This is a genomic window from Campylobacter sp. BCW_4338 (assembly GCF_001763255.1).
In the GTDB taxonomy this organism is placed as follows: domain Bacteria; phylum Campylobacterota; class Campylobacteria; order Campylobacterales; family Campylobacteraceae; genus Campylobacter_D; species Campylobacter_D jejuni.
The window spans coordinates 1-57,032 of record NZ_MJYJ01000009.1 but is presented as its reverse complement, the minus strand read 5'-3'; the positions used below and the strand labels follow the sequence as shown (position 1 = coordinate 57,032).

Below are 57,032 nucleotides of genomic sequence, written 5' to 3'. Positions count from 1 at the left end.
TGCTGGTGTAACTACTCTTAAAGGTGCTATGGCTGTAATGGATATAGCTGAAACTGCTACAACAAATCTTGATCAAATCAGAGCTGACATTGGTTCGGTACAAAATCAACTTCAAGTTACTATAAACAACATCACCGTAACCCAGGTTAATGTTAAAGCAGCAGAATCAACCATAAGAGATGTAGACTTTGCAAGTGAGAGTGCGAATTTTTCTAAGTATAACATACTTGCACAATCAGGCTCATATGCTATGAGTCAGGCAAATGCTGTGCAACAAAATGTTTTAAAACTTTTACAATAATCTTTCTAAAGAGCAAAATTTTGCTCTTTAGATCAAATTTCTTTTTTCTAATTCATCTTGTAAAGGAATGATAGCTTTTTTTAAGATGGTATTTTGAGTGTTAGTAAGTTCATAAATACTTTCGATTAAGGATTCATGAGCATAAAGCCAAGCAAAAAGTTTGTTTTGTTTTTCACTTTCATTTTGAATACTTTGCACATACAAAGGTGATAAAATACCTTCTTCATGATGAAGTGTTGGGCCTAGAATTTCAAACAAAAAATTATAGCGATTAGAATCTAAACGAGTTTTAAATTTATCTAGATTTTGATTGATTTGATCTAGGGTAAGTTTAGATTTTTCTCTTTTTAAAGAGACTAATTGGTTTTTGATTTTTTTGCATTCTTTTAAAAAAGTTTGTGTTAAGTTCATTTGTTTTTTGATTTTTGTATAGGCTTTTAGCATCAAGGTGTTTTTTTGAATTTTAGAAAGTTTAGGAATTTTAACAAAAGGTTTTTTTAGTTCTTTTTTAAGTAAAGCTTCACACATTTCTTTAAATGGTTTTTCTATAGCTCCTTCTATCCTAGCCCCACCTTCGGTGCAATTATAAGTTTTTATTTTGTCTTTGTTTGATGCTATAAAGCTTTCAAAAATTTCTCTAAATATGGTCCAAACTTCAGAGCTTTGAACTGTTTCTTTTCCTCCATAAGCTACAGTCATATATTTGTTAAAATCTCTTTGATGGTGTCCATCATGGAGTTTTTCGTGGATAAAGCCTTTTGAATGAGAACTTCCATCTTTTGCGTAAGCTAGATCTTGTCCTATTAAAATAATGTTTTTATAATTTAGATTGATAGCTAGTTCATAGTTCATATGAGCAACGCTTAAACCACAGCTCATATAGCCAAATTCATTAAGTTCTACTGAGCTAGCAAAAGACAAGGGTCTAGTGACTAAGATATAGGATCTTTTGTTTTTTTCAAGATAAGAAATTGTATTTTTGTGCACTAAAGAAGTTACAAGAAAAGTAATTCCTTTATCAAAATCTTTAAAATCATTATTAAAACATTCTGCTGTGATGTCATCTCTTTCCATCATGCAAACATAATCAGGCTTTATGTTATGTTTTGCTAGTATAGCATAAGCACTATCAGCACAAAAAATAGTTGCTTTATTTGTATATTGTTTAAGTAAGGGAAGCTGTTTTTCAAGACTAGGCCCTGTAGAAACTATAATGGCCACATTTTCATTTTTGGTATTTCTTCTTTTTTTAAGCAAGGTTTGATAACTTGGATGTGAGATCATTTTTGGGATATTTCTTACAAATTGTTCTATCCCTTGCATAGCATCTTTAGGATCATTACCTTTTTTTAAGCTAATGTTTTTAATAGCCTTTAAATTTAAAGTATTAATTTTTAAAGTATCTTCTTTGTAGTTTTTATAAAAATCAGAATGTAAATGTAAATTATAAGTTTTAAAAAAGCGATCAATAGGACTTAAAGAAAAAATAATATCTGCTTTTGCATAAGTCATTTCTGGAGTATGGATTAAAATAAATCTACCTTTTCTTATATTTTCGCTGAAGTCTAATAAATTTAAAACTATAAAAATAATTTCAATTTCTTTTTCAAATATAACTATTCTTTTATGATTTTCATTTTGAAGTAAAGCTTTGTATAAAATTCCATTTCCAAGACCGTAAAAAAATAAAGCCGGATATCTTTTATAATCTTTGAAAAATTCAATTTTTTTCTCCAGTTCACTTAAAGGGTTTTTATAAAGTGTTTTTAAATTTCTTTTTTGAATGATATTGATATCTAAATTATCTTTTCCAAAAGTATAGGAAAATTCTCTAAGTTCTTTTATTTTGACTAATTTTTCTTTAAGTTCATCATATTCCTTGCCATTCATGGCTTTTAAATTTTTGTTAAAAATTGTATTTTGCATTTATTTTCCTTTTGTATTTTTCTAAATTTCTTTGAGTTAATTCATTTTCTAAAGGAGCGATATTTTTTATCAAAGCTTTTTCTTGTGCTTCTATGTGAGTATAAATCATTTTAAAAAATTCTATATGTTCTTTAACCCACAGTAAAGATTTTTTATAAGAATCTTCTGAAGTTTTTGGGTTTAAGATATAAATTTTAGCTATATTAAGTTCAAATTGAGTTAGAATTGGACCCAAAATTTCATATAAATCTAGCATATTTTTTTCATCTTCGAGTTTGAATTTTATTTTGTCTATTTCTTGGATAAGATAGTTTAATATTTCTTTACCTTCATCTAAATTTGAAATCAAATTTAGATTTGAAAAACTTTCTTGTATGTGGTTATAAGATTTTAAAAGTTCTTTTTTAAAAGTTTTGCAGTGATTTATACTTTTTATAATCTTGCAATAACATTTTAATAAAAGTTCATTTTGCTTATGACTGCTTAATGGATCTATTTTAGGAAAATTTTTATTTAAATTGTTTTTAAGCAAAGTTTCACATGTTTCTTTAAATGGTTTTTCTATAGCTCCTTCTATCCTAGCTCCACCTTCGGTGCAATTATAGGTGTTACAAAGTTCTAATTGATTAGCCTCATGAATTCTTTTTTCTAAAAAAAATCTAAATAAACTCCAATAAAAAGAGCTTTCCACAAAACCTACTCCTCCATAAGCTATGGTTCTAAAATGTCCAAAGTCTCTTTCATAATGACCTTTATGTTTGTTAAGATTTCTATAATCTTTTGTATGAGAAAGCCCATCATTAGAATAAGCTAAATCTTGTCCTATGAAAATAATATTTTTGTGTCTTAAAAATACAGCTAGTCCATAAGCTACATTTGCTACACTATGTCCTTCAGATAGTTCTCCAAAATTTTTAATTTTTAAGTATTTTATAAATTCAGAACCTCTATAAGCTAACATAAAATTTCTATTATTTTTTTCTAAATTTTTTATAGTTTGAGGATGGGTTAAATGAGTTGTGATAAATAAAATATCCTTATCAAAATCACCAAAATTATTATTAAAAAATTCTGAGGTTAATAAAATTCTTTCTAAAGATACAACGTAATCAGGTTTGATATCATGTTTTGATAAAATAGGATAAGAAGAATCTGCTGATATGATTGTTGCTTTATTTGCGTATTTTTTCAAAATAGGAAGTTGTTTGGTAAGAGAAGGTCCTGTTGAAACGATAATAGCAGTATCACTAAGATTTTCTCTTTTTTTGAGTAAATCTTGGTAAGCAGTATGAGTGATCATTTTAGGAAGATTATAGATAAGTTGCTCTATACCTTGTAGAATATCTTTGGAATCATTACCTTTTAAAAGTACAGCATTTTTAAATTTATCCATAAGATTATTATTTAAATTTAATATTTTTTCTTTATCTTTTTCATAATAATCGCTACTAAGTTCTAGAAAATAAGTTCTTGAAAATTGAAAGAAAGGATTGCTTGAACATAAGTCATAATAATCTTGAAATTCTAAGGAATTAACATCAAGTATTATAAGTTTATTTTTTTTTAATTCTTGTGAAAAATCCATAAGATGAAGCATGATCTTGATAATTTCTAATTCTTTTTCAAAAACAACTATATGTTGGTGATTTTTATTTTGAAGTAAGGCTTTAAATAAAATCCCATTTCCAAAACCATAAAAGTATAATACAGGATAAAGTAGATATTTATCATTATAAATATTAAGCATGGAGTTTAATTCATCTATAGCATTTTTATAAAGAAAGGTGTTATCGCTTGTATTTTTTAAATTTATATCAAGATTATCTTTGCCTAAAATAAGTTCAAATTTACTTGATTTAATTTGTTTTAAACTTTCCTTTAAAACAGCATTGTTTAAAGCGTTGATATTTCTATTAAAAAGTTTAATTTGATTTTGATTAAATTTCATAATTTTTCCTTTTATTTATGAAATATCGTCATTTTTGTATTTTTTTAAAGCTTCTTTTATGATTTGGTTTTGAGTATTTAAATACTCAAAGCTTTGTAACCACCATGTTTTTTGACTGGTTAAAAAGTCTTTAATTTTTTTGTTTTGTTCTAGATCATTTAAAACTTCGTAATGCATAATTTCGCATTCGTTATGATAATATATAGCTTGAGTGAGCTCATTGAAAAGTTTTAATCTTTTAAAATCCTTAAAAAAAATTAAAAGGTTTTGCTTAATTTTTATTAGAGCTTGTAAATTAAGTTGAGATTTGCCAAGTTCAAAGTCAAGTTTTTTTAGTTCATTTTGACATTTCTTTATAAATTTTTCACTTTGTTCGACATTTTTAATTAGCAATTTTTGAGTTTGTAAAAATTTATTTTTTGTCTCATTGTTTTCTAAAATTTTAGGTTTGTCAAATGGTTTTTTAAGATTTTCTTTAAGTAAAGTTTCACATGTTCCTTTAAAGGGTTTTTCTATGGTTCCTTCTATCCTAGCACCCCCTTCGGTACAATTATAGGTGTTGATTTTTAATTTTTCTTTTGCCCAGAAAATATCTTTTTCAAATGCTTGTCGGAACAAGTTCCAAGTGAGTTGAGTTCTTACTTGTTTTTCTCCTCCATAAGCAAGCGTATAAACTTCACCGCGTATTTTCTCTCCTTCATTTCCATAGATATGCTCGCTTGGATGAGAGCTTCCATCTTCTGCGTAAGCTAAGTCTTGCCCTATGAAAATGATATTTTCATGCCTTAGACTTGCAGCTAGTTCATAAGCCATATTAGCAACACTTGCTCCAACTCCAATATAACCAAATTCTTTAAGATTTAAAGATACAGCAAAGTGCAAAGGACGATGTACTAGCATATATTCTCTATTATTTCTTTCAAGAAATTCAATAACTTCTTTATGAACTACCGAAGCTAGGATAAACAAAATTCCTTTATCAAATTCTTTAAAATCATTATCAAAACACTTAGAAACTATATCATCTCTTTCTAACATGCAAACATAATCAGGTTTTATACCATGCTTTGCTAAAATAGGATAAGCGCTATCAGCACAAAATATAGTGGCTTTATTTGCATACTTTTTTAGTAAAGGCAATTGTTTGGTTAAGCTAGGTCCTGTTGAAACAATGATGGCGTTTTTAACTTTTTGTTTTCTTTCTTTTAAAAAATTTTGAAAAATTCCATGGTTTAAAAGTTTAGGAAGATTATTAAGCATGTGTTTGATACCGATAATAGAATCATAAGGATCATTTCCTTTAGCTAAAACGATAAAGCGAATATTTTCAATAAGCTTTTTGTTAAGTTCTTGTATTTGATGAGTATAGAATTTAAGATAAAAATCGCTATATATAAAAAGATTAAAAATTTTCACACTTTTTTGTATGTATTCATACATAAAAAGTGTTGTAAGTTGTGCAGTAGTGATATTTGGGGTATGAAAAAGTATTAATTTTTCATTTTTTAATTCTTTACTAAAATCAAAAAGATGTAAAGCAAGAGCTAAAATTTCTAGCTCATCTTCAAAAACGATGATGTGTTTATGGTTTTTATTTTCACATAAGGCTTTGTAAAACATACCATTTCCAAAACCATAGAAAAATAATACAGGATATTTTTCATACTCGCTTTTAAAAAGAGTTAAATTTTCTAAAAGCTCTTGATTAGGATTTTTATAAAGCGTAATATCATCTTTTATAAAATTGATTCCATTTTCATTTTGCTGTATTTTAAAATCGTTTTTTTTTAAAGCACGTAATTTATACGCTAAAATTTGATCAACTTCAAATAAGGCTTGAGTGTTTTTTAAAAAAAGATTTTTATTCATCTAAAATCACTTTCTTTTAAAGCATCGCCAAATTTTATATCTTTAGTAGCTTTTTTTCCTAGAATTTCTTGATAAAATTTAGGATGTAGTCCAAAAGAAGGACGCACGGATTTTACATTTTCTTCGCTGAACATTTCACCTTTTTTGATATCCTTGCTTGCATATAAACTTCTTGCAAAAACACGGTTTTTAAGAGCTTTTTCATCTAAGTCCAACTTGCCATTGCCTAAAGCACTTTCGGTCTGTCTAACCGCATCTACCATAGCTTTAAATTCATCAAAATCAAGACTAAATTTACTGTCTTCACTTTCTATATTTTTATCCAACATAAAATGTTTTTCTATCACTCTAGCTCCAAGTGCTACTGCTATAATGGGAGCTAAAGAGCCAAAACTATGATCACTTAGTCCTACTTCAACATTAAATTTTTCTTTTAAACTTACCATAGCTTTTAAATTCATATCTTCTATGGCAGCAGGATAAGCTGAAGTACATTTTAAAAAGATTAAATCAGAATTTTTTTCTTCTTTGAAAATTTCACAGATTTTAAAAAGTTCTTCTTCTGTAGCAATGCCCGTTGAAACGATGGTAGGTTTTTTTTCTTTGGCGATTAAACGCACGAAATTTTCATCATTAGCTTCAAAAGAAGCGATTTTATAAGCTATAGGATCAAAGCGTTTTAGAAATTCTAAATCTTCTTTAGCAAAAGGACTTGAAAAACAAAGTATACCTTCATTTTGTGCGGTTTCAAAGATTTGAGAATGCCATTCATAAGGAGTTTTTGCACTTTCGTAAAGCTCATAAAGTTTTCTTTTATCCCAAAGCCCTCCTTTGATGATGAAATCTTTTTTGTCGCTATTGAGCGTAAGACTATCTGCAGTGTAAGTTTGGATTTTTATCGCATCAGCACCTGCTTTTTTGGCTGCTTTTATGCTTTTAAGTGCCATTTCAAGACTTCCTGCGTGATTTGCACTCAGTTCTGCGATGATAAAAACCTTTTTATCGGTGTTAAAATTTCCTATTTGCATACTTTTCTTTCTTTGGTAAATTTCCTACTAAAAATGATATATAATTATATTATATAAATATTACGACTTTGTTATGATTTTGCTTGGTTTTATTCAAAAAATGCCATAGGGATTTAAATCATAAAATTCACTCATTTTTTAATTTTTATATAATATAAATATATAAAATCATAAAATAAAATTTAATTATAACGATATATACATTTAAGACTAATTAAAGGAAATTTATGAAATTCTGTAAAAAATGTGTGATGCCAGATACTAAGCCTGACTTACATTTTGATGAAGATGGAGTTTGTGATGCTTGTCGTTCTCAAGAAGCTAAAAATCAAAATATTAATTGGCAAGAAAGAGAAAAAGAATTTTTTGAGCTTATAAAAAAATACAAAAAACATCCTGTTTATGACTGTGTTATCGGAGTAAGTGGTGGAAAAGATTCTACTTTTCAAGTGGTTAAAATGCTTGAACTTGGACTTAATCCTTTGTGTGTGTGTTTTGAGCCTAGTGTGCCTACGAAAATAGGGCGTAACAATTTAGAAAATTTAAATCATCTTGGCGTGGATTTGATCCATATCAAGCGTGATCCAAAAGTTTATCAAAAACTTGCTCGTGAAGCTTTTATAAGAACAGGGGATAATGAGTGGCAAAACCATTTGGGAATTTTTACTTCTGTTCCACGCATAGCGGTAAATTTTGGAGTGCCTTTGATCATCTGGGGAGAAAGTCCGCAGATAGAGTATGGTGGTCCTGCGAGTAGTAAAAATAAAAATATTTTAGGCAGAGAGTGGCTTGAAGAATTTGGCGGGCTTTTAGGAAATCGTGCTTCTGATATGCTTGGGGTAAATGGCATCACTGAAAAAGATTTGTTTTTATATACTTATCCAAGCGATGAAGAACTTCAAAAAGTAGGGGTTACGGGACTATTTTTAGGGTATTATTTTAAATGGGATTATAAAAAAATTCTTGAAATTTCTAAAAAATATGGTTTTTCAACTCTAGATCATCCTGTTGAGACTACTTATGAAAATTTTGAAAATTTAGATTGTTATTCTAATCATGTGCATGATTATTTAAAATACTGCAAATACGGCTTTGGTAGAGCAACGGATAATGCTTGTTTGGATATTCGTTTAGGTTATATCAGTCGTGAAGAAGGGGTGCGTTTGGTGCAAAAATACGATGGCAAACCCCCTAAAAAGGCTATTAAAAAATACCTTGAATTTAGCGGTTTTAGTGAAGAAGAATTTCAAAAAATCGTAGATTCTTTTACCAATAAAAAAATCTTTAAACGCGATGAAAATGGTAAATTTATAAGAGATTATGATGGTTCTTTGGTAAGAAAAGACGAGTGTGTTTTAAAATGATAGCGCTCATTGATTACAAGGCAGGAAATTTAAACTCAGTTGCTAAGGCTTTTGAAAAAATAGGAGCTACAAATTTCATAGCTAAGAATCCAAAAGATTTGCAAAAAGCCGATAAATTGCTTTTACCTGGAGTGGGATCTTTTAAAGAAGCGATGAAAAATTTAAAAGAACTTGGTTTTATAGAAGCTTTAAAAGAGCAAGTTTTGGTGCAAAAAAAACCTATTTTAGGCATTTGTTTGGGAATGCAGCTTTTTTTAGAAAGGGGCTATGAAGGTGGAGTTTGCGAAGGACTTGGTTTTATAGAAGGTGAAGTAGTCAAATTTGAAGAGGATTTAAATTTAAAAATCCCACATATGGGTTGGAATGAGCTTGAAATTTTAAAACAAGAGCCTTTATATCAAGGTATAGAAGATAAGAGTGATTTTTATTTTGTGCATTCTTTTTATGTGAAATGCAAGGATGAGTTTATAAGTGCTAAAGCGCAATACGGCCATAAATTTGTCGCATCTTTACAAAAAGATCATATTTTTGCGACGCAGTTTCATCCTGAAAAAAGTCAAAATTTAGGCTTAAAACTTTTGGAAAATTTTATAAGGCTTTAAATGTTAAAAACTAGAATTATTCCTTGTGTGTTATTAAAAAATTCTCAACTTGTTAAAAGTATAGAATTTAAAGATTTTCGTACTATAGGGCACTTAACTTCAACGATGCGAATTTATAATGCACGTAATGTTGATGAACTTATTATCTTAGATATAGATGCTTCAAAAAGTGGTGAGATAGACTTTGAAAGTATAGAAGATCTTGCTAAAGAATGTTTTATGCCCTTAACTATAGGTGGTGGGATAAAAACTCTTGAAGATATACAAAAGATTTTAAATTTAGGTGCGGATAAAATTTCTATCAATTCTAAAGCCTTAGAAGATAAAGATTTTATAAGTAAAGCGGCAAATCGTTTTGGTTCTCAATGTATAGTTTGTTCTATAGATGTTAAAAGAAAAGGAGATCAACTTTGTGTTTATGATAGGGGAAATTTACTTGAAAAAAATCCTTTAGAACTTGCTTTAGAATATGAAAAAAAAGGTGCTGGAGAGCTTCTTTTAACTTCTGTGGATTTTGAGGGAAAAGCAAAGGGTTATGATTTAGAGCTTTTAAAGATCTTTCAAAATAAACTTAAAATTCCTCTTGTTATCAATGGAGGACTTAGCAATCCAAGTGATGGAGTTAAAGCTTTAAATTTGGGTGCTGATGCTTTAGCTGGGGCTTATATTTTTCATTTTTCTAAGTACACCCCTAAAGATGTAAAAGAAGAATTAGCTAAGCAAGGTTTTGCAGTGAGATTGCTTTAGGCAAACATAGTAAAAATCTTTATCTTCATCATAAAAAGTAAAATGATTTTGTTGATATAATTTTAAAGCTTTGTGATTATTTTTAAAAACATAAGCTTTAAGAGTATTTACTTTTAAAATTTCAAAAGCGTATTTTTTGATTTCATTCATTAAAATTTGTCCTACGCCTTTTAAATCAGGTTTTGCATAAAGTCCAAATTCACAAGATTTAGTTGTGATATTGACAAAATCAATCACACCGATAATCTGTTCATCTTGAAAAACTAAAAAATATTTTTTATTAGAATCTTGATGTAAATTTTTTAAAAATCTTAAATGTTCTTCAAAATCGATATGTTTTGTTTTCATAAATTGACTGATATCGGGGTGATTACGCCATTTAAAAATCAGCTTTATTTCTTGAGAATTAAGTTCTGTGAAATTTTTAAGTTTTATCAATGCCTATACTCCACTTCATAGCCTTTTTGAGCTAGCCAATTGGCTAGTTTTTCTTGGTTTTTAGCTAAGCAAATGGCTTTAAATTTAGCCTTTAGTATTAAAGCTTCATTGACTAAAGAGCTTGCGCTGATGATGAGTTTATTGCTTTCATTCATAAGCTTTGCTAGATTTTCATCTATAAAAAGTTTGATATTTTCATGATCTTTTATAAATTTTTCAAGTTTTGCAAGATTGGGATTTGACGAGCTTGTGGCGATAGCAATTTTTTTATTCCTAGGTAAATCAGAAGCAAGACTGATAGAAAGGTTTTTTATATCAGTTCCACCCATGCAAATGAAAAAATCATATTTTTTTTCTCTATTTTCTTTGGCCTCTTGATAAAATTCTTCCCTGATTAAAGCATAAGAAAAACCACATCTTACTTCGCATTTAAAAGGTACTAAACCTTCATAATCACTTGCTTTTGAGTAAGCATTGACATTGAGTAAAATGTCACAATAATGAGGCTTTATCTCATCATCAAAGCTTAAGATTTTCACCCCTGTTTCAAGCTTGATCAGCTTTTCATCATCTACGCTGATGCCATAGTGATCAATGATAAGAAGTTCAAATTTTTTTTCTTTGATGAGATTGATAAGCTCGTAGATACTTTCGCTACTAAGCTCATAAACAGGATAAGGAATTTCATCGATCAAAGAGCCTTCTAAAGGCAAACAAGCAAAACTTACATCATCGTATTGTTTAGCTAAGACTAGATCTCTTTTAATATGACCAAAACCTATATGAATGGAGCTATCACTTCTAATAAGAACTTTCATGATTTGCCTTATAAAGTATTTTTGCAAATTCTAAATCTTGCATGGTGTCTATATCGCAAACTAAATTTCTTGGCAATACAAATACACTAGAATGAGGTTTAAATATAAAATCTTCTTCAAGCCAAGCTTTACTTGTACCAAAATAAAAAGCCCCTGCATCATGATAAGCTTTTGTTAAGTCTTGTGAGCGACTTTTATAATGTTTTTCATCAAACATATAAACTTGATTGTTCTCATTTAGATGAAAAGCCCTTTGTATAGGATACTCAAATTCAGTGGCGGCAAATAAAAACTTGCTTTCATTTTCTAAAAATTTCTCAAAAGCTTTTTTTAAAATTTCACTGCTAATTAATGGAGCAGTAGCATAAAGACAACAGACATGATCATAAATTTGATTTTGACTTTGTAAAATTTCTATGGCATTTTGCACTACAGCAGTGCTTGAAGCATAATCATCGCTTAAATTTTTATCACGCACAAATGGAGCTTTTGCACCGTATTTTAAGGCTGCTTCTATGATCTCTTCATCATCGCTTGAAAGCACTATTTCATCAAAAATACCCGAATTTAAAGCATTTTCTATGCTATAAGCGATTAAAGGTTTTCCTAGAAAATCAATGATATTTTTTCTAGGAATTCTTTTTGATCCACCACGAGCAGGGATGATACAAAGATTTTTCATAGCTAAGCCTTGTTTTTTATGTTTTATTTTACTAAAATTTAAGTATAATTGTCTTTAAAATACAATAAAATAATGCAAAGAGGATGGATAATGCTTATAAACCAAACCTTTGAAATTGATTCTTGTGATGATGTAGAATTAAATATAAAAAGAACCAGTAAACTTGAATACCGTATAAGCTATGATGATGAAAAAGATATCAAAGCTATAGTTTTTATAGTGGGTGGTTTTGGAGCTAATGCAAATATTTCTTTTTTAGATTTTGATAGAGAGTATATTGCTAAAAATTTTGATGTTGTAGCGGTGCATGTTTTTTATCATTGTTTTTGTGCAAGACAAAGTATCGATCAAAAGTACAATCCAAAGCTTATTCCCAATCAAGATGATTTAGAGCGTATCAACGGTATTTTAAAAAATATTAATTTAGGGCATTTGTTGGCTAATGAAGATAATTTTGAACAAATTATTCCTTTTATAGAACAAAGAGCTGGAGAGATTAAACAAGCAGGTTTGGTTGATGAAAGCCAAAAAATAGAACTTTTTTGCGATTTTGTCCCACCTAATGGAGACTATCAAAACTATGGCATTATGGCAGCTATTGATCATATCAATGCTTTAAAAGATTTAGTTAAACGCTTTCCAAAATTTGCAGATTTACCAAAAATTTATGGGGGGGGGTCATACGGAGGATACCTATCTTTACTCATAGCAAAAATAGCTCCTTGGTATGTGGATGGCGTGATTGATAATTCGGGTGTTTGCTTGCCATTTTTGGAGTGCATTTTAGGAAGAGAAATGAATCAATGTGAATTTTATTTCGAAGAAAGTGGTCATAGGCTTTATTGCTTTGTGTATAAATATTGGACTAGGAATATAAATTCTTTTTATTATTTTGGGGATGAGAATTATTTAATCAGAGCAATTTTAAATTCAAATCATCTTAAAATTCAAGCAAATATTGATAGTGATATCGTTTTTTCGAGTTATCATAGTTTGCAAGATATAGGTGCGCCAGTGCAAAACAAAATAGAGCTTTATAAGTGTTATCAAGAGTTAGGATATGACGCCACTTTACATTTGATAAAAGATGAAAGTGATGTAGATGGTAGATTTATAAAAAGTTTAGAACATGGGCTTAGAATGACTGATAGAGCTTTATTTAGAAAAGAACTTCCTTTAATGCTTGAAAAATTGCAAGGAAGAAAATCTTTTATGCAAGAAAATTCCATCTCTTATCCTTGTGGAAACAAAGTGTTTACTTTTAAAGATGTGGGAGATAAAATTGAATTAGAGATAATAAACTAAAATAAAGACAAAGGATATATAAAATGACAGCATATTTACATATAGGAACTACCAATACAGGAAATCAAGAAAAACAAGGTTTTTTGATGCAAAATGAAGAAAAGCTTTTGCAAAAAGGTTATATTTACCCAAAAAGTCTTAGAGTGGCAAATAGACACTGGGCTTTGGTGGATATGGTTTTAGAGTTGGTTCAAAAGGAAAATATTTTAAAAGAGAAAAGTGTTTTAAGTCATATCACAAATGAAAGACTTCTTAGAACTATAGAAAATTTTAAAAGTGAAAGTGCTTTACATAAAGATAAAAAATTTATTTTTTCAGCTGAGGGTATAGTTTGGGATTTTTCTACCAAAAAACATGTAGAAATTTTAGAAAAGATTATGAGAGAGTTAGGTTTTACTCAAATTTATATTATTGTATATTTTAGGGATACTTTGGGTTATTTAAACTCACATTGTTCTCAAGATCATAAAAACAATATGGGGTATTATTCTGCTGATTTTGCCCCACAAGATCATCCTAGAAAATATATTTTTGACTATGAGTGGATTTGTAAAACTCATGCTAAAGTATTTGGAGAAGAAAATTTGATAGTAAGACTTCTAAGGGAGGATTATGTAGGAGGGACTTTGCTCAAGGATTTTGTTTATCATTTAGGACTTGAATGGGATGAGAGTTTTGTTTTAAAACAAACCAAAAATGAAAGTTTTAATCTTTTAGGAATGGAGCTTATGTCAAGATTAAATCAAAAAGATTTAAAGCAGGATAATCTTAATTCTTTGCTTTTTATGGCAAGAAGAAAATTTGAAGGCAGTAAAGAAAAAAGATTAAAATTTGCAGTGCAAAAAGATATTGCTAAGGCTTATGTGGATTATTTTGCTTCTTCGCTTGAATGGGTAAAAAACAAATATTTCCCGCATAAAAATTCTCTTTTTGCTCCTATAAATTGGGAAGAATACGAACAAAATTATACTTTAACTCACACACTAAGTAAAGATTGGGATGATGTGGCGGATTTTATAGCACAAATTATTGTTTCTAAAAATGAAATCATCAGTTCTTTAAAAGAACAGCTTAAACTTGCAAGGAAAGATTAGTCTTTCATTGCAGTTTCAAGCATTTTTTTGATATTTTCAAAGCTTTCAAAATTTTCAGGTGTGATAAATTCTGCTTTTAAGGGTTTTTTGTAAAATTTTTCTATTTCAGCAACCAAAGCCATGATATCGATACTATCGATAAAATCTTCACTTACTAGATTTTCCATACTCTCATTGATATCTGTTCTTTCTATATTGATAAAAAATTGTTTGATTTCTTGCATTTTTGCTCCTTTGGTTTTTTTGAAATTATAAAATATTTATTTAAACAAGTTCTTTTAAAACTTTCCTATCAATTTTACCATTTTGATTGAGTTTAAATTTGTCAATTTTAATAAAATTTTTTGGGATCATATAAGAAGGTAATTTATCTTTTAAAAAAGATTTAAAATCAAGCTCTTCTTTGCTTTCATAAAAACAAATAATATCTTCTTTAAAAATACAAGCGCTGTTTTTTACACTTGCATGAGAATTTATCACGCTTTCTATTTCTCCAAGCTCTATCCTATGTCCCATATATTTGATCTGATTATCTGCTCTTCCATAGCACAAAAGCTCTCCAAATTCATTATAAGAAACAATATCTCCTGTTTTATAGAGTAAATCTAAATAATTGTCATGCAAAGGATTTTGAATAAAAGCTTGTTTGGTTTTTTCTTTGTCATTATAATACCCTAAAGACAAAGAAGTTCCATGCACGTAAAGCTCTCCTTTAACACCTATTTCTTTAGGACTTATAAAATTCATATTTTCATCAAAAACTAAAAGTTCTGTGTTTTTACATGCTTTGCCTATAGGTAAAAGTTCTTCATCTTTAAAAGTGCGATTGATGATATAAAAAGAACATACATCGGTGATTTCTGTTGGGCCATAAAGGTTGGCAAATAAAGCATTGGGTAAGTGTTTACGCCAAATATTTAGCTGTTTATTAGGCATGATTTCGCCACAAAAAAGTATCTTTTTTAAGGCGTTTAAACTAAAATTATTCAAAGCTTCAGTATTTGCAAAATAAATCAGCACCGAAGGTACCCAAAATATAGTGCTTACTTTTTCTTTTTCAAGACATTCTAAAATTTTATTTGGAAAGGCAAAAAGATGATTAGGTAAAAGGTGTAAAGTCGCTCCTGATTTTACACTTGAAAAAATATCTAAAACACTATTGTCAAAATAAAATGGCGCTTGATTGGCTAAAATTTCATTCTCATCAAATTTAAAAGTCTCACATACCCAAAAAGTATAATCAATCACACTCTTATGTGCTATGCTGACTCCTTTAGGAATACCTGTGCTCCCACTTGTAAAAAGAACATAGAGTAAATTAGTATCTATATGTTTTTCTTTTGCAGTTTTTATTAAACTCTCATCTATATTAAAACTTTCAAAGTCTTGTGTATAAAGTGTAGGCAAATCTAAGTTAAATTCTAAATCTTTTGAAGTGATAAAAAGTTTAGGTTTTAAAACCTCTATAACTTTTTCTACTCTTTCTTTAGGACTTTTTTCATCTAAAAGGGTATAAAAATTTCCACTGAGTGCTACTCCAAAAAATGAAATTAAACAATCAATCCCTTTAGGCAAGATGATTAAAACAGGAGCTTGTATAGGATTATCATTTCCTAGCTTTCTTAAAATTTCACTGGCTAGTCTTTTAGAAAAAAGATCAAAGTTTTTATAAGTGATTTCTTTTCTTTCTTTAGCAAAAGGTTCTACAAAAGCGGTTTTTTCGCTAAATTTGATTAAACTTTTTTCTAAAAAATCGTAGATATGAGTGATTAAAGATTTAGTTTTCATGGATTATAAGTCCTTTAAAATTTAAATTTTGAAATGAAACAAGGGCTGAGTTTTTTTCAATTTCTTTAGAAATTTGTTCTAAAAAGCTCAAAAATGGCATATTTCTTTCGCCTTTTTGATAATAAAGCCTTGCATTATTGTTTTTAAGATCAAAGAATTTTAAAGCTAGTTCAAAAGCTTTAAAAAACATTCTAGTTTCAAGTTTTCTACCTAAAGCTCTGCAAGAAATGCAAAGATCATCAATAAATAAATTTCCTTCTTTGCAAGAAAAAACAAAAATAGCGATAATCCCACTATCGCTTAATTTATCACTCATGCTCACACTTACAATGAGTTCTTTTTGCATGTGTTGTGCGACTTTTTCTTGATTTAAGCGTGTGTAATTAGCGATAAATTGATTGGTTTTGCCTAAAAGTTCGCTAATGCGAGGGATATTTTGCAGATCATTTTTGCTAAAATCTAAGCTGATTTCAAGATTTTGAAAATATTCTTCATCGCTTAAACTTTTAAGCTCGTCTCTTAAAGCATTGGCTGCTATATCTTTGGCACGAATTTGATCTTCTTTGGTATTTGAAAGTTTTAAAAGATTAGGAAAAAGCTTGATTTTATAAAGTATATTTTCATCGCATAAAAGTGTTTTAACACCTGTAAATTTGGTATTTTCAAGCTCGGCGATATTATCATCTATAAAAAGCATAGCATTAGTATTTATATTAAATTTTTTAGCAATTTTTAAGATATTTTCACCCTTTGGCTCCCAATTGATCATTCTAACATCAAAATCATCCCATTGCAAGATGAAATCTTTCCTTATTTCAAAAAGTTTTTTTGCGTCTTTTTCTTCATTTTTTGAAGCTAGGGCGAGCAAAAAGCCTTGTTTTTTAAAAGTTTTAATTTTTTCTTGTAAGGTTTTGTGTAAAGGACTTAAATTAAGATTATCTATACCCTCTTCACCTAAAATTCCTTGATACAAGGTATTATCAAGATCAAGTACAAGAGCTTTAAGAGCAGGTTTTATGAGTGTAGGGATGAGGCTAAGTCCTAAAATTTGTGCTAAAAAAATCAAGGCTTTATTATTAAGTTTAGAGCCTGTAAGTTCTTCTTTAGCTAAGTCTAAAATATCTTCTTCATCAAAATACTCTTTTATGAGTTTTTCTATGTTAAAAATTTCGCAATTTAAAATTTTTTTATCTGTTTTAAATTCTCCTAAACTAAGGACTAAAATAGGGCTTTGTGAAATTTTTCTTAATGTTAAAAGCCTTTCTTCTAGAAAATTTTGCATATTATTTTTATAGCGGGTTAAATCCAGCCATAAAAGTTCTAAACTAGCTTCTTTAAAATTATCAAAACTTAAGCTATCATCATAAGAGCTGAAATTAAACTCAGCTCTTAAATTGGCAAAATGTAAAAAAGGAGTAATGATACTTTGCACTCCTTCAAAAGCATGATTTCTATGGATATTGATAAGAAGATCTTGACTTTTACTAAAGTCTAATTCTTTGGCAAATTTTATAAGCTCATTGCGTTTTAAATGAGGTGAGAAAAGATTCATTTTAGCTCCTTGTTTAATAACATAGAGACGATAAGTTCGTCTGTTTCTTTTAAATCTTGTGGAATAAAACTTAGGGTTTGATTAGTTTTTGCTCTTGGAAATCTTGGTATTTTAATTTCTATATTTTTTGTTTTTTTAAGATATTTCATATAGATTTCCATGGCTGCTTTAGCTATACTATATTCTTTCATATCTAAGGGTAAATCTTCTACAAAAGCAGAAGAAGAAGAAGAAGAAGAAGAAATTGGATTTGTAAAGCTTAAAATTTTTTCTAAACCAAAAATATAATAATCTAAAAAATCAAATAACATTTTGCGGTCAAGTTTGTTGTTTTGTGTTGAAATTTTTGGCGTTGCAAAATAATAAATATGAGTTGGATTAAATTTTTTGATTTTTTCTATGGAAATTTTACTAGGTTTTAGGACATTGTATTGTAAAAAATCGCAATTTGGAATATCTTCTTGTATATTTTTAGTGTGATAAGTGGCTAAAATTTTTGCCCCTCCTAATGCTAAAATTTTAGCACAAGTATTTCCAAGACCACTACTAGCTCCTACGACTAATGCCTTTTGTTCTTTAAAGTTTTTATTTTTTGATATATTTGGATATTTTAAAACAAGACTTCTGTAGTTTAAATTTTCTACAAGTTGCGGACGAATAAAAGCTTTAATAGAGCCTTTGCAAGGGTTTATAAAGTCTATTAAATAGCACTCTATGGAATGATGCTTTTCGTAGTTATAGATCAATTGCTTGTTTTCAATATTATCATTTGAAAAATTTAAATTTAAACTAGAATAAATACTATGAAGACCCGGAATTTTCATGCCCACTATACGCGTACTAGCGAGTAGTACAGCTATATTTTGTGGATTTAAATAATTTGCACATAATGGAAAAAGCTGTTTAAACAAAATGGTGTTATATTTTAATTCTTCTTTTGCATTTTTTTCTTTTGATAAAGGATTTGAAATAGCATCGTATTTATTAAAAAAATTACTTTCATAAGGATTGTGTAATTTTAATTCTTCTTGAAATTCAAAATCAATTTTGCTCAAAATTTTATTTTTATTTGTAATTTCATATTTTTTTAAAAAATTATTTTTGGATTTTATAGATTTTAGCTTAAAGTTTTCATTTTTGAAAAGTGGATTAATAAAACTAGCTTTAATTTTTTGAATTTTAATATTTTTTTGATTTTTTTTTAAAAAGTTTTCTAGTGTTAGAAAAACTTGATAAATTCCATAGATAACTTGATCGCCATAATAAGAATTTTTGGCAAATTTTTGATCTAAATGCAAAGGGTTGAAATCACCGCTTAATTTTGAAAAAAGTTCTAAATTTTTTTGAGAAATATTATTCATTTTTTAACTTTTTAATTTCTTTTAAAAGCATATTTTGTGAGTTTAATTCTGTAAGTTTCTCTTTGTCAAATTTGATTTCAAATTCTTCTTCTAGGCTCATAATGATATCAATATGAGCTAAAGAATTCCATTCGGGACAATTATTCATGCTTAAATTTGTATGTTCGTTAACTTCAATTTCTAGTATATTTTTTAAAATTTCATAAAATTGCTTTTCCATGTAGTTTTCCTTAAGAATTTTTATGTATATTTTGATAAAATTATACCAATATATTGTGATATTTTTTAAGTTAAAATGGATTTTATAAATATTTTTTTTAAATTGACGATATTTTTAGAGTATAAATTAGGAGTTTAAATATGGATAAAAATGATTTTTTAAAAGCAGTTGCTGAAATTTTAATGATTGATGCAAATAGTTTAACAGAAGAAATGGAATTGAATTCTTTTAATGACTTTGATAGTATAGCTTTCTTAGAGATAACCATGCTATTTCAAAAAAAATTAAATATAGAAATTTCACCTGTTGAAATTAGAGCTCTTAAAACTGTTAAAGATTTATTAAAACTTGGAAAATTTGTATGATAAATTTAAAAAATAAAAAAATTTCTTATGTGTGTGGAATTTTACCATCTAAAAAAATTCAAAATATAGATAATCCTAATTTTGATGAAAAAACAAAAAATAAAATTATTCGTTTGTCTGGTATAAAAGAACGTTATATTCTAGATAGGAATAAAAATGAAAATATGCTCAGTCTTTATAAACAAGCCGGAGAACATGTAATTAAAAAGCAAAATTGGAATAAAGATGAAATTAAGGGGATTATAGTAGTATCCCAAAACCACGAATACAGATTTCCATCTACTGCTGTATTATTACAAGAAGAGTTGGGATTATCTAAAGATTGCTTTGCTTATGATATTGTGATGGGTTGTTCTGGCTATGTGTATGGAATTTTTGCAGCAATGAGTCATTTAAACGAAGAGAGTGATAAAATTTTACTTTTTGTGGGCGATCCTATTAATGATTTTATTTATCCTAAAAATCAGTCTGTAGCTTTTTTATTTAGCGATGCAGCAAGTTGTACTGCTTTAGAATATTGCCATGGATTTAATGTTCAATTCTTATTTGAAACGGATGGTTCTGGACGAAATGCTATTATTGTGCCGCATGGAGGCAGTGCTAGCTTAATCAATTGTGAATCATTTCAAGAATATCAAGATAGCGATGGAAATACAAATATTAAAACTTGCATGGAAATGAAAGGTTTGGAAGTTTTTAATTTTACATTTAAGAATGTTCCAAATATGATTTTAAAGATTTTAGAAAAAAATCAATTAGATATTAAAGATATAAATAAATTCTTTTTACATCAAGCAAATCATTATGCTTTATTGCAAATAAAAGATAAATTAAAAATATCCGACGAGTGTTTTCCAATAAATATAACAAAATATGCTAATACGAGTTGTACCTCCATAGCAATTTTGCTTGCAGAGGAAAAAAAATATCATCAAAATAACATTATAATGGCGGGTTTTGGTGTTGGCTTATCTATAGGTGTAGCTTTGTTTAATAAGCTTGAGTTTGAAAGTGAATTATTGATTTTTAATTCCTAGGATTGTTAAACTTTTATTAGTAAGAAAAATATTATCATTGTGTTTAAATATCTCAATAAAGCTTTTAAAGCTTTCTAGACAGTTGAATACTCCAATAGTTCCACTTGCAAAATTTAGATAGTTATATTGTTTATTTTGTATCAAATAATTAAAGATTTTATTATCATCTGGAAGTAAATTTTCTTTACGAACAAAGTAGTTTATATTTTTTTCATACTTTTTACCATTTTCATCAATGATAAATCCTTGAAAATTTTTATTGTATCTATAAGATATTTGACAAACTTCTTCAGGATAATGGACAAAAGTAAAGCAATCTTTATTTCCAAAATTTAAAATTTTTCCATTGTTTCGTGTAAGTATTGCATAAACACAGTTTTCATCAAAGCACGATTTTTGTTCTTTGTTTAAAAACAATTCTTCATGAGCACCTTTTACAGCAAAAGAAAAGATAGGATCATTGGTTCTTTTTACCCCTTGTTGTTTTCTAAAAAATTCATTTAAAGCTCCTACGGTACATTTAGAATTAAGCTTATCATAAACTTCGTTTTTGCAAAAACTGTAAGTAAAAGTTGGCATAATAAGCGTCCCTTCTTTGCCAATGACTTCAAATAAACACTCAAGTAAAGCATTTAAAAAATCTTTTATAGGTAAAAGAGGAATGCCAAAGCTGTAAATCTCGCTATGAGAGCAAATGATATCGCCTTTTTGTATACCTAGTTTTATCAAAACTTCTATTAAATCATCTTGAGAATATATTTTTCCATTATATTTTAAAAGCTCTTTCATATTTTCCTCACTAGTTTGTATTCTAAAATTTTTTCCAAAAGTTCTTTAAATTCATAAGCTTGCATGTTTAAGATATTGGCTATATCGATGATATCATTTTCCTTATCACAATAAGCTAGAAAATTACAAGCCAAAGGAATGTCATTGGCAGTGCTAAGGGTATGATATAGTCCTCTTTTGCCAAGATTAGGTTCGCATGCTATAGTGTTTTCATATACAGCGTTGATTTCTAGATTTAAAATCATTTCTTGCATGCTTTGAAGTCCACCCATTAAACCTTTTTCAGAGATAAAATTGAGATCATCTTTTGAAGTGTGGTATTGTTTATACTCTCCATACTTGGTGCGAGATACTCCTACTATGCCAAGATTTACAAGCGGAGCATTATATTGTCTTTCATCGCTTCCACGATCTAAAAAACCAAAAGCTTTGAAATTTTCTTTATTTTTAAGCGTATGCAGGGCAACTTTATCGCTTAGAGTGTTTTCTTTAGGTGTATGTATGAGTGAGTAAGCATGATCATCGCCTAAGCAAGAAAGCACAAAGCCTGCTTTAACATGTTTTTTTAAATGCTCTAAATGTTTGCTAAGATAGACTATAGAGCCTATGGTTTCAGGGATGATGACAAAGCGGTAATTATATCTTCTTTCTTTTAAACTCAAAAGCCATTTTGCTAAGAAAATAGCTACCACAGGGCTACTAAGCTCATTATTTGCCATGGAAGGGTGGCAAAGATAGGTTGAAATTAAAATTTCATCTTTTGAATTTTGTGTGCTAGGTAGGATAAAATCAGCATAGTCCAAAACCCCATTTTTATCATGTTTTGCATCGATATAAACTTTGTATTTGCCTTTTTTAAGTTTTTTTCTTTCATTATGCGTGAGACAAAATCCCCAACGTCTTTTGTAATAACTCGTTACATAAGGAATAGCATCGGGCATTTCTTCTATGGAGTAAAGATGATTTTGAAGTTCTTCAAGTTCGATTTCTTGATCGATGGCTTCACTATAGTTTAGAAGGTGTAAATTGTGCTTTTTAAAATCACAAATTTTTTCTCCTTCTGGAGTAATGATATAGGCTTCTTTGGCGTTCCATTCATCAGGGACTATCCAGTCAAAAACCTTTGTGCCACTTTTAATAGAGTGAAATTTGAGTATACCCCCCCCCAGAGTTTTATTTAAAATTTTTAAGCTAGCTCTAAAACCTTGCCCTGTGATGCTTCTAGGGATAGGAAAAAGTTCACAAGCTAGTTCATACATAGCCTTTCCAGTTTGGCCAAAATCTTGACTTCTAAAGTCTAGCTTATCCACAATATCCCTTTTTAACTTTTTCAAGAGTGCTAAATAAAGTATCTTTTACAAATTTTGCATCTTTTAGATTCATTTCTTGATGACAAGGTATGCTAAGCTCGGCTTTGTAAAAATTATCCGCATTTTGAAGTTTTATTTCTCCTAAGAGTTTTTTATAAAAACTAAACTCATAAGTCGGTTTATAATGCACCTGTACACCAACTCCTGCATGAAGTAAGTTTTCAAAAAGTTCTTCTTTTTGACAATAAAATTCAGGAAAAAGCAAAATAGGATACAAATGTCTCGAGCTTTTTTTATAATCTTTGATTTTTATCGTGGAGAAATACGGATTTCTTTCAAATTCCTTATCGTAAAAGCTTGCGATTTCTTCTCTTTTTTCAAGATTGCGATCGAGTTTTTTAAGCTGGTTTATCCCTAAAGCACAAGCAACATCACTTAAGCGGTAATTATAACCAAGTTCTACCATATCACTATCCCAAAGTCTTTTTTTAACGATACCATGACTTCTTAAAAGCTTGATTTTAGCGATAAGCTCTTCATTATCACTCACCACAGCCCCACCTTCAAAAGTAGTGATAGGCTTAACAGGGTGAAAAGAAAAGATAGAAAGATCGGCTTTTTTTCCCACTTTTTCACTTTTATATAAGGCACCTAAAGCATGGCTTGCATCATCGATTAAAGGGATATTGTATTTTTTAGCAAGGCTTGAAATTTCATCTATTTCAACGCTATTTCCCCCAAAATCCACCACGCTAATAGCTCCTATATTTTTACTATCTTTTAAAAGTCTTGCTTCTAGTTTTTTTTCGTCAATATTGCCATCGTTTTTAATGTCGATAAACTCTACCTTAGCTCCAGCTATTAAGGCTGCATTAGCCGTAGCAGCGAAGGTTAAAGGAGTGGTTAAAACGATTTTTTCTTGGACACCTAATGCTGTGTAGGCAAGATGAAGAGCTGAAGTAGCTGAGTTTAATACACAAGCGTGTTTTACGCCCACATATTCGCAAAGGGCTTCTTCAAATTCATCTACCTTTTTACCTCCAGTTAAAATTTCATCTTTTAAAGCTTTTGTAAGCGTATCTATATCGCTTTGATCGATGTTTTGATGAGAATAAGTAAGCATTTTAAAAACCTTCAGTATGATTGATGATTTCTAAAAGTTCTTTTTCGCTTGCCCATAAAGGATTATTATCCGAGCTATAAGAAAAACCATCTTTTACTTTTTGTCCTTTTTCGCCTATGGCATTGATACTAAAGTCATTATCTTTATCTACAAATTTAATACTCGGGCTTATAGCATAGTAGTTTTCAAATTCATAGGTTAAATGACTATCATCGCTTGAAATCATGATTTCATGTAGTTTTTCTCCTGCTCTTATGCCTATGATTTTATGGCTTAAATTAGGAGCTAGAGCATGGGCTAGATCGGTGATTTTCATCGAAGGAATTTTAGGGATAAAGATTTCTCCTCCATGCATTCTTTCAAAGTTACTCAGTACAAATTTTACTCCATCTTCAAGGCTGATCCAAAAACGAGTCATTCTCGTATCGGTGATAGGAAGTTCTTTAGCTCCTTCGCTGATGAGTTTTTTAAAGAAAGGCACCACTGAACCTCTTGAACCTACAACATTGCCATATCTTGTAACACCAAAGCGTGTTTGCTTGTTACCTGCTATGTTGTTTGCAGCGACAAAAAGCTTATCGCTTGCAAGTTTGGTTGCACCGTATAAATTTACAGGATTACAAGCCTTATCCGTACTAAGAGCGATACATTTTTTAACCCCATTTTCAAAACAAGCATCTATGACATTTTGCGCGCCGTGGATGTTTGTTTTTATACATTCCATAGGGTTATATTCAGCAATAGGCACATGCTTCATCGCAGCAGCATGTATAACAAAATCCACATCACGCATAGCAGTACTTAAGCGCTCTTTATCTCTTACATCTCCTATGAAATAACGCATACAAGGAGCATTAAAGACGCTTGCCATTTCAAATTGTTTGAGCTCATCACGAGAATAAATGATGATTTTATTAGGTTTATAGTTTTCTAGTAAAACCTTAGTGTAGGTTTTTCCAAAAGAGCCTGTTCCGCCTGTGATTAAGATATTTTTTTTGTTAAACATTTTGCCTTCCTTTGCTTAAGTTTTTTTAAAATTAAAGCAACAAGTGTTCCTATTTTAAAATTCTTGGCAAGGTTATGCCAGTTTGGGCTTGATACTTGCCTTTTTTGTCTTTATAAGTGGTGTCGCATTTTTCATCGCCTTGCAAAAACAACACTTGTGCTATGCCTTCATTGGCATAAATTTTTGCAGGTAAAGGCGTAGTGTTTGAAATCTCTATAGTGATATGTCCTTCAAAACCTGGTTCAAAAGGAGTAACATTGACGATGATACCACATCTTGCATAAGTGCTTTTGCCAAGACAAATAGCTAAAACATCATCAGGCATTTTAAAATACTCTATAGTTCTAGCTAGGGCAAAAGAATTTGCAGGAACTATACATACATCACCTTCAAAATCTACTACATTTTCTTCTACGAAATTTTTTGGATCTACTACAGTTGAATTAACATTGGTAAAAATTTTAAACTCACGCCCTACGCGTATATCATAGCCATAACTTGAAAGTCCATAGCTTATCACTCCTTTTCCTATATTTGCTTCGCAAAATGGCTCGATCATCTTGTATTCTAATGCCATTTTTCTTATCCAGTTATCTGCTTTTAAGCCCATTTTTAACCTTTTAATATTTGTAATTTTTTATAAGGATTATAACCTAAAAAATCTATATTTTTTATGATTTTTTTCTTTTTTAAAGTTAAATTTTAAGTTTTTTTATATAATACAAGATTAAGTTCTTAAATTTTAGGAGAATTTTATGACAAAAGAAGAAATTAAAGAGTTAGTAAACCTTTTTGCTGAAGCAAATATTAGTAAAATTAAGATCAAAGAACAAGATGGTTTTGAAATAGAACTTGAAAGAGATATGTGTTGCGACGTTCCAGCTCCTGTTTGTCCTCCAGTTCCAGCTCCACAACCTATCAATGTAAGTGTTGTAAATGAAGCTCAACCTAGCCAAAATGCAAAATCAAACAAGCCAAGTATAAACAGCCCTATGGTAGGAACTTTCTATCAAGCTCCAAGCCCAGGTGCAGCACCTTTTGTAAAAGCGGGTAGCACAGTTAAAAAAGGCGATACTATAGCTATTATCGAAGCGATGAAAATCATGAATGAAATTGAAGCGGAATTTGATTGCAGGATCGCTGAAATTTTAGTTGCTGATGGTCAGCCTGTAGAATTTGGAATGCCTTTATTTGCGGTGGAGAAATTATAAAATGGAAATTAAAAGCATATTAATTGCTAATCGTGGAGAAATAGCACTACGCGCTTTAAGAACGATTAAAGAAATGGGTAAAAAAGCAATTTGTGTGTATTCTGAAGCAGATAAAGATGCTTTATATTTAAAATACGCTGATGCAAGCATTTGTATAGGAAAAGCAAGAAGTTCTGAAAGTTATTTAAATATCCCAGCTATTATCACAGCAGCTGAAATTGCTGAAGCAGATGCGATTTTTCCAGGATATGGATTTTTAAGTGAAAATCAAAATTTTGTTGAAATTTGTGCTAAACATAACATCAAATTTATAGGTCCTTCTGTAGAAGCTATGAATTTAATGAGTGATAAATCAAAAGCTAAACAAGTAATGCAAAGAGCAGGCGTGCCTGTAATCCCAGGAAGTGATGGGGCTTTAGCAGGAGCTGAAACAGCTAAAAAACTTGCTAAAGAAATAGGCTATCCTGTGATTTTAAAAGCAGCTGCTGGCGGTGGCGGCCGTGGCATGCGTGTGGTTGAAAATGAAAAAGATCTTGAAAAAGCATATTGGTCGGCTGAAAGCGAGGCTATGACAGCATTTGGTGATGGAACTATGTATATGGAAAAATACATTCAAAATCCACGCCATATAGAAGTGCAGGTTATAGGAGATAGTTTTGGTAATGTGATTCATGTGGGTGAAAGAGATTGTTCTATGCAAAGACGCCATCAAAAACTTATCGAAGAATCTCCCGCGATTTTGCTTGATGAAAAAACACGCACTAGGCTTCATGAAACTGCTATTAAGGCAGCCAAAGCTATAGGATATGAAGGTGCGGGAACTTTTGAGTTTTTAGTTGATAAAAATTTAGACTTTTATTTTATAGAAATGAATACACGTTTGCAAGTTGAACACTGTGTAAGTGAAATGGTAAGTGGGATTGATATCATAGAACAAATGATTAAGGTAGCAGAAGGTTATGCCTTACCATCTCAAGAAAGTATTAAATTAAATGGGCATTCTATAGAGTGTAGAATCACGGCAGAAGATTCTAAAACTTTCTTGCCAAGTCCAGGCAAGATTACTAAATACATTCCACCCGCAGGACGCAATGTTAGAATGGAAAGTCATTGTTATCAAGACTATAGCGTGCCTCCTTATTATGATTCTATGATAGGTAAGCTTGTAGTTTGGGCAGAAGATCGCAATAAAGCTATTGCAAAAATGAAAGTAGCTTTAGATGAGTTACTTATAAGTGGGATAAAAACAACCAAAGATTTCCATCTTTCTATGATGGAAAATCCTGATTTTATTAACAATAACTACGATACAAATTATCTTGCAAGACATTAAAATTTCCCTATTAAAGGGAAATTTTAATTGTAATTTTTATCTTAAATATTCTATATTGATTTTAGAGCGGAGTTTATCAAAATAATCCTGTATGAAATTTTGTCTTTGTTCGCTTACATAAGCGTTTAAAACTTCATTTTTAACTTGCTCATATTCAGGAGTTTGTGCTCCATCTTTGCTTTTAACTTCATAAAGTTCATAGCCATTTTTTCCATTTAAAACAGGGGAAAAGCCTCCAACAGGAATTTGCGATAAAAGCCCTAAAAGTCTTGGATCGGCATTGCTTGTGTTTAAAGATGCATTTTGTGGTTTAAGGATTGTTTTTTTTGTATTTTTGATATTTTCTAAAGTTTGTGGATTGTTTGATAAATAAATATTTGCATTAATTTGTGTATAAAAAGTGAATTTATCTTTATTTTGTTCGAAAAATTTTTTTGCTCCATCATCACTAAAATCAGTTTTTGCCATACTTGCGATTTTTTCATAAAGCTTTCTTTTTTCTAAATCTTTTTTTAAATTTGCACGAAATTGTTCATAGCTTTGATTTTTGGATTTTAAATTTGCTTTAAAAGCATTTAAAGTGGTTTTGTTTTGAGCAAGCATTTTATTTATAGCATCATCAAGCTCTAGATCATTGACCACAATGCCCAGCTGTTTCATTTGTGAAATTTCCATTTTTTCATTGATGAGTACGCCTAAAGCTTGATTTCTATCAATTTTAAGCACCTTCATAGTTTGATCTATATCATAAGTTGTAATAGGTTCTTTATCTACAACTACAGCTATAGCATTAATGGTGTTTGCACTGGCCAAACTTGCAAAAAATGCAAAACTTAATAAAATTTTTTTCATTTCAAACCTTTATTTAAGTATAAATATCGCATTATATCAATAAAAATTTAAGAAAAGGCAAAAAATGCACGAAAAACTTACAACGCGTTTTGCTCCAAGCCCAACAGGGTATTTGCATATAGGTGGACTTAGGACAGCTCTTTATAATTATTTATACGCTAGAAAAAATGATGGAAATTTTTTACTTCGTATTGAAGATACGGATTTAAAAAGAAATTCTAAAGAGGCTACTAAAGCTATTATTAAAGCTTTTAAATGGTGTGGTTTAGAACATGATGGAGAAGTAACTTACCAATCAGAGCGTTTTGATCTTTATAAAGAATATGTTAAAAAGCTTTTAGATGAAGGCAAGGCGTATTATTGTTATATGAGTAAAGAAGAATTAGAAGAATTGCGTACCAAGCAGGAAACCGCCAAAGAGCGCCCAAGATATGATGGAAGATATAGAGAATTTAAAGGTACGCCACCTCAGGGTATAGAACCTGTTGTGCGTATTAAAGCACCTCAAAGCGGTGAGATTGTTTTTGAAGATGGGGTTAAAGGCGAGGTGAGATTTAAAGCAGAAGATATTTTAGATGATTTTATCATTGCAAGAAGTGATGGAACCCCAACTTATAATTTTACTGTTGTTATTGACGATGCTTTAATGGGGGTAAGCGATGTGATTCGCGGAGATGATCATCTTTCAAACACTCCTAAACAAATTGTGCTTTATGAGGCATTGGGTTTTAAAATTCCTAAATTTTTTCATGTGGCTATGATACATGGAGAAGATGGTAAAAAGCTTTCAAAAAGACATGGGGCAACTGATGTTATGGAATACAAAGAAATGGGAATTTTACCTCAAGCTTTGCTTAATTTTCTTGTGCGTTTAGGTTGGAGCCATGGTGATGATGAGGTTTTTTCATTAGAAGATTTGAAAAAGCTTTTTGATCCTTATCATATTAATAAAAGCGCATCTTGTTATAATGCTAAAAAGCTTGAATGGCTTAATACTCATTATATTAAAACTTTACCTTTTGAAGAGATTAATCGTCAGCTTAAGGATCTTGGCTTTGATTTATCTGTTTATGAAAAGGCAGGATTTTTACTTGATTTATTAAGAGAGCGTGCAAAAACCTTGCATGATATTATCAATGGCGCAAAAAGCATAGTTAATACGCCGCAAAATTATGATGAAAATGCAGTGCAAAAATTTGTTAACGAAAATAATTTAGAATTGCTCCAAGCATTTGCTAATACGCTTAAAGATCAAAAAACAGGTAAAGATTTTGAAGATTTTACAAATGATTTTTTAGAAAAAAAAGAAGCAAAGTTAAAAGATTTGGCTCAGCCTATACGCATAGCTTTAATAGGGAGTGCGGTAAGTCCTAGTATTTTTGAAGTATTAGAATTTTTAGGGGTTGATGAGTGTAAAAAAAGAATAGAAAATTTTTTAAAAGTTAGAGGAAAATAAAATGAATTTAAAAGAAGAAGCTTTAAAATACCATTTAGGTGGGAAAATTGATATTGTGCCAAGTAAGCCAATGGCTACAAGTTATGATCTATCTTTGGCGTATAGCCCAGGAGTTGCAGAACCTTGCCTTGAAATCACTAAAGATAATGAGCTTGCTTATACTTATACAAATAAGGCTAATTTGGTAGCTATAGTTAGCGATGGTTCTGCTGTTTTAGGACTTGGAAACATAGGAGCACAGGCTTCAAAGCCTGTTATGGAAGGTAAGGCTTGTTTGTTTAAAAAATTTGCAAATGTTAATGCTTATGATATAGAAATTGATGTTCATAGTGTGGAAGAGATTGTAAATTTTTGCAAAGCTTTGGCTCCGACTGTGGGTGGGATAAATTTAGAAGATATAGCTGCTCCAAAATGTTTTGAAATTGAAGCGGCTTTACAAGATTTAGGAATTCCTGTAATGCATGATGATCAGCATGGAACGGCTATTATTTCAACTGCGGGACTTATAAATGCTATGGAGATAAGCGGTAAAAAATTTAAAGACATTAAGGTGGTTGTAAGTGGCGCAGGTGCCGCAGGTATAGCAAGCGCTAAGATGTATAGAAATTTAGGGGTCGAAAATATTATTTTAGTAGATAGCAAAGGTGTTGTTTCTAAGGATAGAAATGATTTAACTCCTCAAAAGCTTGAATTTGCTGTTGATTCTAAGGAAAAGACTTTAAAAGAAGTTTTAAAAGGAGCTGATGTTTTTCTAGGACTTAGTGCGCCAAAAATTCTTGATGATGAAATGGTTTTAAGTATGGCAAAAGATCCTGTAATTTTTGCTTTGGCAAATCCTATCCCTGAAGTGATGCCTGAAGATGTGGCTAGACTTAGAAAAGATGCGATTGTAGGAACAGGAAGAAGTGATTATCCAAATCAAATCAATAATGTTTTAGGTTTTCCTTTTATTTTCCGTGGGGCTTTAGATGTGCGTGCAAGTAAAATCACTGAAAATATGAAAGTAGCAGCTGCTAAAGCATTAGCAGATCTTGCAAAACTTCCTGTAAGTGATGCGGTTAAAAAGGCTTATAATTTAAGCGCTTTAGAATTTGGAAGAGATTATGTCATACCAAAACCTTTTGATGAAAGAGTAAAAGCTGCAGTAAGTACAGCTGTAGCAGCAGCTGCGGTAAAAGATGGTGTGGCTAAGGTAAAAAATTTTAACGAGAAAGCTTATTTTGAAAGCTTAAAATGAAAAATATTCATTGTATCAATCATCCATTGATCGAACATAAATTAGGAATTTTAAGGGCTAAAGAGACAAAGCCCTTTCAATTTCGTATGTTAATCGATGAAATTTCATCTTTTTTACTTTTTGAAGCGAGTAAAGATTTTTCTTTAAAAGAAATTGAAATTTCAACACCTATACAAAAAACTACAGTAAAAAAACTTGATGAAAAAATTATGATTTGCCCTATTTTAAGAGCTGCATTAGGAATGCTTGAAAGTGTTTTTAAGATGATTCCTGATGCAAGTGTTGGATTTTTGGGATTTGTAAGAAATGAAGAAACTTTAAAGGCGGATTTTTATTTTCAAAAACTTCCCAAAGATGCAAAAAAACGCACCGCTATTGTCATAGATCCTATGTTTGCTACAGGTGGAACTGCTATAGAGGCTTGTAATTTTTTAAAAAGCCAAGGAGTTAAAAAAATAAAATTTATATCCATACTTACTGCTTTGCAAGGTTTGCAAAAATTTAGCCAAGTGCATGGTGATGTGGAAGTTTTTGTGGCTTGTATTGATGAAGGTTTAAATGAAAAAGGTTATATTATCCCAGGGCTTGGAGATGCAGGAGATAGAGTGTTTAACACTCTTTAAAAGAGATGATTTTTGGAAAAATTGATTATATTAATCTTTTACCTTTACATATATATCTTAAGAAATATCCCCTACCTAATGGTTATAAAGCAAGTATGGAGTATAAAAAAGGAGTTCCAAGTAAGCTAAATAAAGATTTATTTTATAGAAGAATTGATGCAGCTATCATTTCAAGCATAGAAAGTGCTAGAAAAAAATATAAAAATTTAGATTTGGGTATTTGTGCTAATAAAAGAGTTTTAAGTGTATTAGTAGAAAAAAATACATCAAATGCCAAAGATCCAAGTTCAGCAACTTCAAATGCTTTAGTTAAAGTATTAAAACAAGATGGAAAAGTAATTATAGGTGATAAGGCTTTAAAGCTTTATCTAAAAGATCCTTCTAAATATATCGATTTATGTGCAAAATGGCACGAAAAAACAGGATTGCCTTTTGTTTTTGCTAGATTTTCTTGTGTGCAAAAAAAAGCTTTATATAAACAAATTTTGAAAAAATTTCCAAAAACAAAGATTAAAATTCCTTATTATATACTGCAAAATTATGCCAAAACAAGGGATTTAGATATAAAAGATGTTAGATATTATTTAGATGAAGTTATATATCATAAAATTTCTACCAAAGAAAAAACAGCCTTAAAGCGTTTTGTAAAGGCTTGCAAGGCTTTAAATCTTGTTTAGTGTTCAAATTCTCTAAGTTCTTTAACTGTTCCAAGGAGTATTACAACATCTCCACTATAAACTGTCGTGGTTTCTAAATCAGGCAATATTTCCCAGTCGCTATTTAATTTTTTATAAGAAATCACTTTCATATTTTGTGCTATATGTTTTAAAGAATTTCCTGCTAATTTTTCATCTATATTGATCTTAATAGCTCGTATAGTATTTGCTGAAAGATCAAAAACTTCATAATCAGCATCTTTAGTTAAAAATTCTTTTACTAGTCTTTTAGCACTTTCTTTTTCAGGATAAATAACCTTTGTTGCACCTAACTTAGAAAGAATTTGACCATGGATATTAGAGGTTGCTTTAGCAATGATATTTTTAACACCTATATCTTTAAGCGCCATAAGAGTAAGGATTGATTTTTCAACATTTTCTCCTATGCTAACAATAACAACTTCAACATCATGAAAGCCTGCTTCTTTTAGGGCTGAAATATTTGTAGAATCTAAAATATAAGCATAGCTTGGAGGATTTTGTATACTTTTTAAAGCTTCCTCATCTTTATCCGCAACGATAACAGTATGACCTCCAGCAATGAGTTCATCTGCTACAACTGATCCAAATTTTCCAAGTCCTATGATTCCATAATTAAGATTTTTCACGATTTTACCTTTATAAATTAACCTTTCCTTCAGGGAATTTTAAATGAATAGCTTTGTCTTGTTTGAATACCGAGAGTAAAAAAGCAAAAACACCTATCCTGCCACTTAGCATCATAATGATGATAATCACCTTGCTAGGATCGCTAAACAAAGCGCATAAAGATAAAGTTCCACCATTTCCTACCGAAATTCCTACCGTTGCAAAAGCTGAAGAAGTTTCAAAAAGTAAGGCTATAAAATCAAAATTTGACTCTAGCAAGGAAAGCAAAATAACAGCTATTACTATATAAACAGCTGAACCTACAGCTATAATAAAAGCTTTAGATATAGTTTCTCTTGGAATTTCATGTCCAAAAATTCTAACTCTTCCATCTCGGATACTCCAATAAGCATAGAGCAATAAAACCATTACAGTTGTTACTTTCATACCCCCAGCTGTTCCTCCTGGTGCACCACCAATAACCATAAACAATGATCCAAAAAATAAGCTCGCATCATGCAAATGTCCCATATCTAAGGTGTTAAATCCTGCTGTGCGGTAATTAATAGCGATAAAATATGAGCTTAAAATTTTATCAAAAAATGAAAAATGTCCTATAGTTTGAGGATTTGAGTATTCAAAAGCAAAAATAATAAGCGTTGAAGAGAAAATAAGAAAAATACTTGCAACAACAACCATTTTTGTATGTAGGCTTAAATTTTGCAATTTTTTTCTTTGAAAAAAGTATAATTCAACCAAAACAAAATATCCAAGCCCTCCAATAATAATCAAAGAAGTGATAATAAGATTAATTGCTATATCATGTTTGTAAGCTATAAGTCCATGTTCAAATATGGTAAACCCAGAATTATTAAAAGCGCTAATAGAATGAAAAATTCCAAACCATAAAGCTTTCTTAAAATTCATTTCAAGGGCAAAACGCATGGTAAGAAGTATAGCACCTATCAATTCTATAGTAAAAATGAACAGTAAAACCTTTTTAAAAAATTTAAATAAACCATCCATTGATGGATAAAATAAAGACTCTTTTAGTAAATTTCTTGCACTAAATCCCACTTTTTTGCGTATGAGTATATAAACAAACAAACCTATACCCATATATCCCAAGCCTCCAATTTGTACCAAAGCTAAGATAATAATTTGTCCTGCTAAGGTAAAATCAACCGCAGTGTTCTTAACTGCCAATCCTGTCATACTAACAGCAGATGTGCTTGTAAAAAAGGCATCTAAAAAATCAATAGGAGTTGTATGTGCCCAGCTTGAATGTAGCAATAAAGCCCCAAACAATGCAATAATAATATAACCAGCTAGTAAAATTTTAAAAGTTCGTCTATCTAATCCAAATTGTTTCAAAAAATTTCCATTTGATAATGATCTAAAGCGGGTATTCTATCTTATTAAAACTTTAAGGGAAATAAAATTTTATTTTTGTATTTAAACTTAAATTAAAGAAAAAAAGATACAATTACATTTTTACTTTATCAAACTAAGTGGTTGGATAGCTCAGTCGGTAGAGCAGCAGACTGAAAATCTGCGTGTCGGCAGTTCGATTCTGCCTCTAACCACCACTTTATCTTTCAAAAAATCACATCACATATTTTTTTACACAAGACCGAAATATTTAAAGGACTAAAAATTATTATTTTAAAGAGAGAGAGTCTATAACTTATAATAGAATGGTGGATTTAGCAGAATATTAAAAAAAGTATCTAAATACCTATAAAATAGATATTTTATATTTTATAGTAACCCATTAAATAACCCAGTTTTCTAATATGATTTTTTAATATTAAAATCCGATTAAAATGCCTATAAACATATTTCTTAAAATCCGATTAAAAATGATATGTGCTTTTATTAAAATCCGATTAAAAACAATACGATAATCTTTGCCAGTGCTTTTTAATATAATAGTGTTTGTATAAAAATATAAAAAATGGTTTTTGTTTTTTTTACTTTCTTAGTAAAGAGCAATAAGTATTCCATAATTGCTAATTTAATCTTTGATTAATAGTTTTATTATTTTTTATATATTATAATTTTTAAATAAAAATATCATTCCTTAAAGCTTCGTTTGTTAATTACTTAAAGACTTCTTATGTTTAATAAAAAAGATATTATTGTTAATGCAGTTCCCGTTAAGCTTTTTGCAAGTAATTTAGGTTTGTATGATAATTTTTATAGAAATGTAAATGAGCTTAAAAGTGGTTTTAAAATCAAACAAGTAGGAAATAATTTTTTTGTTTTGCTTCCTGATTGGTTTATAAAATTGCTAGAGATAGGATATGATTGTTATGTGATTAAGCCTTATGATGATTTTAAATATGAATTTAAAGTTGAACTTTCTAAAAAAACTGAAATAGGATTTTACAAAAATGACAATTTATAAACTTTGCAAGTGTGGTAAGAAAATACAAACTCATTTAAGAACTTGTGAAGAATGTGATAAAACTCTTAAGAAAATAGCAAACAAAAGATATGATTGTTTTAAAAGGGATAAGCAAAGTTCAGATTTTTATAATAGTGTAGCTTGGAGAAAATTAAGAAATGCTTTTATAAATAAAAATCCATTTTGTATAAGGTGTGGAAAGTTTGCGAAAATTGTAGATCATATCAAACCTATTAAGCAAGGTGGCAAGAAATTGAGTGAAGAAAATTTGCAAAGTTTATGCTTGGCTTGCCATAATGAAAAGACTAAAAACGAGCTTAAGGGGTAGGGTATGTAATCTCTATGAAAGCCAATCCTATACACCGAAAAGGATAATACTAAACAAATGCGAGCCAGTTTTTTACATAATGTTATACTTAACCTACTAACTAACCAACCAAAACACAAGCAAAGCAAGGTAAAATCTTTATTTGAAATTTTTATTTTTATCAAAAGCGTTCTAAAAAAGCCAAATTTTGCTTTAAATTAACTAACACGCATTTTAACGCCTTAAAATATCATTAAAATACAAATAAAAAAAAGGCGTTTAATGCAAAAAGAATTTTTAAACATTGATGAGGTTTTGCAAATTTTAAACATTAATTCTAAAATCTATTTGAGTAGATATTTAAAGAAAAATGGTATAAAAGTATTAAAAGGAAAAGCTAAACCCTATCCAAAAGATGAAATTTTAAGACTTGCTAAAAAAAGACAAGATGAAAATCATTACAATTCTAAACAAAACGAAGTTATTTTGTATATTGATGAAAATTCGATAAAAGAAAAGCCAAAGGCAAATAAAACAGAACAAATACAAACGCAAGATGATTTTAAGCCTTTAAATTTAGAAACCATAGAGCAAGAACTCACACAAAAAACTATCAAAGATTTAGAAAATTTAGGCATTTATGATCCTTTAGAAAATGATATTATTAAAACTTATGTTAAAAATCTCATTTTTTTAGAATGCACAAGCAAGGAAATGGAGAAAAAAGGTTTTACAACAAGCACAGATAAAGGAACGCCTATTGTAACGCCTGAACTTATAGCTTTTAATTCTTTGACTAAAAATGTTATAGGCTTAGCAAAAGTTTTAGGCATAGGCTCTCCAAATCGTGCAAGGCTAAATTTAAAAGATAAAAAAGAAAAATCAGCTTTTGATGTGCTTTTAGAAGATGAAAGTTAAATTATGGATAAATTAAGAGCAAGAGAAGATATATTAAATTACGCTTTAGCTTATATTAAACAAAAAAACAAAGAATTTGAAAACTCGCCCTTTTATATTGATGAGAAAATAGCTAAAAAAGCGGTTTTGTTTATCTCTCTTTTAAAGCACACCGATGGCGAATTAGCCGGTAAGCCCTTTCAGCTTTTAAATTTTCAAATCGAGTTTATCATCGATATCATCGCCACTTATTCTAAGGAAAAAAACGCCAGAAGATACTCTTACGCTTTGCTTTTTATCCCAAGAAAAAATGGTAAAACCGAGTTAATCGGAGCTATTTTGCTTTATTTTTTATTTATTGATAAAGAAAAGGGTAAAAAAATATATTGTGCCGCAAATGAAACCGAACAAGCAAAATTAGTTTTTAATGCTGCTTCATCTATGGTAAGCCAAGAAGAAGAATTAAATAAAATGTGCTATCAATATAAAACCTATAGAGAAATACGCAAAAAAAACGCTAAATTTGAAGATTTTATAAAGGTTCTAACAGCTACAAGCGAGACAAAAGACGGCTTAAGACCTTATGTTTTTATTTACGATGAGCTTCACGCTGCTAAAAATGGGGATTTATATAAGGTTTTAGAAGAAGGAACGGCAAGTCGTGTAAATTCTTTATGTATAGTCATTTCAACAGCAGGATATAATCATTTTGGAGAGATGAAAAAGCAATATGATTATTGCAAACAAGTTAAAAATGGCATTATAAACGACCCATCAACTTATGCAAAGATTTATGAGCCTGATGCTGATGATGATTGGAACGATGAAAAAACTTGGATCAAAGTTAATCCTGCTTTGGGTTATGGCGTAAAGCTTGAAAAATTAAGAGAATATTATCAAAAAGCTTTAGCAAACGCAAATGATGAGGTGAGTTTTAAAACAAAACATTTAAATATGTGGACTTCAAATGCTACTTCTTTTATAAAAGATGATGATTTTTTAAAATGCAGTTTTAAAGAACTTGATTTAAAAGGCGATGTTTATGTTGGACTTGATCTATCTGCTACTACTGATTTAACTGCTTTAGCTTTAATTTGCGAAGTGGATAAAATCTTACATGTGGATTTTAAATTTTATGCACCAGAACTTAGTGCAAGAGAGAGAAGTAAAAGAGATAAAGTGCCTTATTTAGAATGGGCAAAACTTGGCTTTTTAACTCTAACACCAGGTAATAGTGTTGATTATGACTATTTAATTAACGATATCTTAGCTCTAAATAAAAAATTAAATATCAAAATGATAGGTTATGATCCATGGAATAGTTTAGAAGTAGCCAAAAAGTTAAGCGATGAAAATATAGAGTGCGTTCAGATTAGACAAGGTTTTGCAAGTATTAGCGAACCTTTAAAAGAATACCAAATCAGAGTTTTAAAACAAACTTTAAATCATAATAACAATCCTATTTTTAGATGGTGTAATTCAAATTTAGTTATTGATCAAGATGCAAGAGAAAACATAAAGCCTGATAAGAAAAAATCAAGTGAAAGGATAGATGCAATTTCGGCTTTAGTCACTGCAATCGCCACTAAAAACAGCATAGAAAAACCAAAAATCAATGTTTATGAAAAAAGAGGTATAAGGTTTTTATAGCTTTTAAGATATAATATTGTTTAAAATTTAAAAAGGTGTTTTATGATGAAGTTTTTATATTTAGATGATAGTGGAAATTCGGGCTTAAATTTAGATGATGCAGAACAACCACTATTTATTTTAGGTGGCGTTGTAATTGATACAGAAGAATGGCAAAAAATTAATGAAGAAATTGAAAACATTAAGGCAAAATACAAGATACAAGATGAAATACATGCAATTGAGATTACCAATTCTAAAGGAATATTTAAAGAATGGAGTTTAGAAAAGAAAAATAACTTAATCAAAGAGCTTTTAAATATTATAGTAGAATATAAGCTTAAAATTATATTCTTTAAGGTTATCAAGAAAAATTATAAAGCATACTTTGAAACACATTTTACACAAGCTCAAAACAAAATGCTTAAAATTCCACCTTATATTTTGGCATATTCTTATGTTTTACAAATTTACGAACAAAGTCTTAATGATGATGAAAGCAATGGAATTGTAATTTCAGATGAGCAAGATAGTGATATTTTAGCTGATAACACTCTTAAAATTCTAAGGGTCATTGATGAGCCTGATATAAAAATTAAAAAAATCATAGAAAAGAATTTTTTCATAAATTCTAAAGAAAGTAATCTTATACAGCTTGCGGATATTTGTGTTTATCATATTAAAAGATATTACGAAATGGAAGTTAAAGAAAATATTAGCGCTAAGAGCAAAGAAAACAGAGAAATGTTTTTTAAGATTATTGAGAATAATGTTTACAATCTTAAACTAGATCCAACACAGCATAAAATTTTAGGATTTTTAATGAATGATTTTTAGTAAACTTGACGAGCCAAAGCTAAAAGCTTTTGTGCTATACAATGACAACACATTTAGCCCGTCACTAAAATTATAACAAATTAAAATTAAAAAATTATAACACGCACTTTAACGCCTCAAACTTTTTTTAAAATAAGTAAAAAATAAAGGTTTTGCATGTTCAATAAAATAAGATCATTATTTACAAAAAAAGCACGAAATAATGAATTTGTTAATAGCTTAGAAATTTTATTAGAAGATAAAATAAAAGCTGAGGAGCTTTCAGCAGTAATTGCCGCAATCTCAAATATTAGCGAGACCATAGCATCTTTGCCATTAAATTTATATCAAAGAACAACTGATGGATCAAAACTAGCCTCTAATCACCCCTTATATGAACTCATCAAAATCGCACCAAATGAAACAATGACACCTTTTACACTCTTTGAGGCTTTTATGGTACAAATGTTAATTTATGGCAATGGTTTTTTATATCCTGTTAAAAAAAGAAACGGGGTGATTAATTCTATAGAACTCATAGAAAATAAAGACATTAATATCTTTAAAATGAATGGAAAGTATTTTTATCAAGCTTACTCAAAAAATGGCAGTATTGTTTTAAATTATGATGAGGTTTTAAATGTGCCTTATCATACTAAAGATGGAGTAAAAGGTATCGCACCGCTTAGAAAAAGCAAAAATACCACAGAACTTGCAACAGCTATAGAACAGCACGGACTTAGCTTTTTTAAAAATGGAAGTTTTACAAGTGGCGTTATATCTGTACCAAATGAATTAAGCGAAGAGGCATATTCGAGATTAAAACAATCCTTTAAAGAAAATTATAGCCAAAAAAAAGCTTATAATATTTCTATTTTAGAGGGTGGAGCAAGTTATGCACAAACTACAAGTGCGAATAAAAATAGCCAGTTTTTAGAAAGCAAACAATTTCAAGTGATAGAAATCGCAAGACTTTTTAATATCCCACCGCACAAACTTGGAGATTTAAGTCGTGCGACTTTTTCAAATATCGAACAACAAGAGACAAATTATATGGTGCAAACCATAACACCTCTAACAACTAAAATCGAACAAGCCCTAAATCGCTTTTTATTAAACCAAAATGAAAGAAAAGAATTTTATTTTAAATTCAATATCAACGCTATTTTAAGAGCTGATAGTTCTTCAAGGTGGGAAAGCTATGTAAAAGCTTTAAGTAATGGCGTGATGAGTATAAACGAAGTAAGAGCCTTGGAAGAAATGAACCCAATTGATAATGGAAACGATCATTTAATACCGCTTAATCTTGCCAAAATAGATGAAAAAGACACACAAAAAGGCAATCAATGATAGAAGTAAAAGGCTTGAACGAATTAATGAAAGATTTGCAAAGCATAAGTAAAAAAGCTTTGCCAAATGCGGCTAAAAAAGGAGCTTTAGAAGTAGCAAAAGAAATCACAAATGATTATAAAAAGAATATTCCTAAACAAAGCGGACTTTTAAAGCAAAGTGTTAAGGCAGTTTCTAGTTATACTTTAGAAAAAGGTGTTTATCGTGCCGCTTCAGTTGTTTTTAGGATGAAAAAAGTAGGTATAAAAAGATTTGAGAAGTTAAAAAATGCTAAAAAATGGACACAAGCAAAGAAAAATGAGAGAAAACAAAGAATGGATTATTTTGCGAGTGCGTATTATGCTCATTTTATAGAGTATGGATTTTTTCATAAAGGCGGAGTGAAAAAAAGTGCAAAAGGAAAACCAAATATAAGCGGAAAAAACACTTTTGTAAAAGGCACTTATACCATGCAAAAAGCAAAAGAGAAAATAGACCCAAAAATGCAAAGCTTGGTTACAACAAAACTAAATGCTGAGTTAGACAAATTAGGATTTTAAATGAAGGAATTTTTAAGCGATTTTTTAATGGGACTAAGCAAGGAATTAAATATAGAAATTTACCCACTTTCAAGGCAAAAAACAAAGCTAGAAAAAGCATTTTTAATTTATGAAATCACAAGCGAAGAATTAAATTTAAGTATAGATGATAAAATCTTAAGCAAAGAATTAGAAATTAATTTGAGCCTTTATACTCCAAAATACAAAGATTTAAGAGAGTTAAAAAGCAAAATTGAAAATTTTATTTTAAAATTTTATAAAAAACCTATTGAAATTTTAATACATGGAGAAGATAAAGATGAAGAGAGTGGATTTTTTACGAGTGAGATTTTTATCACTTATCGTTTATAAATTTCTTTTCTATGTCCTACTTCAAGACAAAGAATAGTTAATTTTTCGTCATTATTTAAACAGATTAAGCGATAATCATTTATCCTATAACGCCACAAGCCTTTTAAATTTCCTTTTAATGCTTTGCCTTTTTGATTTGGACTTTCTAGGCTTTGTATTTCTTCTTTCCATTTTTTGATTTGTTTTTGAACTTCTTTATCTAGTTTTTTAATTTGCTTTACTGCTTTTTGGCTAAAATCAATTTGTATCATAAACCAAGCTCTTTAAAAAGCTCATCAGCACTAATGCTTTTTTTACCGCTTGCTAAATATTCTTTATAAGCAACTTCTCCTATTTTTGCATCTTCTAAGTCTTCTAAAAATTCCATAATTAAAGCTTGAATAATTTCTTCTTTGCTTGTATTTCTTTCTTTGGCTATATTTAAAAAAGCTTGTTCTTTTTCGCTTGATAATTCTATATTTAGACTAAGCATTAAAATTCCTTTTTTTGAAAATTATAACAAAAAATTAGAAAATAAAATACAAAAATATAGTTTTATGAAAAATATCTCTTAATACGCATTTTAACGCCTTAAACTTTTTATAAAATCTCCTTACATTACTTATATAAGGAGAAAAGATGTCAAAAGACAAAATAATCACAGATGCCCCTGATGTGCAAGGGCTTAGAGTTTTAGTTTTATCTCGTGCTATGGAAAGTTTAGGAAAAGAAGCTATTCAAGCAGGATTTTTAACAAGTATTTCAGGTCTTAAAGGTGGAACTAGAGAAAGTCAAAAACTAAGCCCAATCAACGATAGAGATTATGAAGAAATCAACGCAGTAGGCAAAAAAACTTCAGCTACTGTAAATATGAATTTACTTTATAAATTTGTTAAAGATGGTAATTTAGAAAGCTATGAGGGGGTAAATTATCTAGAAAAAGCTTTTGAAGAAAATGAAGAAGTTTTTATCATCGTAGAAATTAATGATGAGAGAAAAACCACACTTAAAATCAAAATGAAATTAACAGGCTTTGAACTTCAAAGCGAAGCAAATAATAAATTCAGTGCAAATATCACAGCAGAAAAAATCGGCGAAGCTAAAGACATCACACCTTTTAGATTTGAAGAAAGTCAAAATATAGAACACACTACAAAAGCTTTAAATGTGGGCGATGTGATGAGTGATAAAAAAGGTAAAATTATTTATTTTTACCCAAAAGAAAGCACACTTGAAAAACCAGAATTAAACGATGAAAGAATGGTTTATGTTTTTGATGAGGTGCGAGGTGTTGTACCAAATCCTAGCACACAAACTTTTAATGAAAACAATGAATTTATAACCACAAAAGAAGCTGATAAAGTTTGGGAAAAAGAAAATGATGAAAATATTATCCATGAAAGCAAAACCGAACCAGAACAAGGGCAGACTTATGAGGAATTAAAAGGAAAAACATTATATTTTTATCCAAACGCCTTAACACTTCTTTATCCTGCAAATGAAGATATTCGCAAAAAATACACCATAGATCAAAGCTCAGGCATAGCAAGTGAAGCCACAATGCAAACTTTTTTAAATGGAAAATTTAGCGATGCTTTAAGAAAAGGAGGTAAAAAATGAAATTCAATGACTTTTTAAAACAACATTCTTTAAGAGAAAAAGAAATTTTAATCGAAGGTATTGATGAAAAATTCACAATTCGCCAACTTTCTATGCTCGAACAATTAGAGATTATGGAAAAAAATGGCATAGAAATACAAGAAAATAAAGATGATAAAATCAGCATCGATTTTATTAAGAAGAATTCAAATTTTAGAAAAGAAATCATCTTAAAGTGTTTAGTAGCTCCAAAAATCGATGAAAAAACCTTTGATAATCTCAATCAAGAGGGTTTAAACATTATCGCAAAAGTCGCAGACGAAATTTTAAAATTCACAAATGAAGTCCCAAAGCAAGAGAGCAAGGGCGATTAATTTATCGCCTTGCCCTTGCATTAGGAAAAACCATAGGCGAGTTAGAACAAAGTATAACACAAAGTGAGTTTAACGAGTGGATGTATTTCTTAAGCACCGAGCCTTTAGCAAGTGATAGAAACGAAATGCAAATGAGTATTTTACTTAATATGTTAGCTTCTTTTATGGGTGTAAAATCGACTAATGAAGACTTTTTATTATGCTCTCATTTAAAACATACTAAGCAAAATACTAACGAAAATCAAAAAATCGATATTAAAAAATTACAAGATGACTTTTTAAGTCTTTTAGGATAGATGATGATTTATTTCTATATTGAATTCTTTTTCGTTTGGATAATTTTGCAAAATTTGCTTAAATTCTTTTGTATAATCATCGCCAAAAGCATTATTTTTGATAGCAAATTCCAAAGCAAAAGCACTCATAAGCACACTTTTACCTTGCTTTGTTTTTATGAAATTTTCATGAGCTTCTTTAAAGGCGATAAGCTCTTTTTCGCAACTTTTATAATCATTAAGAAATTTTTCATTTTTAAATATTTTTTGGCTTTTGCTCCACATCAGAAAAAAGACAAAACAAATAAAAACAAAAGCAAAAAAATTAAGCTCTATATATGGAAAAAACATAATTTAAAAACTCCATTTTTTATCTTAAATTCTACTCAAAAAAACTAAAAGGAACATAAATGGCTAAAAATGTTAAAATCGGCGTTAGTGTAGATACAAATAGCGGTGTGGCGAGTATTGGAGGTTTAAATAAAAGTTTTAATCAATTAGGAAATGTTACACAAGCGACAAATAAATACATAAAAGATATAGAAAAGAGCTTTTTAGGACTTTCAAAAAGCGTAATTGACATGAACGCCCATTTAACACAAGCTTATCAGGGTTATAAAACTTTAGCACTTGATATAAAAAATTTTGGTAGCTCTTTTATAGAAGCAAGTAAAAGTTTTGAGACTGCAAAAACTCAACTTGCTTTTATAACAGCCACCACGCATTCAAATATTGATACCACAGGAAAAGCGATATCACAACTTGAAAAATGGAAAGCCGCTACAAAAAGCAGTGAAAAAACGTTTAAAGATTTTAATGATTTGCATACTAAAACAGGCTATTCTTTGCAGGATTTATCAAGTATGTTTCAATCTTTTGCCTCCACAGCTTTAAATAATATGAGCTTTGATGAAGCTAAAAAAGCTTTTGAAAGTATTATGATAGCAACCTCAAATACTTCCATGAGTGCTAATCAACTTTCAATTACTATGGATAGTTTAGGAGCTGGGGCATTTAGCGCAAGTGGAGATTTAAGAAGATTTGCTGAAAGTTTAGGTATTACAAATGATGCTATGAGCGAAGCAAAGAAAAATGGTAAGCTTTTTGATTTATTTATAGAAAAAACCAAAGAGTTAACAAAATATACAGACTACACAACGCAAACCTATGAAAAGCAAATGCAAAAATTTGAAGCTAATATGCAAATGTTACAAGCTGAAATTTCAAAACCTATTTTTGATACTCTTAAAAGCTCCCTTATAGATATAAACACTTATATTAAAGATAATGAAAAAGAAATTAAAGCGGGCATTAAAGCTATTACCGAATTTGCTACTTCTTTTAAAGATTTGGCTATTGGTGCAGGACTTGCTTATGTAGCTTTTAAAAGTTTTAATTCTTTTAAGAATTCATCTTTTTTTACAAGTTTTAGTAATGGTATTAAGAATGTTAAAAAAGATTATGATGATTTAGTAGAAAAGCAAAAAACAAGCCTTGAACTTATAAAGAAAAATGAGAATTTAAAAATTCAACTTCAAGGTCTTAAAGAAGCTAAAAACGACTTAGAAAAGCTTAAAGCCTTAATGCCAGATTTAGCTAATTATGCAAAATACAATAATAAAATAGACTTAGGATCGATAAATAAAGATGGAACTAAAAATTTAAGCGGTGTAATGATAGGAAGGGAAGCTTTGCTAATCGAACAAGGTGCAAGAAGTGAAATAAAAAGATTGCAAAAAGAAATTATAGACAATGAAGCACTTATTAATCAAAATATAATAAAAAGAAATCCCTTGTTAAGCACCATAAAAGGCACTATGAGTAATTTAGCAAATTCTGCTTTAAATTTTACAAAGGCTTTAGCTCCAACTGCTGGGCTTATAGCTTTGATGACTTTTATAGAAAAGCTTTATACGAATTGGGATAATTTTGACAAAGCTTTAGAAAAAACATCAAAAAGAAAGCTAGAAAACAAAAGTTCAAAAGAATTAGATGAGTATGTTAAAAATCTTAAAAGTCAAATGGATGCCTTAGAAGCAAATGGAAGTGTTTTGGGAGCTCAAATCACATCAAAATTAGATTTTTGGTATATAAAAGAAGGTGTAGAAAGTGTTTTAAAAGGCACTGATTATATGTTTGAAAGTGTTACCGGAAAACAGCTAAAAATGAATAAAGAAGCTAGAAAAGCTTACGAACAAATACAGGCAAATTTAAAACTAGCCGAAGAAGCCGCCAAAAAAGCAAAGGAGCAAGAATTTAAACTAGAAGCTATTGATAATCTTCCTGCTAGTGTTAGCAAAGCCATGGAAAGTTTGAAAGCTTTAAGGATACCGCAAAGCACAGAAGAACAAGCCGAAAATTTAAGAAAACAATATGAGCTTATCAGCGAAACCATACAACAAATCACGAATAATGCAAATTGGAATAAAGACTTAGCAAAATTAGAGCAATATAACGCTTTAGTAGCTCAAAGAACGCATTATGAAGAATATATAAATAAACAAGAAGAGCAAAGATTAAAAAAAGAAAAAGAAATCGCCAATCAAAAACTGGCAGAACGCATCAAAGAACAAAATGAAGCCTTAAAAGAAATTTCACAAATAGGCATGAGTGAATACGATAAAAAATTAAGCCAAATTAATGAAAAATTAAAAGCATGGAAAAAGTTAGGCATTGATAAAAACAAATTAAAACAAGCAGAAGAAAGCCTTAAAATTAATCTTGATCTAGAAAGTGCAAATAAAGACTTTGAAGATACTAAAAATTTAATGATTGAATTTTATGAAAGTATAGAAAATAAGCAGGAAGCTTGGGCATTAAAAGAAATTGAGCTAAGAGACAAATACAGCAAATTATTAAGTGAAAATCTCATCAAAGAAGAAGATTTTAAAAAGATGATAAAAGCCAATAAAGACGCTTATTTTCAAATGGGCAAAGACAGTAAAAAAGCCATGAGCGAAGTAGAAAAAAACTATAATCAAATGATAGCAAATATGCAAAAAACGATAGAAAGTAGCTTTTTTGATGTTATAAATGGGAAAATAAAAACCTTAAAAGATTTGTTTAAAGATTTAGGAAAAACCATTTTACAAGATTTTTTAAGTCCTTATATTTCATCACTTAGTGGCTTTTTATCTAAGGCAGGAGCTGGAGTATTGAGCGGTTTAATGCCTAATTTTGCTTTTGGTAATGTGAATTCACACTCACAAACAAATGCTTTTAGCTCAGTTGTTGAATTTGCTAAAAATCAAGGTTTAAATTTAAATAGTGATGGCAAATATCAAGGTGTGGTTAATGGTGTTGAGGTAGTCATGGATAAAACAGGCACCATAGAAAAAGGAAATAATGCTTTTAATAATGTGAGTAATATTATAGAGGGTGCAAGTAAATTAGATGGCATTATGAGTGGCGAATGGATAGATAAAGCGGGCGCCACTTATGATAAAGTTATGAATTGGTTTGGCAGTAGTCAAAATGCAGGAAGTGAAATAAGTTTTAGTGATGCTTTAAATGCGGATGGTTTTAGTGATTTTTTAAGTTCAAGTTCTGATATTAGCACTACTATTGAAAATTCAAGCACAAATATTATAGATAGTATAGGCAATGGCTTTAATTCTTTATTTGATAATTTACAAGGTTATATCAATTCAATAGGCACTTTTGGCAGTAATCTTTTAGCTAATGGCTCAGCTTATTTGGCAAATTTTTTAGGACTTGGTGCAAGCTTTACAAACGGTGTTTCTTTGGCGGGTATGGGATTAAGTGGTGCAAGTAATGCTTTATCTCTTGGTTTTGGTGGGGGCTTGGGCTATATAGGTGGCACTTTAGCTAATGCAGCAATGGGCGGACTTCTAGGTTATGGCATAGGAAGCTTAGGAGATTGGCTTTTTAAGGCTGATACTCACGCAGGAACAGGTGGTGCGATAGGTGGTGCATTAGGTAGTATTATAATGCCTGGCATTGGAACTATAGTAGGTGGGCTTTTAGGATCAGTCATTGGTGGTATTTTTGGAAAAACCAAAGTAACAGGAAGTGGCTTACAACTTTGGGAAAATATAAATTTTAGTGATTTTTTTACAAATTCTAATTTGCAAGGTTATGTAGACTATCAAAAGAAAGGATGGTTTAGTAAAAAAAGCTGGACAGAATATAATAATTTAAGTGATAAAAAAATCAAAGAAATCAATCGTGTTTTAGAAAATCAATACGCAACGCTTGTAAAATTAAATGCCAATTTAGATAAGTTTGAATTAGTAGCTGGAAAATACGCTAATAATTCTTTATTTGATACGGCTTTGCCTACTGCACTTTTAAAAAGCTTTTTAAATATCGATGATAAAAGCGAAATCGATGCACAAATTGTAGCAATACAAGAAAAGGCAAAAGCAAATAATATAAGCTATGCCCAGCAACTTTCTAATCAATTTGGTACTTTTATGCAAATGCAAACTAGCATTTTAAATCAAATTTATAAAAATGATCCAACAAAACAAGCAAAACTAGCTTATGATGATACTATGTATGCTTTAAAAACTGCGATGAGAAATGCCACAGGTGGATTTAGTCTTTTTGGATTAAGTGAAGAAAGCTTTAAAGATTTAGGACAACTTAGTGCCGAAGCACTTAATAAAGCTTTCAATGAGAGCTTAAGGCAAGATTTTAGCCCTGAGAATTTAGAAATTTGGCAACAATTAACACAAGCTTATACGCAAGCACAAGAACAAGTTAAAAATCTTTTAAATTCTATCATACAAAAAACACAAGAACTTATGCAAATCAATCAAAGCTTTTTAAGTGCTAATGGTATTTCAAGTAGTATTTTTGAAGTTAATCATCTAATGAATTCTTACGCAACCTTAATGAGCGGTTTAAAAGATGATTTAAATGATAGCGAAAAAGAAATGCTAAAGGATATTTTTAGTGCTAATGATAAGCTTTTAAGTTTAGGTTATGAGGGTTTAAATGAATTTTTAAGCACGGGTAATACTGAACTTAGAAAACAGCTTGTAGATATCATTACACAATTTAAACAAATAAGCGACAAACAAGGTGGTTTAATCTTTTCAAGCGAACATTTAAACAAACTCGCTGAGGTAGAAAAGCTTATTAATGCGTATGAGAATAAAGATGAAAACAAAGAAGCAGAACAAGTAAGGTTAAATGAAAATAATAAACTTTTAAGTAAATTAAATAGCGAACTTGGTATTTTAAGTTCTTTGGGTTCTTTTAGCACTAATTTAATCAATCAAAGCATAGCTACAAGCGAGAGCGTGGCGCTAAACTACGATAAAATTTTAAAACAAGCTAAAAATGATTTTAAAAATGGCAATCTTACAAGTTCAAGCTTTAGTGCCTTGCAAAACGCTGCAACGCAAAAAGCAAACGAGATCAAAAATCAAGCTTCAAGCTTTGCAGAGTATCAACTACAAATGCTTAAAATGGCAAATGAAATGAAAGATTTAGGTGGTGAGGCAGATTTAAATTCAATACAAGATAAAATAGAAGCCATTACAGAAGAAAATAAAAAATTACAAGAAAAGTTAGATCAAACTTTAAAAGACACTTCTAATATGACTTTAGAAGAGTTAAAAGAGTATAAAAAAACTCTCATTGCGCAAAGTGAAGCAGAAATTGCAAAAATGATCGAGTATTTAGGCGAAGAAAGCCCTATGGCTAAATATTTACAAGAAACGATTAAATCTATAAAAGATGGCGCCTCTCTTACAGAAACAACGCTTAAAAATTTAGAATATGCACTTTTGCAATATCAAAATAATCAGGCAAATATAGATAAAGATTTAAATAATGAGATTAAAAATCCTTACAAAAAAATGAAAGCTTTTGCAGATGGCGGGATAGTTACACGCCCTACAAATGCTTTAATTGGAGAGAATGGTTATCCTGAGGCTGTAATTCCTTTAAAAAATGGCAAAGGTTTAAAAATCGATGCAAGTGGAGTTTTTGAAAAAATAGGCATCGCTTTTGAAAAAGCTATTAATAAAGGTTTTAATTCTTTTGAAGAAAAACTAGACTTAATCGCTTCAAAAATTGACAATGTAGATAAAAGTGTAAAAAGAGCAAATATGGATTTAAGTATTTTAACTAAACAAACTAGAGAAATTGCAGAAAATATTTAATAAGGAAAGAAGATGACTATAATTAAACCTTTAGAATTTGAAGTTTTACAAAATTTAGCTAAAAAAGATGAAACGCCTTTATGGGATAAGGAAGTAAGTTATAAAAATAATGAAAAAGTGCAATTTAAAGGTTTTGTTTGGGTAAGCGCAAGTGATGAAGATACGCATGAAGAACCTGATGTGTATTTTGATAAATGGGTTAAATTTGCACCCATCAATGAAAATGCTTTTTTTGATGATGAATTAAATACTCAAACAAAATGTGATAAAGCTTGGAGTGTAAAATTGAAAGTAGATGGGGTATTTGATACTTTAGCATTTTTAAATTTAGATGTTTCAAAAATAAAGATAGAAACATTAGATGGCAAAATCATTTATGAAAAATCAATGTATTATAAAAAATCTAGCACTTGGTGGGAATATTTTTTTAGCAAATTTAAAGTCAATAAAGAAGATTTTGTGTTTTTACCTTATCCTATTAACTCAGAAATTTTAATAAGTTTTGAGCCTGCTAAAATAGGGTGTAATGTAGGACATATTTTAATAGGAAAAAAAGAATTTGCAGGTGTTACAATCTATCCTGCAAATAGCACTTATATAAATTACTCAAAAACTTCAACAAATGAATGGGGAGTAACAAATGTAGTAACTGGTAAGAAAGCAAAATACTTAGAATTTATAGTTGCTGTAGAAAAAAAAGACTTTGATTATTATGATGATTTAATAGCAGGACTTTATAATACTAAAGCCTTATTTATAGGAGATGAAAGCGAATTGGGCTTTAAAAAATTAACTACTTTTGGAATTTTAAAAGATTATTCTGCACCTTTAGAGGATCAAGATTATATGCAATATAAACTAAATATTCAAGGTTTGATTTAAAAAATAAAAAATATCTTCTAACACGCACTTTAACGCCTTAAAAATTTTCTAAAATCCTTATAAAACTTCAAAAAAGGATTTTAAAATGAGTTTTAAAAACATAAGAGCAGATACCGCAAGACTTAGAAGCGTTAGCGAAGAAAATATGTCTTTAAGCTTTGTCATGGTTTCAAATTCTAATGCTTGTTTGCGTTTTGATTGGGAGCTTGGGGACTATATAGAAGAGCTTGATGTAAAAGGTGCGAGATTTGAAAATCTTAAAACTCTTTTTAAAGATCATAAACCAAGCGTAGATAATGCTATCGCAAGAATTGAAAATATAAGAATTGAAAATAATGAGTTAGTTTGTGATTGTATCTTTGCCAAAGACGAAAAAAGCTTAGATATCTTTAAAAAATATCAAGATGGAATTTTAAGCGATGTGTCAATTGGTTATAGAGTTTTAAAGCAAGTTGTAGATAAAAAAAGTTCGCCTAAAAGGGTTCTAGTTACAGAGTTTGAAATTTTTGAACTCAGCGCTGTTTGGAAAGGTGCGGATAAAAACGCTAAAAAACGCTTTGAAGAAGATGAAGAAAAAAAGAAAATCAAAGCCTTAAGTGAAGCTAGAGAGCGAGAACTTAAACTTTTAGAAATATCAATTTAAACAAGGAGAAAAAACAATGCAAAAATTAAGACAAGAAATAGGAAATTTACACGAACAAATGGTGGCTTTATCAAATAAGGCTAAAAACGAGCAAAGAAGCTTTAGTGCTGAAGAAAACACAAAATACGAAGCTTTAATGCAAGATTTTGAAAGTAAAAGAAAAGAACTCTCAAGAGCTGAAGCAGAGCTAGAAAGAGAAAAATATTTAAATGAGGTTGTAAGCCCTGTTTTAGGACAAAATCCTAAAGGAGAGGATGAAGATTTAAATGAAGAAAATCATATGCGTTCTTTTGTGAATTATTTAAGAAATGGAAGCATTGACAATATTTTAAAAAGAAATGTTTTAAATGAAAGCACAGCAGAGCAAGGTGGGATTTTAGTCCCTACAACTTTGCAAAGTAAAATAAGAGAAAAATTAAATGATCTTAGTGTTATTAGAAAGATTGCTACAGTGCAAAAAAGCTCTAGCAATCAAATTATACCTGTTTTTGATGAGATGGGGGAATTTTCTTGGCTTGGCGAACAGGAAAGCTTTACTGAAGTTAGTGCTAAATTTAGTTCTTTAAGTATAGGTGCACATAAGCTTGGCGGTATTATTAAAATCAGCGAAGAACTCTTGAGTGACAACATTGCAAATCTTGAAAGTTTTATAGTGCGAAAAGCCGCTGAAAAGATTTCAAAAACAGAAGAATTAAGTTTTATTAATGGAGATGGAAATAAAAAACCAACAGGACTTAAAAATGCTAAAAAAGCGTTTACACTTGCTTCAAATCAAGGTATTACAAGCAATGATATCATAGATGCTTTTTTCAGTTTAGACAGTGCTTATCGTAAAAATGCCACTTGGCTTGTAGGAGATGAGTTTATGAAAGCTATTTATAAACTTACAGATAATGATAATCGCCCATTGTGGCTACCTGCTTTAAGTGCTAATGGCTATGACACAATTTTAGGTAAAAAGGTAGTTTATTGTTCTGGTGTTGATGGTTTTGGTGCAAGCAAAGTCCCTGCATTTTTTGGAGATTTTAGTTTTTATGAAATTTGGGATAGATCAAGTATGAGTTTTACAAGACTTAATGAGCTTTACTCTCAAAATGATTTAATAGGTATTAAAGTGCGTTTAAGACTTGATGCAAAGCTTATGGATAATTCGGCAGTTTGTAAAATTGTATGCCCTGCTTAAAGGATGGAAGATGAAAAAAGTAGTTTTCAAGTGTTGTTTAAGCGGTAATATTTTTTATAAAAAAGGTGATGAGGTTTTACTTGAAGATAGTGAAGCCTTAAGGCTCTTAGAAAAAGGCATTGTGGAAATCGTGGAACAAGAAGAACAAAAACAAAATACTGATGAAAAATCAAATACAGATAAAAAGCCACAAGAAGATCAAGAAATGCAAGAAAAGCCACAAAAACAAAACGAAAAAGAAGATAAAAAAGGTAAAAAATGAGATTAAAGGCATTAAAAGATAGCGAAAGAGAACTCATAGATATTCAAGAATTAAGAGATTTTTTAAGAATTGATAGCGATGTTTTTGATGCAAATTTAAAACAATTTTTAAAAGCTGGAATGAATGAATTTGAAACAAGAACCAATCGCATTTTAGCTTTAAATGATTATGAAGTTGAATTTTTTAATGAAAGGGTGATTTTAGCTCCTTTTAATGCTTTAAAAAATGCAAATTTTAAAGCCGAGTTTAAAACAAATGGTGGTGTGCTTTATGCAATAGGTTGTGGGAATATGATTGTAAATTTAGGTTTTGAAGAATTGCCACAAGACATAAAATTGTGGCTTAAAAATTATGTTTTAATGGCTTTTGATGGTGTGAGTATGCCTAAAATTTCAAGTGCTTTAATCACTCGCTACAAAATAGCTTATTTTTAAAAGGCAATGGCAATGAAAGCAAATGGATTTAAGCATAGAGTTAAAATTTACAAAAAAGAACAAAGCAAAAATGAGTTTTTAGAAAGCGATTTTACGCAAGATTTACTTTTTAAAGAAGTTTATGCAAGTTGTAAAAATCTAAGTGCGGATGTTAAAGAGTTAAATAGTGGCTTGTCTTTAGTCGCTACGCATGAATTTGAGCTTAGATTTTTAGAGCTTGATTTTTCTTATTTTCTAGTTTTTAGAGATGAAAAATATGAGATTGTAAGCTTGGAAGATGAAAGCCAAAACAAGAAATTTTTAAAAATAAAAGCAAGGAAATTTCAATGAATAAAATATCTTTCATTAATACTTTACCTAAAGCACCTGATATGGCTAATCCTGTTGATTTTGACAAGGATGCTAATAACTTTGTTAATGCACTTGTTCCTTTTTCAAAAGAGATTAATGATTTTATTAAAGATATAAATATATTAAGTGCTTCCTTGATAGAGCTAAACTCTAATATGATCTCTTATACTAATTTGGCTTTAGAGCAAATTGACAGTAAAACAAATATAAATATCTTAAAAATAGAAAATTTTTGCAAAGATTTTCAAAATGTTTTAGAGCAAAAAGCTAAAGAAAGATTAAAAGAATTTACCGATGAATGCCTAACCATAGTTGAAAACAAAGGCTATGAGATGATAGAAAGATTAAATGATAATGGCGTTGGAGCTGATTATATCGCTATTTCTCAATCTTTGGCTCATAGCTTAAGCTTAGAACGCTTTATTATGGAAAGAGGTTTTATTAAACTAAGAAAAGAAGAAGCCCTAAATTTAGATGATGTGAATTTGAGTTTAGAAGAACAAAGAAGAGATATAAACCTTGCTCAAAAAGCTTTAGAAAATATCACAAACATACTCTCTTCACAAAACGAAATTAATTTAACTTTAAAAGGAGAAAACAATGCTTGATAACTCAAAAATAAGAAGCACAGAACTTTATGCTACGCTAAGTCAAGCTACTAAGGATGTTACAGCCATAAGAGAGTGGCTTTATGCTTCAAAAGATAGGATTGATGAGCACATTTTAGAAAATTTAAATGCTTTTGATGAAAAAGTAAAAGAAGCTTTACAAAACTATGAAAACTTAAGCGATGAAAAACTTAATATGCTAAAAGAACTTTATAAAAAAGTGGTTTATCCTTTTGATTATGTAAGTGATGAAGAACCTACAATGCCCAATGTGAATGAAACTTGGTTTAAAACTGATGAGGCTAAAATCTTTAAATTTATTAAAAATCCACAAATCACTTTCTTACAAAAAGAAAGACCTAAAGAAAGAAAAATTAATGATATTTGGTTTAAGCCTATGGATGATGTTAATTTACAAGTAGGCGAATTTTATCTTTGTGAAAAAGTGTTAAAGAATGAAGCTTGGATAAACCCATCCTTGCCTGAGAATTTAGAACCTGCATTTAATCAAGAAGAAGCTCCACAAAATGCAACGCTTGGCGATATTTGGAAAAAAGGGGATGAATATTTTGTTTATATTAAAACCACAAGTGGCAATTCTTGGACTAGCCCTGAAAACCCAAGCGAATATACACCTACTTATGAAAGCGAAGAAGAACCAAGTGAGGCAAAACTTGGCGAAATTTGGAAAAAAGGAAATGAGTATTTAATCTATGCAAGAGTGACTAACGATACAGCTTGGATTTTAAAGTCTGATCTAGGGCTTGATGCTTTTATTTGGTTTAATGATATGAATAATATTTCTTATAAATTAGATTTCATAATGGAATTAATTGATTATACCATTTCTCAAAATAATCAAAGAAAAGAAAGTATTATAAATGCTACTAAAGAAATTGATAAACTTAATGCTGATATTAAAGATTTAAAAGAACAAATTTCACAAAAGCAAGAACAAGAAGAAGACGCAACGCAATTAGAAGAGCTAAAAGAACAAAAACAAAACGAACTTGTGCAAAAACAAAACGAACTTGAAAATTTGACAAAAAACCATCTTTTAGTCAATCGTGGTTTTTTAGATAATATAGTTAAACAATTAGATGTTAGAAATGAAATTAAAAATTACCTTTTAAAAAATGATTTTAATCAAGAAATAGCTAAATATATTACTTTAGCTACTAATCAAACCATTACAGGAGCTAAAGACTTTACCAAACTACCTACAAGCTCGACAAAAGCTACAAAAGATAATGAACTTGTAAATTTAGCGACTTTAAAAGAACAAGTGTCTTTGCTCGATGGTAGTGGGCTTTCTTTGAAAAATGCAGAACTTTTAGCATTGATAGGGTTTAATACCTATCTTGATGGAACTTCTTTACTTAAATCTCATTCTATGTCTAATAATGTGATATACACAAATACAACAGGAGAAAAAACACCTATTGCAATAAAAATTCAACAAATCGATAATGTAACCAGTCAAGCTAGTATTAGTATATACATAAATAATTCTTTAATAAAAAAAATAAATGCTATACAATACACTAATTCAACAAATAAATATATTCCATTAACACATTATGAAGGCATCTTGAAACCAAATGACACATATAAAATAGAATTGTTTAATATTGCTATGGATAAGCCAAATATTGAGGCAACAATTTTAAATGTCAAATAAGGAGAAAAAATGAAATATTTTATAGACAAAAACGATAATAATCAAATTTATGCTTATGAGGATGAAGTGAGCGATGAGCAAATTAAAACAGGTTTAACACCTATTAGCGAAGAAGAGTTTAATGCTTTAACAAGTCCTCCTAAAAGCGAAGAAGAGCTTTTAAACGAGGCAAAAGAGTTAAAAATCAACGAGATTAATACAAAAAAAGAAAATATTTTAAATGGTGGATTTTCTTTTAAAGGTAAAATCTATCAAAGTTCTAATGAAGATCAGTTAAGAATTAATGGAGCAGTAACCAATGCTCTTGTTAATCCTAATTTAATTCCTTATATTGATTGGATTGCGCTTGATAATTCAACTACAAGATTTAGCGTAGATGAGTTTAAACTCTTTGCAAGTAGCATGGCTTATTTTGTGCAAGAAACTATTTTTAAAGCAAGTGCTTTAAAAGAAAAAGCTAGAAATGCACAAAGCAAAGAAGAACTTGATTTAATTGTTTGGGAGAGTGAAAAATGAATAACTTAGAAAACAACACTAATGTTATTTTATTTGCAGGCAGTGCTATATTAGCTTTTTTTTATCAATTTTTAGCGTATTTTAAAATAGAAACAGCTCAAGTTATTGTTTTGCTCATTGTTTTTAGCTTTTCAGGTATAGCCTCTATGATTAAAACTTTAGCTCTAAGAAAAAATTTTAGAAATTTTTTAATCACAGATATTTTAAGTAAAACTTTAATGTTTTTTGTGCCTTTTATCTTAGCTATTATGGCTAAGCAAATCAGTGTTTTTTACTATCTTGTGGATTATTCTTTTAGCTTTTTAACCATAGGTGAGTTTTTAGCATTTTTAATCAGTGTCCAAAGCATTAGGAAAAAAGAAGATATTAAAGAAATGGACTTTTATAATCTTTTTATAGAAAAATTTAAAAATATAGCAAACAAATATTTAAAATTAGAAGGCGATAAAAATGAAAAATGAATTAAAAAGGGTTTGTGTAAAACCTTATGATAAAGATAGATTTGAAGTGATACAAGACTATGAGTTTATTTTACCAAATTACAAAGGCATTGTACCACAAGGTTTTAAAACTGATGGAGCGAGTATTCCACGTATTTTTTGGAGTATTTATCCACCTTTTAAAAGTGAGTATTTTAGTGCTTGTGTAGTGCATGATTTTTTATGTGAAAAAGCAAAATCAAGAAAAGATTACAAACTTGCTGATCTTGTTTTAAAAGAAGCAATGCAAGCTTTAGAAATAAATAAATTTAAGATTTTTGTTTTTTATTGCTCTTGTAATTTATTTCATCAGATCAAATGTTTAATAAAGGGGATAAGATGAGCGTGGATTTAAGAGAAATTGCCATAAAAACAGAAGAAATCAATAAAGATTTTAGTGAAGCTTTAGAAATTTTAAAAGAACTTTTTAAAAATGGAGTAAAACCAAGCGATGAAAGTATTAAAAATGCTATAAATGAAGTTTTAACAAGTTTTAACTTTATAAAACAAAGTGAATTAAAAGAAAAACTAGAAGCTTTACTAGAAGAGCTTGACATCAATGCAAATATCAATGAAGAGAGTTTAAAAGAAGTTGTATTAAAAGTTGTTTTAGAAAATCAAGAAAGTTTAAAAGGTGATAA

Annotated in this window: 60 protein-coding genes, 1 tRNA gene and 1 pseudogene (1 of these 62 running past the window's edge); 39 read left to right on the top strand and 23 right to left on the bottom strand. The window is 29.6% G+C overall.

Annotated elements, in window-relative coordinates; translation table 11 throughout:
• On the top strand, positions 1–301 hold part of the coding region annotated (locus tag AJN69_RS00690) for a flagellin (protein ID WP_070290177.1) (this coding region is incomplete at its 5' end). 1,202 nt of the annotated region lie to the left of the window's left edge; 301 of 1,503 annotated nt are visible.
• 27 nt (positions 302–328) lie between these two features.
• Here the strand turns inward: AJN69_RS00690 and AJN69_RS00685 are convergent.
• From AJN69_RS00685 to pseI, 4 genes are read right to left on the bottom strand one after another with little or no spacing between them, the layout of a single operon-like run.
• A complete protein-coding gene (locus tag AJN69_RS00685) occupies positions 329–2,227 on the bottom strand; it encodes a motility associated factor glycosyltransferase family protein (protein WP_070287990.1) in 1,899 nt (632 codons plus the stop codon).
• Positions 2,208–4,175: a motility associated factor glycosyltransferase family protein gene (locus tag AJN69_RS00680; RefSeq protein WP_070287992.1), complete on the bottom strand. Its 1,968-nt coding sequence runs from the start codon at positions 4,173–4,175 to the stop codon at positions 2,208–2,210. The genes AJN69_RS00685 and AJN69_RS00680 overlap by 20 nt, the downstream gene beginning before the upstream one ends.
• A gap of 15 nt (positions 4,176–4,190) precedes the next feature.
• A complete protein-coding gene (locus tag AJN69_RS00675) occupies positions 4,191–6,044 on the bottom strand; it encodes a motility associated factor glycosyltransferase family protein (protein ID WP_002880610.1) in 1,854 nt (617 codons plus the stop codon).
• The gene (pseI, locus tag AJN69_RS00670) at positions 6,041–7,072 is read right to left on the bottom strand and encodes a pseudaminic acid synthase (RefSeq protein ID WP_002880611.1); all 1,032 of its coding nucleotides are present in this window, start codon (positions 7,070–7,072) and stop codon (positions 6,041–6,043) included. Before pseI ends, AJN69_RS00675 begins: the two co-directional genes overlap by 4 nt.
• A 227-nt stretch (positions 7,073–7,299) precedes the next feature.
• On the opposite strand from pseI, the gene pseA reads away from it, so the two are divergent.
• From pseA to AJN69_RS00655, 3 genes are read left to right on the top strand one after another with little or no spacing between them, the layout of a single operon-like run.
• Complete coding sequence (pseA, locus tag AJN69_RS00665; RefSeq protein WP_002880613.1) at positions 7,300–8,436, top strand: pseudaminic acid biosynthesis protein PseA; 1,137 nt, start codon at positions 7,300–7,302, stop codon at positions 8,434–8,436.
• The gene (hisH, locus tag AJN69_RS00660; RefSeq protein ID WP_083262286.1) at positions 8,433–9,038 is read left to right on the top strand and encodes an imidazole glycerol phosphate synthase subunit HisH; all 606 of its coding nucleotides are present in this window, start codon (positions 8,433–8,435) and stop codon (positions 9,036–9,038) included. The genes pseA and hisH overlap by 4 nt, the downstream gene beginning before the upstream one ends.
• Positions 9,039–9,785 carry a HisA/HisF-related TIM barrel protein gene (locus AJN69_RS00655; protein WP_002880615.1) on the top strand — a complete coding sequence of 249 codons (747 nt, stop codon included), beginning with the start codon at positions 9,039–9,041 and terminating at the stop codon, positions 9,783–9,785.
• On the opposite strand, the gene pseH is transcribed toward AJN69_RS00655, so the two are convergent.
• Genes pseH through pseF form a run of 3 tightly spaced genes read right to left on the bottom strand, consistent with a single transcriptional unit; the run spans position 9,750 to position 11,723 of the window.
• Positions 9,750–10,223: a UDP-4-amino-4,6-dideoxy-N-acetyl-beta-L-altrosamine N-acetyltransferase gene (pseH, locus tag AJN69_RS00650; protein ID WP_002880616.1), complete on the bottom strand. Its 474-nt coding sequence runs from the start codon at positions 10,221–10,223 to the stop codon at positions 9,750–9,752. The two genes, AJN69_RS00655 and pseH, sit on opposite strands and share 36 nt — an antisense overlap.
• Positions 10,220–11,041, bottom strand: a complete 822-nt coding sequence (pseG, locus tag AJN69_RS00645) for a UDP-2,4-diacetamido-2,4,6-trideoxy-beta-L-altropyranose hydrolase (RefSeq protein WP_002880617.1) — start codon at positions 11,039–11,041, stop codon at positions 10,220–10,222. Before pseG ends, pseH begins: the two co-directional genes overlap by 4 nt.
• Positions 11,025–11,723 (bottom strand): pseudaminic acid cytidylyltransferase, encoded by a 699-nt coding sequence (gene pseF / locus AJN69_RS00640; protein ID WP_002880618.1) that lies wholly within the window; start codon positions 11,721–11,723, stop codon positions 11,025–11,027. The genes pseG and pseF overlap by 17 nt, the downstream gene beginning before the upstream one ends.
• A gap of 90 nt (positions 11,724–11,813) precedes the next feature.
• Between pseF and AJN69_RS00635 the strand changes: the two genes are divergently transcribed.
• Entirely contained in the window at positions 11,814–13,028 is a 1,215-nt protein-coding gene (locus tag AJN69_RS00635; RefSeq protein ID WP_002880619.1) for a DUF2920 family protein, read from the top strand.
• Positions 13,029–13,051: 23 nt separating this feature from the next.
• Positions 13,052–14,122, top strand: a complete 1,071-nt coding sequence (locus AJN69_RS00630; protein ID WP_002880620.1) for a hypothetical protein — start codon at positions 13,052–13,054, stop codon at positions 14,120–14,122.
• Here AJN69_RS00630 and AJN69_RS00625 read toward each other — a convergent pair.
• Genes AJN69_RS00625 through AJN69_RS00605 form a run of 5 tightly spaced genes read right to left on the bottom strand, consistent with a single transcriptional unit; the run spans position 14,119 to position 19,043 of the window.
• Positions 14,119–14,346 (bottom strand): acyl carrier protein, encoded by a 228-nt coding sequence (locus tag AJN69_RS00625; protein ID WP_002777686.1) that lies wholly within the window; start codon positions 14,344–14,346, stop codon positions 14,119–14,121. The two genes, AJN69_RS00630 and AJN69_RS00625, sit on opposite strands and share 4 nt — an antisense overlap.
• Before the next feature lie 40 nt (positions 14,347–14,386).
• Positions 14,387–15,910 (bottom strand): amino acid adenylation domain-containing protein, encoded by a 1,524-nt coding sequence (locus AJN69_RS00620; protein ID WP_002880621.1) that lies wholly within the window; start codon positions 15,908–15,910, stop codon positions 14,387–14,389.
• Positions 15,900–17,462, bottom strand: coding sequence for an HAD family hydrolase (locus tag AJN69_RS00615; RefSeq protein WP_070287995.1), 1,563 nt, complete (start codon positions 17,460–17,462; stop codon positions 15,900–15,902). Before AJN69_RS00615 ends, AJN69_RS00620 begins: the two co-directional genes overlap by 11 nt.
• Positions 17,459–18,823, bottom strand: a complete 1,365-nt coding sequence (locus tag AJN69_RS00610; RefSeq protein ID WP_070287997.1) for a MaoC/PaaZ C-terminal domain-containing protein — start codon at positions 18,821–18,823, stop codon at positions 17,459–17,461. Before AJN69_RS00610 ends, AJN69_RS00615 begins: the two co-directional genes overlap by 4 nt.
• On the bottom strand, positions 18,816–19,043 hold the full coding sequence (locus tag AJN69_RS00605; RefSeq protein WP_002807223.1) for an acyl carrier protein: 228 nt from the start codon (positions 19,041–19,043) through the stop codon (positions 18,816–18,818). The genes AJN69_RS00610 and AJN69_RS00605 overlap by 8 nt, the downstream gene beginning before the upstream one ends.
• Before the next feature lie 140 nt (positions 19,044–19,183).
• Between AJN69_RS00605 and AJN69_RS00600 the strand changes: the two genes are divergently transcribed.
• Both AJN69_RS00600 and AJN69_RS00595 read left to right on the top strand, forming a co-directional pair.
• Positions 19,184–19,408, top strand: coding sequence for an acyl carrier protein (locus AJN69_RS00600; protein WP_070209997.1), 225 nt, complete (start codon positions 19,184–19,186; stop codon positions 19,406–19,408).
• Positions 19,405–20,445, top strand: coding sequence for a ketoacyl-ACP synthase III (locus tag AJN69_RS00595; RefSeq protein ID WP_070209998.1), 1,041 nt, complete (start codon positions 19,405–19,407; stop codon positions 20,443–20,445). The genes AJN69_RS00600 and AJN69_RS00595 overlap by 4 nt, the downstream gene beginning before the upstream one ends.
• On the opposite strand, the gene AJN69_RS00590 is transcribed toward AJN69_RS00595, so the two are convergent.
• The 5 genes from AJN69_RS00590 to dcd are packed head-to-tail and all read right to left on the bottom strand — an operon-like array spanning position 20,425 to position 25,283.
• Entirely contained in the window at positions 20,425–21,234 is an 810-nt protein-coding gene (locus AJN69_RS00590) for an AAC(3) family N-acetyltransferase (protein WP_070287999.1), read from the bottom strand. The genes AJN69_RS00595 and AJN69_RS00590 overlap by 21 nt on opposite strands.
• Positions 21,231–22,544 carry a DUF4910 domain-containing protein gene (locus tag AJN69_RS00585; RefSeq protein ID WP_070288001.1) on the bottom strand — a complete coding sequence of 438 codons (1,314 nt, stop codon included), beginning with the start codon at positions 22,542–22,544 and terminating at the stop codon, positions 21,231–21,233. Before AJN69_RS00585 ends, AJN69_RS00590 begins: the two co-directional genes overlap by 4 nt.
• On the bottom strand, positions 22,537–23,667 hold the full coding sequence (pseC, locus tag AJN69_RS00580) for a UDP-4-amino-4,6-dideoxy-N-acetyl-beta-L-altrosamine transaminase (RefSeq protein ID WP_070286272.1): 1,131 nt from the start codon (positions 23,665–23,667) through the stop codon (positions 22,537–22,539). The genes AJN69_RS00585 and pseC overlap by 8 nt, the downstream gene beginning before the upstream one ends.
• A gap of 1 nt (position 23,668) precedes the next feature.
• Positions 23,669–24,673 (bottom strand): UDP-N-acetylglucosamine 4,6-dehydratase (inverting), encoded by a 1,005-nt coding sequence (gene pseB, locus AJN69_RS00575; RefSeq protein WP_070286273.1) that lies wholly within the window; start codon positions 24,671–24,673, stop codon positions 23,669–23,671.
• A 49-nt stretch (positions 24,674–24,722) separates the two neighbouring features.
• A complete protein-coding gene (dcd, locus tag AJN69_RS00570) occupies positions 24,723–25,283 on the bottom strand; it encodes a dCTP deaminase (protein ID WP_002861983.1) in 561 nt (186 codons plus the stop codon).
• A gap of 145 nt (positions 25,284–25,428) precedes the next feature.
• Here dcd and accB point away from each other — a divergent pair, with 145 nt between their 5' ends.
• Both accB and AJN69_RS00560 read left to right on the top strand, forming a co-directional pair.
• The gene (gene accB / locus AJN69_RS00565; protein ID WP_052949200.1) at positions 25,429–25,884 is read left to right on the top strand and encodes an acetyl-CoA carboxylase biotin carboxyl carrier protein; all 456 of its coding nucleotides are present in this window, start codon (positions 25,429–25,431) and stop codon (positions 25,882–25,884) included.
• Between the two features lies 1 nt (position 25,885).
• Positions 25,886–27,217, top strand: a complete 1,332-nt coding sequence (locus AJN69_RS00560; RefSeq protein WP_070288003.1) for an acetyl-CoA carboxylase biotin carboxylase subunit — start codon at positions 25,886–25,888, stop codon at positions 27,215–27,217.
• A gap of 36 nt (positions 27,218–27,253) precedes the next feature.
• On the opposite strand, the gene salC is transcribed toward AJN69_RS00560, so the two are convergent.
• Complete coding sequence (gene salC, locus AJN69_RS00555; RefSeq protein ID WP_002861980.1) at positions 27,254–28,069, bottom strand: peptidylprolyl isomerase SalC; 816 nt, start codon at positions 28,067–28,069, stop codon at positions 27,254–27,256.
• Positions 28,070–28,133: 64 nt separating this feature from the next.
• On the opposite strand from salC, the gene gltX reads away from it, so the two are divergent.
• Genes gltX through AJN69_RS00535 form a run of 4 tightly spaced genes read left to right on the top strand, consistent with a single transcriptional unit; the run spans position 28,134 to position 32,062 of the window.
• On the top strand, positions 28,134–29,525 hold the full coding sequence (gene gltX / locus AJN69_RS00550; RefSeq protein ID WP_070288005.1) for a glutamate--tRNA ligase: 1,392 nt from the start codon (positions 28,134–28,136) through the stop codon (positions 29,523–29,525).
• 1 nt (position 29,526) lies between these two features.
• On the top strand, positions 29,527–30,762 hold the full coding sequence (locus tag AJN69_RS00545; RefSeq protein ID WP_070288007.1) for a malic enzyme-like NAD(P)-binding protein: 1,236 nt from the start codon (positions 29,527–29,529) through the stop codon (positions 30,760–30,762).
• Complete coding sequence (gene upp / locus AJN69_RS00540; RefSeq protein WP_070210007.1) at positions 30,759–31,385, top strand: uracil phosphoribosyltransferase; 627 nt, start codon at positions 30,759–30,761, stop codon at positions 31,383–31,385. The genes AJN69_RS00545 and upp overlap by 4 nt, the downstream gene beginning before the upstream one ends.
• Before the next feature lie 5 nt (positions 31,386–31,390).
• Positions 31,391–32,062, top strand: coding sequence for a menaquinone biosynthetic enzyme MqnA/MqnD family protein (locus tag AJN69_RS00535; RefSeq protein WP_070288008.1), 672 nt, complete (start codon positions 31,391–31,393; stop codon positions 32,060–32,062).
• Here AJN69_RS00535 and AJN69_RS00530 read toward each other — a convergent pair.
• Together AJN69_RS00530 and AJN69_RS00525 are read right to left on the bottom strand one after the other, a co-directional pair.
• A complete protein-coding gene (locus AJN69_RS00530) occupies positions 32,059–32,709 on the bottom strand; it encodes a TrkA family potassium uptake protein (protein ID WP_070210009.1) in 651 nt (216 codons plus the stop codon). The genes AJN69_RS00535 and AJN69_RS00530 overlap by 4 nt on opposite strands.
• A 10-nt stretch (positions 32,710–32,719) precedes the next feature.
• Complete coding sequence (locus AJN69_RS00525; protein WP_044778992.1) at positions 32,720–34,063, bottom strand: TrkH family potassium uptake protein; 1,344 nt, start codon at positions 34,061–34,063, stop codon at positions 32,720–32,722.
• A 139-nt stretch (positions 34,064–34,202) separates the two neighbouring features.
• Between AJN69_RS00525 and AJN69_RS00520 the strand changes: the two genes are divergently transcribed.
• From AJN69_RS00520 to AJN69_RS00480, 9 genes are all read left to right on the top strand, one after another.
• Positions 34,203–34,278 (top strand) — tRNA-Phe (locus tag AJN69_RS00520).
• Positions 34,279–34,808: 530 nt separating this feature from the next.
• A complete protein-coding gene (locus tag AJN69_RS00515; RefSeq protein WP_002788257.1) occupies positions 34,809–35,099 on the top strand; it encodes a hypothetical protein in 291 nt (96 codons plus the stop codon).
• Complete coding sequence (locus AJN69_RS00510; RefSeq protein ID WP_052949204.1) at positions 35,086–35,427, top strand: HNH endonuclease; 342 nt, start codon at positions 35,086–35,088, stop codon at positions 35,425–35,427. Before AJN69_RS00515 ends, AJN69_RS00510 begins: the two co-directional genes overlap by 14 nt.
• A 261-nt stretch (positions 35,428–35,688) precedes the next feature.
• On the top strand, positions 35,689–36,324 hold the full coding sequence (locus AJN69_RS00505) for a P27 family phage terminase small subunit (RefSeq protein WP_038850812.1): 636 nt from the start codon (positions 35,689–35,691) through the stop codon (positions 36,322–36,324).
• Between the two features lie 3 nt (positions 36,325–36,327).
• A complete protein-coding gene (locus tag AJN69_RS00500) occupies positions 36,328–37,953 on the top strand; it encodes a terminase large subunit (RefSeq protein ID WP_070288010.1) in 1,626 nt (541 codons plus the stop codon).
• Positions 37,954–37,995: 42 nt separating this feature from the next.
• Positions 37,996–38,769, top strand: coding sequence for a DUF3800 domain-containing protein (locus AJN69_RS00495; protein ID WP_052949205.1), 774 nt, complete (start codon positions 37,996–37,998; stop codon positions 38,767–38,769).
• Between the two features lie 156 nt (positions 38,770–38,925).
• On the top strand, positions 38,926–40,098 hold the full coding sequence (locus AJN69_RS00490) for a phage portal protein (RefSeq protein ID WP_002788272.1): 1,173 nt from the start codon (positions 38,926–38,928) through the stop codon (positions 40,096–40,098).
• Complete coding sequence (locus AJN69_RS00485) at positions 40,095–40,637, top strand: HK97 gp10 family phage protein (RefSeq protein WP_002800770.1); 543 nt, start codon at positions 40,095–40,097, stop codon at positions 40,635–40,637. The genes AJN69_RS00490 and AJN69_RS00485 overlap by 4 nt, the downstream gene beginning before the upstream one ends.
• Complete coding sequence (locus AJN69_RS00480; RefSeq protein WP_044261881.1) at positions 40,638–40,988, top strand: hypothetical protein; 351 nt, start codon at positions 40,638–40,640, stop codon at positions 40,986–40,988.
• Here the strand turns inward: AJN69_RS00480 and AJN69_RS00475 are convergent.
• Positions 40,976–41,239 carry a type II toxin-antitoxin system RelE/ParE family toxin gene (locus tag AJN69_RS00475; RefSeq protein ID WP_002869971.1) on the bottom strand — a complete coding sequence of 88 codons (264 nt, stop codon included), beginning with the start codon at positions 41,237–41,239 and terminating at the stop codon, positions 40,976–40,978. The genes AJN69_RS00480 and AJN69_RS00475 overlap by 13 nt on opposite strands.
• The gene (locus tag AJN69_RS00470; RefSeq protein ID WP_002869970.1) at positions 41,236–41,460 is read right to left on the bottom strand and encodes a DUF6290 family protein; all 225 of its coding nucleotides are present in this window, start codon (positions 41,458–41,460) and stop codon (positions 41,236–41,238) included. Before AJN69_RS00470 ends, AJN69_RS00475 begins: the two co-directional genes overlap by 4 nt.
• A 146-nt stretch (positions 41,461–41,606) precedes the next feature.
• Between AJN69_RS00470 and AJN69_RS00465 the strand changes: the two genes are divergently transcribed.
• From AJN69_RS00465 to AJN69_RS00455, 3 genes are all read left to right on the top strand, one after another.
• Positions 41,607–42,587, top strand: a complete 981-nt coding sequence (locus tag AJN69_RS00465) for a hypothetical protein (RefSeq protein WP_038851013.1) — start codon at positions 41,607–41,609, stop codon at positions 42,585–42,587.
• Positions 42,584–42,940: a hypothetical protein gene (locus AJN69_RS00460; protein WP_002788281.1), complete on the top strand. Its 357-nt coding sequence runs from the start codon at positions 42,584–42,586 to the stop codon at positions 42,938–42,940. Before AJN69_RS00465 ends, AJN69_RS00460 begins: the two co-directional genes overlap by 4 nt.
• A gap of 80 nt (positions 42,941–43,020) precedes the next feature.
• The gene (locus AJN69_RS00455; RefSeq protein ID WP_002788282.1) at positions 43,021–43,236 is read left to right on the top strand and encodes a hypothetical protein; all 216 of its coding nucleotides are present in this window, start codon (positions 43,021–43,023) and stop codon (positions 43,234–43,236) included.
• Here the strand turns inward: AJN69_RS00455 and AJN69_RS00450 are convergent.
• On the bottom strand, positions 43,228–43,566 hold the full coding sequence (locus AJN69_RS00450) for a hypothetical protein (protein ID WP_002788283.1): 339 nt from the start codon (positions 43,564–43,566) through the stop codon (positions 43,228–43,230). The two genes, AJN69_RS00455 and AJN69_RS00450, sit on opposite strands and share 9 nt — an antisense overlap.
• Positions 43,567–43,625: 59 nt before the next feature.
• On the opposite strand from AJN69_RS00450, the gene AJN69_RS00445 reads away from it, so the two are divergent.
• The 13 genes and pseudogenes from AJN69_RS00445 to AJN69_RS00380 all read left to right on the top strand — a co-directional run.
• On the top strand, positions 43,626–49,352 hold the full coding sequence (locus AJN69_RS00445) for a hypothetical protein (protein WP_070288011.1): 5,727 nt from the start codon (positions 43,626–43,628) through the stop codon (positions 49,350–49,352).
• Between the two features lie 12 nt (positions 49,353–49,364).
• Complete coding sequence (locus tag AJN69_RS00440) at positions 49,365–50,234, top strand: hypothetical protein (protein WP_070242871.1); 870 nt, start codon at positions 49,365–49,367, stop codon at positions 50,232–50,234.
• 85 nt (positions 50,235–50,319) lie between these two features.
• Entirely contained in the window at positions 50,320–50,877 is a 558-nt protein-coding gene (locus AJN69_RS00435; RefSeq protein ID WP_002788287.1) for an HK97 family phage prohead protease, read from the top strand.
• A gap of 16 nt (positions 50,878–50,893) precedes the next feature.
• Positions 50,894–52,060 carry a phage major capsid protein gene (locus AJN69_RS00430; protein ID WP_002788288.1) on the top strand — a complete coding sequence of 389 codons (1,167 nt, stop codon included), beginning with the start codon at positions 50,894–50,896 and terminating at the stop codon, positions 52,058–52,060.
• Positions 52,061–52,070: 10 nt separating this feature from the next.
• Positions 52,071–52,322, top strand: coding sequence for a hypothetical protein (locus AJN69_RS00425; protein WP_002788291.1), 252 nt, complete (start codon positions 52,071–52,073; stop codon positions 52,320–52,322).
• Positions 52,319–52,756, top strand: a complete 438-nt coding sequence (locus AJN69_RS00420) for a phage gp6-like head-tail connector protein (protein ID WP_070288013.1) — start codon at positions 52,319–52,321, stop codon at positions 52,754–52,756. Before AJN69_RS00425 ends, AJN69_RS00420 begins: the two co-directional genes overlap by 4 nt.
• Before the next feature lie 12 nt (positions 52,757–52,768).
• A complete protein-coding gene (locus AJN69_RS00415; RefSeq protein ID WP_002788295.1) occupies positions 52,769–53,086 on the top strand; it encodes a head-tail adaptor protein in 318 nt (105 codons plus the stop codon).
• Entirely contained in the window at positions 53,083–53,715 is a 633-nt protein-coding gene (locus AJN69_RS00410; protein WP_052775429.1) for a hypothetical protein, read from the top strand. The genes AJN69_RS00415 and AJN69_RS00410 overlap by 4 nt, the downstream gene beginning before the upstream one ends.
• Entirely contained in the window at positions 53,708–55,396 is a 1,689-nt protein-coding gene (locus tag AJN69_RS10220) for a hypothetical protein (protein WP_251815247.1), read from the top strand. The genes AJN69_RS00410 and AJN69_RS10220 overlap by 8 nt, the downstream gene beginning before the upstream one ends.
• Before the next feature lie 9 nt (positions 55,397–55,405).
• A complete protein-coding gene (locus tag AJN69_RS00395; protein ID WP_053872240.1) occupies positions 55,406–55,912 on the top strand; it encodes a DUF4376 domain-containing protein in 507 nt (168 codons plus the stop codon).
• Positions 55,909–56,373 (top strand): hypothetical protein, encoded by a 465-nt coding sequence (locus AJN69_RS00390; RefSeq protein ID WP_002801917.1) that lies wholly within the window; start codon positions 55,909–55,911, stop codon positions 56,371–56,373. The genes AJN69_RS00395 and AJN69_RS00390 overlap by 4 nt, the downstream gene beginning before the upstream one ends.
• Complete coding sequence (locus AJN69_RS00385; protein ID WP_070288014.1) at positions 56,363–56,734, top strand: DUF1353 domain-containing protein; 372 nt, start codon at positions 56,363–56,365, stop codon at positions 56,732–56,734. Before AJN69_RS00390 ends, AJN69_RS00385 begins: the two co-directional genes overlap by 11 nt.
• Positions 56,731–57,032: pseudogene (locus AJN69_RS00380) on the top strand (hypothetical protein); the annotation flags it as partial. The gene AJN69_RS00385 and the pseudogene AJN69_RS00380, both read left to right, overlap by 4 nt.

Excerpts from the sequence above, each read along its gene's own strand:
- AJN69_RS00460 (WP_002788281.1), top strand. The coding sequence starts at position 42,584 with ATGAAATTCAATGACTTTTTAAAACAACATTCTTTAAGAGAAAAAGAA.
- AJN69_RS00445 (WP_070288011.1), top strand. The coding sequence starts at position 43,626 with ATGGCTAAAAATGTTAAAATCGGCGTTAGTGTAGATACAAATAGCGGT.
- AJN69_RS00620 (WP_002880621.1), bottom strand. The coding sequence starts at position 15,910 with ATGAAAACTAAATCTTTAATCACTCATATCTACGATTTTTTAGAAAAA.
- AJN69_RS00485 (WP_002800770.1), top strand. The coding sequence starts at position 40,095 with ATGATAGAAGTAAAAGGCTTGAACGAATTAATGAAAGATTTGCAAAGC.
- AJN69_RS00385 (WP_070288014.1), top strand. The coding sequence starts at position 56,363 with ATGAAAAATGAATTAAAAAGGGTTTGTGTAAAACCTTATGATAAAGAT.
- AJN69_RS00605 (WP_002807223.1), bottom strand. The coding sequence starts at position 19,043 with ATGGAAAAGCAATTTTATGAAATTTTAAAAAATATACTAGAAATTGAA.
- AJN69_RS00490 (WP_002788272.1), top strand. The coding sequence starts at position 38,926 with ATGTTCAATAAAATAAGATCATTATTTACAAAAAAAGCACGAAATAAT.
- accB (WP_052949200.1), top strand. The coding sequence starts at position 25,429 with ATGACAAAAGAAGAAATTAAAGAGTTAGTAAACCTTTTTGCTGAAGCA.
- AJN69_RS00410 (WP_052775429.1), top strand. The coding sequence starts at position 53,083 with ATGAATAAAATATCTTTCATTAATACTTTACCTAAAGCACCTGATATG.
- AJN69_RS00420 (WP_070288013.1), top strand. The coding sequence starts at position 52,319 with ATGAGATTAAAGGCATTAAAAGATAGCGAAAGAGAACTCATAGATATT.
- AJN69_RS10220 (WP_251815247.1), top strand. The coding sequence starts at position 53,708 with ATGCTTGATAACTCAAAAATAAGAAGCACAGAACTTTATGCTACGCTA.
- AJN69_RS00500 (WP_070288010.1), top strand. The coding sequence starts at position 36,328 with ATGGATAAATTAAGAGCAAGAGAAGATATATTAAATTACGCTTTAGCT.
- hisH (WP_083262286.1), top strand. The coding sequence starts at position 8,433 with ATGATAGCGCTCATTGATTACAAGGCAGGAAATTTAAACTCAGTTGCT.
- AJN69_RS00685 (WP_070287990.1), bottom strand. The coding sequence starts at position 2,227 with ATGCAAAATACAATTTTTAACAAAAATTTAAAAGCCATGAATGGCAAG.
- AJN69_RS00455 (WP_002788282.1), top strand. The coding sequence starts at position 43,021 with ATGTATTTCTTAAGCACCGAGCCTTTAGCAAGTGATAGAAACGAAATG.
- salC (WP_002861980.1), bottom strand. The coding sequence starts at position 28,069 with ATGAAAAAAATTTTATTAAGTTTTGCATTTTTTGCAAGTTTGGCCAGT.
- pseF (WP_002880618.1), bottom strand. The coding sequence starts at position 11,723 with ATGAAAAATCTTTGTATCATCCCTGCTCGTGGTGGATCAAAAAGAATT.
- AJN69_RS00475 (WP_002869971.1), bottom strand. The coding sequence starts at position 41,239 with ATGATACAAATTGATTTTAGCCAAAAAGCAGTAAAGCAAATTAAAAAA.
- pseC (WP_070286272.1), bottom strand. The coding sequence starts at position 23,667 with ATGCTTACTTATTCTCATCAAAACATCGATCAAAGCGATATAGATACG.
- AJN69_RS00535 (WP_070288008.1), top strand. The coding sequence starts at position 31,391 with ATGATTTTTGGAAAAATTGATTATATTAATCTTTTACCTTTACATATA.
- dcd (WP_002861983.1), bottom strand. The coding sequence starts at position 25,283 with ATGGGCTTAAAAGCAGATAACTGGATAAGAAAAATGGCATTAGAATAC.
- AJN69_RS00425 (WP_002788291.1), top strand. The coding sequence starts at position 52,071 with ATGAAAAAAGTAGTTTTCAAGTGTTGTTTAAGCGGTAATATTTTTTAT.
- AJN69_RS00435 (WP_002788287.1), top strand. The coding sequence starts at position 50,320 with ATGAGTTTTAAAAACATAAGAGCAGATACCGCAAGACTTAGAAGCGTT.
- AJN69_RS00625 (WP_002777686.1), bottom strand. The coding sequence starts at position 14,346 with ATGCAAGAAATCAAACAATTTTTTATCAATATAGAAAGAACAGATATC.
- AJN69_RS00680 (WP_070287992.1), bottom strand. The coding sequence starts at position 4,175 with ATGAAATTTAATCAAAATCAAATTAAACTTTTTAATAGAAATATCAAC.
- AJN69_RS00590 (WP_070287999.1), bottom strand. The coding sequence starts at position 21,234 with ATGAAAGAGCTTTTAAAATATAATGGAAAAATATATTCTCAAGATGAT.
- AJN69_RS00635 (WP_002880619.1), top strand. The coding sequence starts at position 11,814 with ATGCTTATAAACCAAACCTTTGAAATTGATTCTTGTGATGATGTAGAA.
- AJN69_RS00615 (WP_070287995.1), bottom strand. The coding sequence starts at position 17,462 with ATGAATCTTTTCTCACCTCATTTAAAACGCAATGAGCTTATAAAATTT.
- pseI (WP_002880611.1), bottom strand. The coding sequence starts at position 7,072 with ATGCAAATAGGAAATTTTAACACCGATAAAAAGGTTTTTATCATCGCA.
- AJN69_RS00470 (WP_002869970.1), bottom strand. The coding sequence starts at position 41,460 with ATGCTTAGTCTAAATATAGAATTATCAAGCGAAAAAGAACAAGCTTTT.
- gltX (WP_070288005.1), top strand. The coding sequence starts at position 28,134 with ATGCACGAAAAACTTACAACGCGTTTTGCTCCAAGCCCAACAGGGTAT.
- AJN69_RS00510 (WP_052949204.1), top strand. The coding sequence starts at position 35,086 with ATGACAATTTATAAACTTTGCAAGTGTGGTAAGAAAATACAAACTCAT.
- AJN69_RS00395 (WP_053872240.1), top strand. The coding sequence starts at position 55,406 with ATGAAATATTTTATAGACAAAAACGATAATAATCAAATTTATGCTTAT.
- AJN69_RS00600 (WP_070209997.1), top strand. The coding sequence starts at position 19,184 with ATGGATAAAAATGATTTTTTAAAAGCAGTTGCTGAAATTTTAATGATT.
- AJN69_RS00440 (WP_070242871.1), top strand. The coding sequence starts at position 49,365 with ATGACTATAATTAAACCTTTAGAATTTGAAGTTTTACAAAATTTAGCT.
- AJN69_RS00560 (WP_070288003.1), top strand. The coding sequence starts at position 25,886 with ATGGAAATTAAAAGCATATTAATTGCTAATCGTGGAGAAATAGCACTA.
- AJN69_RS00515 (WP_002788257.1), top strand. The coding sequence starts at position 34,809 with ATGTTTAATAAAAAAGATATTATTGTTAATGCAGTTCCCGTTAAGCTT.
- AJN69_RS00545 (WP_070288007.1), top strand. The coding sequence starts at position 29,527 with ATGAATTTAAAAGAAGAAGCTTTAAAATACCATTTAGGTGGGAAAATT.
- AJN69_RS00655 (WP_002880615.1), top strand. The coding sequence starts at position 9,039 with ATGTTAAAAACTAGAATTATTCCTTGTGTGTTATTAAAAAATTCTCAA.
- AJN69_RS00465 (WP_038851013.1), top strand. The coding sequence starts at position 41,607 with ATGTCAAAAGACAAAATAATCACAGATGCCCCTGATGTGCAAGGGCTT.
- AJN69_RS00450 (WP_002788283.1), bottom strand. The coding sequence starts at position 43,566 with ATGTTTTTTCCATATATAGAGCTTAATTTTTTTGCTTTTGTTTTTATT.
- pseA (WP_002880613.1), top strand. The coding sequence starts at position 7,300 with ATGAAATTCTGTAAAAAATGTGTGATGCCAGATACTAAGCCTGACTTA.
- AJN69_RS00480 (WP_044261881.1), top strand. The coding sequence starts at position 40,638 with ATGAAGGAATTTTTAAGCGATTTTTTAATGGGACTAAGCAAGGAATTA.
- AJN69_RS00610 (WP_070287997.1), bottom strand. The coding sequence starts at position 18,823 with ATGAATAATATTTCTCAAAAAAATTTAGAACTTTTTTCAAAATTAAGC.
- pseB (WP_070286273.1), bottom strand. The coding sequence starts at position 24,673 with ATGTTTAACAAAAAAAATATCTTAATCACAGGCGGAACAGGCTCTTTT.
- AJN69_RS00505 (WP_038850812.1), top strand. The coding sequence starts at position 35,689 with ATGCAAAAAGAATTTTTAAACATTGATGAGGTTTTGCAAATTTTAAAC.
- AJN69_RS00390 (WP_002801917.1), top strand. The coding sequence starts at position 55,909 with ATGAATAACTTAGAAAACAACACTAATGTTATTTTATTTGCAGGCAGT.
- AJN69_RS00675 (WP_002880610.1), bottom strand. The coding sequence starts at position 6,044 with ATGAATAAAAATCTTTTTTTAAAAAACACTCAAGCCTTATTTGAAGTT.
- AJN69_RS00415 (WP_002788295.1), top strand. The coding sequence starts at position 52,769 with ATGAAAGCAAATGGATTTAAGCATAGAGTTAAAATTTACAAAAAAGAA.
- pseG (WP_002880617.1), bottom strand. The coding sequence starts at position 11,041 with ATGAAAGTTCTTATTAGAAGTGATAGCTCCATTCATATAGGTTTTGGT.
- upp (WP_070210007.1), top strand. The coding sequence starts at position 30,759 with ATGAAAAATATTCATTGTATCAATCATCCATTGATCGAACATAAATTA.
- AJN69_RS00430 (WP_002788288.1), top strand. The coding sequence starts at position 50,894 with ATGCAAAAATTAAGACAAGAAATAGGAAATTTACACGAACAAATGGTG.
- AJN69_RS00595 (WP_070209998.1), top strand. The coding sequence starts at position 19,405 with ATGATAAATTTAAAAAATAAAAAAATTTCTTATGTGTGTGGAATTTTA.
- AJN69_RS00630 (WP_002880620.1), top strand. The coding sequence starts at position 13,052 with ATGACAGCATATTTACATATAGGAACTACCAATACAGGAAATCAAGAA.
- AJN69_RS00495 (WP_052949205.1), top strand. The coding sequence starts at position 37,996 with ATGATGAAGTTTTTATATTTAGATGATAGTGGAAATTCGGGCTTAAAT.